General features: G+C 44.6%; 59 protein-coding genes and 1 tRNA gene (1 of these 60 only partly in view). 32 read left to right on the forward strand and 28 right to left on the reverse strand.

Going from position 1 to position 57,327, the window contains the following annotated elements; genetic code table 11:
- Positions 1-457: 457 nt before the first annotated feature.
- The 5 genes from B4F66_RS00570 to rpsU all read right to left on the reverse strand — a co-directional run bounded on the left by B4F66_RS00570 (position 458) and on the right by rpsU (position 4,972).
- Positions 458-534, reverse strand: a tRNA-Ile gene (locus tag B4F66_RS00570).
- A gap of 10 nt (positions 535-544) precedes the next feature.
- A complete protein-coding gene (gene rpoD / locus B4F66_RS00575; protein WP_292358692.1) occupies positions 545-2,383 on the reverse strand; it encodes an RNA polymerase sigma factor RpoD in 1,839 nt (612 codons plus the stop codon).
- A 95-nt stretch (positions 2,384-2,478) separates the two neighbouring features.
- The gene (gene dnaG / locus B4F66_RS00580) at positions 2,479-4,203 is read right to left on the reverse strand and encodes a DNA primase (protein WP_292358691.1); all 1,725 of its coding nucleotides are present in this window, start codon (positions 4,201-4,203) and stop codon (positions 2,479-2,481) included.
- 68 nt (positions 4,204-4,271) lie between these two features.
- The gene (locus B4F66_RS00585; RefSeq protein ID WP_292358689.1) at positions 4,272-4,733 is read right to left on the reverse strand and encodes a GatB/YqeY domain-containing protein; all 462 of its coding nucleotides are present in this window, start codon (positions 4,731-4,733) and stop codon (positions 4,272-4,274) included.
- 23 nt (positions 4,734-4,756) lie between these two features.
- Positions 4,757-4,972, reverse strand: a complete 216-nt coding sequence (rpsU, locus tag B4F66_RS00590) for a 30S ribosomal protein S21 (protein WP_014705573.1) — start codon at positions 4,970-4,972, stop codon at positions 4,757-4,759.
- Positions 4,973-5,123: 151 nt separating this feature from the next.
- Between rpsU and tsaD the strand changes: the two genes are divergently transcribed.
- On the forward strand, positions 5,124-6,140 hold the full coding sequence (gene tsaD, locus B4F66_RS00595; RefSeq protein WP_292358687.1) for a tRNA (adenosine(37)-N6)-threonylcarbamoyltransferase complex transferase subunit TsaD: 1,017 nt from the start codon (positions 5,124-5,126) through the stop codon (positions 6,138-6,140).
- Here the strand turns inward: tsaD and plsY are convergent.
- Entirely contained in the window at positions 6,132-6,728 is a 597-nt protein-coding gene (gene plsY / locus B4F66_RS00600; RefSeq protein WP_292358686.1) for a glycerol-3-phosphate 1-O-acyltransferase PlsY, read from the reverse strand. The two genes, tsaD and plsY, sit on opposite strands and share 9 nt — an antisense overlap.
- A 76-nt stretch (positions 6,729-6,804) precedes the next feature.
- On the opposite strand from plsY, the gene folB reads away from it, so the two are divergent.
- Both folB and folK read left to right on the forward strand, forming a co-directional pair.
- A complete protein-coding gene (folB, locus tag B4F66_RS00605; RefSeq protein ID WP_292358684.1) occupies positions 6,805-7,158 on the forward strand; it encodes a dihydroneopterin aldolase in 354 nt (117 codons plus the stop codon).
- Positions 7,155-7,682 carry a 2-amino-4-hydroxy-6-hydroxymethyldihydropteridine diphosphokinase gene (gene folK, locus B4F66_RS00610; RefSeq protein ID WP_292358683.1) on the forward strand — a complete coding sequence of 176 codons (528 nt, stop codon included), beginning with the start codon at positions 7,155-7,157 and terminating at the stop codon, positions 7,680-7,682. The genes folB and folK overlap by 4 nt, the downstream gene beginning before the upstream one ends.
- Here folK and B4F66_RS00615 read toward each other — a convergent pair.
- Positions 7,614-8,333 carry an SDR family oxidoreductase gene (locus tag B4F66_RS00615; protein WP_292358681.1) on the reverse strand — a complete coding sequence of 240 codons (720 nt, stop codon included), beginning with the start codon at positions 8,331-8,333 and terminating at the stop codon, positions 7,614-7,616. The two genes, folK and B4F66_RS00615, sit on opposite strands and share 69 nt — an antisense overlap.
- Before the next feature lie 16 nt (positions 8,334-8,349).
- Here B4F66_RS00615 and B4F66_RS00620 point away from each other — a divergent pair, with 16 nt between their 5' ends.
- Entirely contained in the window at positions 8,350-9,513 is a 1,164-nt protein-coding gene (locus tag B4F66_RS00620) for a class I SAM-dependent methyltransferase (protein WP_292358679.1), read from the forward strand.
- 53 nt (positions 9,514-9,566) lie between these two features.
- Here B4F66_RS00620 and B4F66_RS00625 read toward each other — a convergent pair whose 3' ends face one another.
- Genes B4F66_RS00625 through B4F66_RS00650 form a run of 6 tightly spaced genes read right to left on the reverse strand, consistent with a single transcriptional unit; the run spans position 9,567 to position 13,035 of the window.
- A complete protein-coding gene (locus B4F66_RS00625; protein WP_292358678.1) occupies positions 9,567-10,442 on the reverse strand; it encodes a hypothetical protein in 876 nt (291 codons plus the stop codon).
- A gap of 24 nt (positions 10,443-10,466) precedes the next feature.
- Complete coding sequence (locus B4F66_RS00630) at positions 10,467-11,501, reverse strand: NAD(P)H-dependent glycerol-3-phosphate dehydrogenase (protein WP_292358676.1); 1,035 nt, start codon at positions 11,499-11,501, stop codon at positions 10,467-10,469.
- 9 nt (positions 11,502-11,510) lie between these two features.
- Complete coding sequence (secB, locus tag B4F66_RS00635; protein WP_292358674.1) at positions 11,511-11,993, reverse strand: protein-export chaperone SecB; 483 nt, start codon at positions 11,991-11,993, stop codon at positions 11,511-11,513.
- 22 nt (positions 11,994-12,015) lie between these two features.
- Positions 12,016-12,273: a glutaredoxin 3 gene (gene grxC / locus B4F66_RS00640; protein WP_292358672.1), complete on the reverse strand. Its 258-nt coding sequence runs from the start codon at positions 12,271-12,273 to the stop codon at positions 12,016-12,018.
- Between the two features lie 16 nt (positions 12,274-12,289).
- Positions 12,290-12,709: a rhodanese-like domain-containing protein gene (locus B4F66_RS00645; RefSeq protein WP_292358670.1), complete on the reverse strand. Its 420-nt coding sequence runs from the start codon at positions 12,707-12,709 to the stop codon at positions 12,290-12,292.
- A 35-nt stretch (positions 12,710-12,744) separates the two neighbouring features.
- Positions 12,745-13,035, reverse strand: a complete 291-nt coding sequence (locus B4F66_RS00650) for an ArsR/SmtB family transcription factor (RefSeq protein WP_292358701.1) — start codon at positions 13,033-13,035, stop codon at positions 12,745-12,747.
- 158 nt (positions 13,036-13,193) lie between these two features.
- Between B4F66_RS00650 and gpmI the strand changes: the two genes are divergently transcribed.
- From gpmI to B4F66_RS00675, 5 genes are read left to right on the forward strand one after another with little or no spacing between them, the layout of a single operon-like run.
- On the forward strand, positions 13,194-14,726 hold the full coding sequence (gpmI, locus tag B4F66_RS00655; protein ID WP_292358669.1) for a 2,3-bisphosphoglycerate-independent phosphoglycerate mutase: 1,533 nt from the start codon (positions 13,194-13,196) through the stop codon (positions 14,724-14,726).
- An 8-nt stretch (positions 14,727-14,734) separates the two neighbouring features.
- A complete protein-coding gene (locus tag B4F66_RS00660; RefSeq protein ID WP_292411175.1) occupies positions 14,735-15,883 on the forward strand; it encodes a murein hydrolase activator EnvC family protein in 1,149 nt (382 codons plus the stop codon).
- Between the two features lie 24 nt (positions 15,884-15,907).
- Positions 15,908-17,239 carry a carboxyl-terminal processing protease CtpA gene (gene ctpA, locus B4F66_RS00665; RefSeq protein WP_292358665.1) on the forward strand — a complete coding sequence of 444 codons (1,332 nt, stop codon included), beginning with the start codon at positions 15,908-15,910 and terminating at the stop codon, positions 17,237-17,239.
- A gap of 11 nt (positions 17,240-17,250) precedes the next feature.
- Positions 17,251-17,805: a DJ-1 family glyoxalase III gene (locus B4F66_RS00670; protein ID WP_292358663.1), complete on the forward strand. Its 555-nt coding sequence runs from the start codon at positions 17,251-17,253 to the stop codon at positions 17,803-17,805.
- A 12-nt stretch (positions 17,806-17,817) separates the two neighbouring features.
- The gene (locus tag B4F66_RS00675; protein ID WP_292358661.1) at positions 17,818-18,621 is read left to right on the forward strand and encodes a response regulator; all 804 of its coding nucleotides are present in this window, start codon (positions 17,818-17,820) and stop codon (positions 18,619-18,621) included.
- Here the strand turns inward: B4F66_RS00675 and B4F66_RS00680 are convergent.
- A complete protein-coding gene (locus B4F66_RS00680) occupies positions 18,618-19,514 on the reverse strand; it encodes a LysR family transcriptional regulator (RefSeq protein WP_292358659.1) in 897 nt (298 codons plus the stop codon). The genes B4F66_RS00675 and B4F66_RS00680 overlap by 4 nt on opposite strands.
- A gap of 100 nt (positions 19,515-19,614) precedes the next feature.
- On the opposite strand from B4F66_RS00680, the gene metE reads away from it, so the two are divergent.
- On the forward strand, positions 19,615-21,894 hold the full coding sequence (metE, locus tag B4F66_RS00685; RefSeq protein WP_292358657.1) for a 5-methyltetrahydropteroyltriglutamate--homocysteine S-methyltransferase: 2,280 nt from the start codon (positions 19,615-19,617) through the stop codon (positions 21,892-21,894).
- Positions 21,895-21,954: 60 nt separating this feature from the next.
- Here the strand turns inward: metE and B4F66_RS00690 are convergent, their stop codons facing one another.
- Genes B4F66_RS00690 through B4F66_RS00705 form a run of 4 tightly spaced genes read right to left on the reverse strand, consistent with a single transcriptional unit; the run spans position 21,955 to position 25,236 of the window.
- Positions 21,955-22,662 carry a (5-formylfuran-3-yl)methyl phosphate synthase gene (locus tag B4F66_RS00690; RefSeq protein WP_292358655.1) on the reverse strand — a complete coding sequence of 236 codons (708 nt, stop codon included), beginning with the start codon at positions 22,660-22,662 and terminating at the stop codon, positions 21,955-21,957.
- The gene (locus B4F66_RS00695) at positions 22,652-23,236 is read right to left on the reverse strand and encodes a DUF447 domain-containing protein (RefSeq protein WP_292358653.1); all 585 of its coding nucleotides are present in this window, start codon (positions 23,234-23,236) and stop codon (positions 22,652-22,654) included. Before B4F66_RS00695 ends, B4F66_RS00690 begins: the two co-directional genes overlap by 11 nt.
- Positions 23,208-24,683, reverse strand: coding sequence for a DUF6513 domain-containing protein (locus B4F66_RS00700; RefSeq protein ID WP_292358651.1), 1,476 nt, complete (start codon positions 24,681-24,683; stop codon positions 23,208-23,210). Before B4F66_RS00700 ends, B4F66_RS00695 begins: the two co-directional genes overlap by 29 nt.
- Positions 24,676-25,236, reverse strand: coding sequence for a flavoprotein (locus tag B4F66_RS00705; RefSeq protein WP_292358649.1), 561 nt, complete (start codon positions 25,234-25,236; stop codon positions 24,676-24,678). The genes B4F66_RS00700 and B4F66_RS00705 overlap by 8 nt, the downstream gene beginning before the upstream one ends.
- Positions 25,237-25,374: 138 nt before the next feature.
- Between B4F66_RS00705 and B4F66_RS00710 the strand changes: the two genes are divergently transcribed.
- Entirely contained in the window at positions 25,375-26,688 is a 1,314-nt protein-coding gene (locus B4F66_RS00710; protein WP_292358647.1) for an NAD(P)/FAD-dependent oxidoreductase, read from the forward strand.
- A gap of 68 nt (positions 26,689-26,756) precedes the next feature.
- On the opposite strand, the gene B4F66_RS00715 is transcribed toward B4F66_RS00710, so the two are convergent.
- The 4 genes from B4F66_RS00715 to B4F66_RS00730 form a co-directional block, all read right to left on the reverse strand.
- A complete protein-coding gene (locus B4F66_RS00715) occupies positions 26,757-27,314 on the reverse strand; it encodes a cytochrome b (RefSeq protein WP_292358646.1) in 558 nt (185 codons plus the stop codon).
- 93 nt (positions 27,315-27,407) lie between these two features.
- Positions 27,408-29,822, reverse strand: coding sequence for a DNA topoisomerase (ATP-hydrolyzing) subunit B (gyrB, locus tag B4F66_RS00720; protein ID WP_292358644.1), 2,415 nt, complete (start codon positions 29,820-29,822; stop codon positions 27,408-27,410).
- 74 nt (positions 29,823-29,896) lie between these two features.
- Positions 29,897-30,973 carry a DNA replication/repair protein RecF gene (recF, locus tag B4F66_RS00725; protein WP_292358642.1) on the reverse strand — a complete coding sequence of 359 codons (1,077 nt, stop codon included), beginning with the start codon at positions 30,971-30,973 and terminating at the stop codon, positions 29,897-29,899.
- Between the two features lie 113 nt (positions 30,974-31,086).
- On the reverse strand, positions 31,087-31,251 hold the full coding sequence (locus B4F66_RS00730) for a rubredoxin (RefSeq protein ID WP_292358641.1): 165 nt from the start codon (positions 31,249-31,251) through the stop codon (positions 31,087-31,089).
- Between the two features lie 140 nt (positions 31,252-31,391).
- Between B4F66_RS00730 and B4F66_RS00735 the strand changes: the two genes are divergently transcribed.
- Complete coding sequence (locus B4F66_RS00735; RefSeq protein ID WP_292358639.1) at positions 31,392-32,303, forward strand: hydrogen peroxide-inducible genes activator; 912 nt, start codon at positions 31,392-31,394, stop codon at positions 32,301-32,303.
- Here the strand turns inward: B4F66_RS00735 and B4F66_RS00740 are convergent.
- Positions 32,300-32,788: a hypothetical protein gene (locus B4F66_RS00740; protein ID WP_292358637.1), complete on the reverse strand. Its 489-nt coding sequence runs from the start codon at positions 32,786-32,788 to the stop codon at positions 32,300-32,302. The genes B4F66_RS00735 and B4F66_RS00740 overlap by 4 nt on opposite strands.
- Before the next feature lie 187 nt (positions 32,789-32,975).
- Between B4F66_RS00740 and murJ the strand changes: the two genes are divergently transcribed.
- Positions 32,976-34,520: a murein biosynthesis integral membrane protein MurJ gene (gene murJ / locus B4F66_RS00745; protein ID WP_292358635.1), complete on the forward strand. Its 1,545-nt coding sequence runs from the start codon at positions 32,976-32,978 to the stop codon at positions 34,518-34,520.
- Between the two features lie 47 nt (positions 34,521-34,567).
- On the opposite strand, the gene B4F66_RS00750 is transcribed toward murJ, so the two are convergent.
- Together B4F66_RS00750 and B4F66_RS00755 are read right to left on the reverse strand one after the other, a co-directional pair.
- Positions 34,568-35,248 (reverse strand): OmpW/AlkL family protein, encoded by a 681-nt coding sequence (locus tag B4F66_RS00750; protein WP_292358633.1) that lies wholly within the window; start codon positions 35,246-35,248, stop codon positions 34,568-34,570.
- Positions 35,249-35,348: 100 nt separating this feature from the next.
- Positions 35,349-36,098: a fumarate/nitrate reduction transcriptional regulator Fnr gene (locus B4F66_RS00755; RefSeq protein ID WP_292358631.1), complete on the reverse strand. Its 750-nt coding sequence runs from the start codon at positions 36,096-36,098 to the stop codon at positions 35,349-35,351.
- A 97-nt stretch (positions 36,099-36,195) separates the two neighbouring features.
- Between B4F66_RS00755 and hisB the strand changes: the two genes are divergently transcribed.
- From hisB to tatC, 10 genes are read left to right on the forward strand one after another with little or no spacing between them, the layout of a single operon-like run.
- Entirely contained in the window at positions 36,196-36,789 is a 594-nt protein-coding gene (gene hisB / locus B4F66_RS00760; protein WP_292358629.1) for an imidazoleglycerol-phosphate dehydratase HisB, read from the forward strand.
- A gap of 49 nt (positions 36,790-36,838) precedes the next feature.
- Positions 36,839-37,474 (forward strand): imidazole glycerol phosphate synthase subunit HisH, encoded by a 636-nt coding sequence (gene hisH / locus B4F66_RS00765; RefSeq protein WP_292358627.1) that lies wholly within the window; start codon positions 36,839-36,841, stop codon positions 37,472-37,474.
- 25 nt (positions 37,475-37,499) lie between these two features.
- Positions 37,500-38,249 carry a 1-(5-phosphoribosyl)-5-[(5-phosphoribosylamino)methylideneamino]imidazole-4-carboxamide isomerase gene (gene hisA, locus B4F66_RS00770; protein WP_292358625.1) on the forward strand — a complete coding sequence of 250 codons (750 nt, stop codon included), beginning with the start codon at positions 37,500-37,502 and terminating at the stop codon, positions 38,247-38,249.
- 1 nt (position 38,250) lies between these two features.
- Positions 38,251-39,024, forward strand: a complete 774-nt coding sequence (hisF, locus tag B4F66_RS00775; protein ID WP_292358623.1) for an imidazole glycerol phosphate synthase subunit HisF — start codon at positions 38,251-38,253, stop codon at positions 39,022-39,024.
- Positions 39,021-39,404 (forward strand): phosphoribosyl-AMP cyclohydrolase, encoded by a 384-nt coding sequence (hisI, locus tag B4F66_RS00780; RefSeq protein WP_292358622.1) that lies wholly within the window; start codon positions 39,021-39,023, stop codon positions 39,402-39,404. The genes hisF and hisI overlap by 4 nt, the downstream gene beginning before the upstream one ends.
- Positions 39,401-39,721, forward strand: coding sequence for a phosphoribosyl-ATP diphosphatase (locus B4F66_RS00785; protein ID WP_292358620.1), 321 nt, complete (start codon positions 39,401-39,403; stop codon positions 39,719-39,721). The genes hisI and B4F66_RS00785 overlap by 4 nt, the downstream gene beginning before the upstream one ends.
- Complete coding sequence (locus tag B4F66_RS00790) at positions 39,718-40,056, forward strand: histidine triad nucleotide-binding protein (RefSeq protein WP_292358618.1); 339 nt, start codon at positions 39,718-39,720, stop codon at positions 40,054-40,056. Before B4F66_RS00785 ends, B4F66_RS00790 begins: the two co-directional genes overlap by 4 nt.
- A gap of 9 nt (positions 40,057-40,065) precedes the next feature.
- Positions 40,066-40,311, forward strand: a complete 246-nt coding sequence (gene tatA, locus B4F66_RS00795; protein ID WP_292358616.1) for a Sec-independent protein translocase subunit TatA — start codon at positions 40,066-40,068, stop codon at positions 40,309-40,311.
- A 5-nt stretch (positions 40,312-40,316) separates the two neighbouring features.
- Positions 40,317-40,640 (forward strand): Sec-independent protein translocase protein TatB, encoded by a 324-nt coding sequence (gene tatB, locus B4F66_RS00800; RefSeq protein WP_292358614.1) that lies wholly within the window; start codon positions 40,317-40,319, stop codon positions 40,638-40,640.
- Positions 40,630-41,373 (forward strand): twin-arginine translocase subunit TatC, encoded by a 744-nt coding sequence (tatC, locus tag B4F66_RS00805; RefSeq protein ID WP_292358612.1) that lies wholly within the window; start codon positions 40,630-40,632, stop codon positions 41,371-41,373. Before tatB ends, tatC begins: the two co-directional genes overlap by 11 nt.
- Before the next feature lie 51 nt (positions 41,374-41,424).
- Here the strand turns inward: tatC and B4F66_RS00810 are convergent, their stop codons facing one another.
- Positions 41,425-41,769 (reverse strand): pentapeptide repeat-containing protein, encoded by a 345-nt coding sequence (locus tag B4F66_RS00810; RefSeq protein ID WP_292358609.1) that lies wholly within the window; start codon positions 41,767-41,769, stop codon positions 41,425-41,427.
- Positions 41,770-41,781: 12 nt separating this feature from the next.
- The gene (locus B4F66_RS00815) at positions 41,782-42,030 is read right to left on the reverse strand and encodes a hypothetical protein (RefSeq protein WP_292358608.1); all 249 of its coding nucleotides are present in this window, start codon (positions 42,028-42,030) and stop codon (positions 41,782-41,784) included.
- Positions 42,031-42,203: 173 nt separating this feature from the next.
- Between B4F66_RS00815 and B4F66_RS00820 the strand changes: the two genes are divergently transcribed.
- Genes B4F66_RS00820 through B4F66_RS00830 form a run of 3 tightly spaced genes read left to right on the forward strand, consistent with a single transcriptional unit; the run spans position 42,204 to position 47,391 of the window.
- Positions 42,204-43,151, forward strand: coding sequence for an ABC transporter substrate-binding protein (locus B4F66_RS00820; protein WP_292411539.1), 948 nt, complete (start codon positions 42,204-42,206; stop codon positions 43,149-43,151).
- Positions 43,152-47,129, forward strand: coding sequence for a sensor domain-containing protein (locus B4F66_RS00825; protein WP_292358605.1), 3,978 nt, complete (start codon positions 43,152-43,154; stop codon positions 47,127-47,129).
- A gap of 25 nt (positions 47,130-47,154) precedes the next feature.
- Positions 47,155-47,391: a TIGR02647 family protein gene (locus B4F66_RS00830; RefSeq protein ID WP_292358603.1), complete on the forward strand. Its 237-nt coding sequence runs from the start codon at positions 47,155-47,157 to the stop codon at positions 47,389-47,391.
- Here B4F66_RS00830 and folA read toward each other — a convergent pair.
- Complete coding sequence (gene folA, locus B4F66_RS00835; RefSeq protein ID WP_292358602.1) at positions 47,388-47,873, reverse strand: type 3 dihydrofolate reductase; 486 nt, start codon at positions 47,871-47,873, stop codon at positions 47,388-47,390. The genes B4F66_RS00830 and folA overlap by 4 nt on opposite strands.
- Positions 47,874-47,971: 98 nt before the next feature.
- Here folA and B4F66_RS00840 point away from each other — a divergent pair, with 98 nt between their 5' ends.
- The 6 genes from B4F66_RS00840 to B4F66_RS00865 all read left to right on the forward strand — a co-directional run.
- Positions 47,972-49,585 (forward strand): Na/Pi cotransporter family protein, encoded by a 1,614-nt coding sequence (locus B4F66_RS00840; RefSeq protein WP_292411538.1) that lies wholly within the window; start codon positions 47,972-47,974, stop codon positions 49,583-49,585.
- Positions 49,586-49,830: 245 nt separating this feature from the next.
- Entirely contained in the window at positions 49,831-52,005 is a 2,175-nt protein-coding gene (locus tag B4F66_RS00845; RefSeq protein ID WP_292358599.1) for a primosomal protein N', read from the forward strand.
- Positions 52,006-52,082: 77 nt separating this feature from the next.
- Positions 52,083-53,846 carry an arginine--tRNA ligase gene (gene argS, locus B4F66_RS00850; RefSeq protein ID WP_292358596.1) on the forward strand — a complete coding sequence of 588 codons (1,764 nt, stop codon included), beginning with the start codon at positions 52,083-52,085 and terminating at the stop codon, positions 53,844-53,846.
- 10 nt (positions 53,847-53,856) lie between these two features.
- Positions 53,857-54,453: an SPOR domain-containing protein gene (locus B4F66_RS00855; protein WP_292358594.1), complete on the forward strand. Its 597-nt coding sequence runs from the start codon at positions 53,857-53,859 to the stop codon at positions 54,451-54,453.
- Positions 54,454-54,547: 94 nt separating this feature from the next.
- Positions 54,548-55,822 carry a formylmethanofuran dehydrogenase subunit B gene (locus tag B4F66_RS00860; protein ID WP_292358592.1) on the forward strand — a complete coding sequence of 425 codons (1,275 nt, stop codon included), beginning with the start codon at positions 54,548-54,550 and terminating at the stop codon, positions 55,820-55,822.
- Between the two features lie 12 nt (positions 55,823-55,834).
- Positions 55,835-57,327: the 5' portion of a formylmethanofuran dehydrogenase subunit A gene (locus tag B4F66_RS00865; RefSeq protein WP_292358590.1), read on the forward strand. The gene runs 175 nt beyond the window's last position; the window shows 1,493 of its 1,668 coding nt (coding positions 1-1,493); it begins with the start codon at positions 55,835-55,837; its stop codon lies beyond the right edge, outside the window.

Raw genomic sequence — 57,327 nt, forward strand, 5'->3', positions numbered from 1 at the left:
CCGTTTTAGTGGGGGCAACTACACATTGGTGGTTATCAACCTGCACAGAAATGGCTCAAAGATAGAGTCGGAAGAGTACTCTCTACTGAAGATATCCGTCATTATTTAAAGATAATTACCGCACTAGTTGAAACAAATGTTGTGATAAATGCAATAAAACAAGTTGAGATATAAGGGGCATGAGGCCTCAGTATTACCAAGCACTGAATCTAAAATCACTATTACTTAGTTTAAAAACGAAACAGTGGCTCTGATTGTTCTGCGGTAACTAATATTCACTTGAAAATTACCCCATTCATAACTACTTTTAGATTGACGCCACAGCAATCCACATCCGCTTTTGTCCTTTGCGCTAATTTAAGCTTTAAAGTCTCTACATAGTGTCTACATAGTGTCTACATGAGATAAAAACAAAAAAGCCTTAACGTTAAAATTAACGCTAAGGCTTTGATTTGATTGGTGGGCCCACCAGGACTCGAACCTGGGACCAAGGGATTATGAGTCCCCTGCTCTAACCAACTGAGCTATAGGCCCGATTTTGAAATCAGCTGTCTGAGTCGAGGAAGCTTCTCAGTTGATCCGAGCGTGATGGGTGGCGCAGTTTACGTAACGCCTTGGCTTCGATCTGACGAATGCGCTCACGGGTAACATCAAATTGTTTACCAACTTCTTCGAGCGTGTGGTCAGTATTCATATCAATACCAAACCGCATACGTAGTACTTTGGCTTCTCGCTCGGTCAGGCCATTCAAAACTCCCTGAGTGGCTTCTCTAAGGCCTTCGATAATAGCAGAGTCTGCTGGTGACATAACGTTGATATCTTCAACGAAATCGCCCAGATGTGAATCTTCATCATCACCGATTGGGGTTTCCATCGAAATCGGCTCTTTGGAAATCTTCAGTACTTTACGTACTTTGTCTTCCGGCATTTCTACACGTTCTGCCAATTCATCCGGAGTAGGTTCACGGCCCATTTCCTGGAGCATTTGACGGGCAACACGATTGAGTTTGTTGATGGTTTCAATCATATGTACCGGAATACGAATGGTACGTGCCTGATCGGCAATCGAACGGGTAATCGCCTGACGAATCCACCAGGTTGCATAGGTAGAGAATTTATAGCCACGTTGATATTCGAATTTATCAACCGCTTTCATCAGACCAATGTTACCTTCCTGAATCAGATCCAGGAATTGCAAACCACGGTTGGTATATTTTTTAGCGATAGAGATAACCAGACGCAAGTTGGCTTCGACCATTTCTTTCTTGGCACGACGCGCTTTGGCTTCAGCAATCGACATCTGACGGCTGATTTCTTTAATCTCGGAAATATCCAGTCCACGATCTTCTGCAATTTCCGCTAATTTGCTTTGTGCAGCCAGAATATCATCAAGATTTTTCTTGATGGTGGATGAATAATGTTTTTTAGCGCGAATGAATTTATCTGACCATTCAAGATTACTTTCATTACCCTGGAATGCATCGATAAAGTCACGGCGATTCATACCCGCCTGCTCTACAACGATGTCCATAATGATTTTTTCTTGTTTACGCACTTCGGCGATGGTTTCTGCCATCAAGCCATTCAAGTAAAGCAGTGTTTTTGGTGTCAATTTGAATTCCATAAACAGGTTACTAGCCTGTTCACGAGATTCGATCATGGCGTCACCTTCGGTGGCCAGAACGTTTTTGTATGCTTCTTTCAACGCGGTAAAGCGAGCCCGGGCTTCTTCTGGATCGATTTCACCAGAATCATCTTCATCATCGCTTACGCCACCAACATCATCGTCATCATCGTCATCGCTGTCAGAATCATCGGAATCTGAGCTGCTGGTAACATCATCATCGTCGTCATCACTTGCGACCAGTTCTTCAGGTGCCACAAAACCACGAATAAGTTCATTCAGGCGCATTTCGCCTGCTTCAACCGCATCGTAGAATTCAAGGAATGACGAAATAACCGGTGGGTAAGTTGACAGCATCAGCAGACTTTCGCGGAGACCTGCTTCGATGCGTTTAGCGATAACGATCTCGCCTTCGCGAGTCAATAATTCAACAGAGCCCATCTCGCGCATGTACATGCGCACAGGATCGGTTGTACGACCAAACTCACCGTCGGAACTTGCCAGGACAGCTGCAGCTTCTTCATCAGAGACTTCGTCATTTGATGAAACAGCTTCGGCGAGACGTTCCATCTCATCGGTATCCATCCCATCTTCATGGACCATGATACCCAGGTCGCTGAACATACTGACGATGTCTTCGACCTGATCCGCATCGACCAAATCTTCTGGAAGGTGGTCATTGATCTCGCCGTAGGTGAGATAACCGCGCTCCTTTCCAAGGGCGATAAGTTCTTTAACGCGTGATTGCTGATCTTTCATTCGGCCTCTTTATGCATGGTGACGCTGTTTTTGGCGGTAACACTATATTATAGTGAAAGCACTTTGTTATTGCATCATTTTTGATTACAAAACACTCACTTATAAGAATTAATTTCAATTCTTTCCGACTCAGTCAACTGGCTGAGTCCTTTATTTATCAAATAAGTATAGCGTTCATCTCGTGCTTGCTTGTTTAGACGACTCACAATTCCAATGAGTTCATGCTCCAGTTGTTCTGGCGACAAATTCAACGGTTGCATTGCGAGCTTTTCCATATAGGGAGCTTGTTGAGTATCTCGCCAACGCTCTAAAAGCTGTGCGGTTTTAAGATGGGGATGCTCACGCATGGTTTCAAGTAGCTGAATTAAAATCGCTAAACCGGGCATATCCAGCCGATGTAAATTATCTGTATCCGGAACAGCCTCATACAATTGTGGATGCTGTAACAGAATCATCACCGCCATGCGCACAGGTGTCATATTGGCCATTGCATTTTGTTTGGCGTTTTTTACTGGAGGTGGTGGCGCAGGCTTTTCCAAGTGTTTGTTTAAGGTAGCAATATTGGTTTTAGCATGGTCTGCCAGCTGCTGCTCCAGCATATCGCGATACAAACCTGCAGGGATATGTCTTAGATAGGGTTTGGCAATTTCAACCAGTCTGGCGCGGCCATCCATTGATTGACTATCTACTCGCGAAAGCAATGTAGCAAAGAAAAATTCGGAATAACTTTGAGCTTGAGTAATTCGTTGCTGAAAGGCATCAGCCCCCTGCTCTCTGACCATGGTGTCAGGATCCTGACCTTCTGGCAGAAACATAAATTTCAATTCAAAGTTGCCACCAAGTATCGGCATCGCATTTTCTGCGGCTCGCCAAGCAGCTTCTTTACCCGCACGATCGCCATCAAAACAAAAAACAATTTCCGGCGCGCTACGTGTTAATAGCCGTAAATGTTCGGATGTTGTCGCTGTGCCTAGTGTGGCCACCGCATTGTTAATGCCAAACTGCGCCAGCGCGATCACATCCATATACCCTTCAACAATCAGGATCTTTTCCAATCGACGATTCGCTTTACGGGCTTGATATAAACCGTAAAGCTCCTGACCTTTGTGAAAAATGGGGGTTTCTGGTGAGTTCAGATATTTTGGTGTGCCATCGGCATCGATAACACGTCCACCAAAGGCGATAACACGGCCCCGACGGTCACGAATAGGAAACATCAAACGATCACGAAAACGATCGTAAGTACGCCCCTTGTCGTTTTTAATCAGCATTCCAGCTTCGAACAGCTGATCCTGGGTTTGCTGATTATTGCCAAAAGTGCGTAATACATTGTCCCAGCCATCCGGAGCCATACCAATATCAAAAGCAGCTACGGTTTCAGGGCTAAGACCACGCTGTTGGATATAATCCTGAAAAGCCTGGCGCTGCGGGTGGTTTTGTAATTGATGTACGTAGTAGCGACTGACTTTATCCATCAAGTCGTAAAGGTTTTGTCTGGCGGGAGTAAGTGCAGCTTGTTGCGTGACTGGAACCTGCATACCGACGGTGTCCGCAAGCTCCTGAATCGATTCAGGAAAGCTGAGCTGGTCGTACTCCATGAGAAAGCCGATCGCAGTGCCGTGCGCACCACAGCCAAAACAGTGATAAAACTGCTTATCAGGGCTGACAGTAAATGACGGGGTTTTCTCGTTGTGGAATGGACAGCAGGCGTGCAGATTTTTACCGGCTTTTTTCAGCGGTACTCGCGCATCGATAATATCAACGATATCGACTCGTGAGAGCAATTCGTCAATAAACTGTGGAGGGATTTGTCCGGCCATAAATCAATTATGGCCGAAGTCTGTCTTGAATGTTAACCACGTCTGAAAAAAGACCTGGCATTGCTGGCTTAAGAACTGAGCGCGGCCTTAACCTGGCTGCTCACTGCGCCCATATCAGCGCGTCCTTGTACTTTCGGACGCAACACATTCATCACCGCACCCATGTCTTTCTGGCTACTAGCGCCTGTCTCTTGAATTGCATCAGCGATAGCTGCCTGCAATTCTGCTTCGCTCAAGGCTGTTGGCAAAAATTCTTCAATTATTGCCAGTTCAGCTTTTTCGATGACCGCTAAGTCATCACGGCCAGCTTGCTCAAACTGCGATAAGGCATCTTTGCGCTGTTTAGTCATTTTGGTCAGCACAACGATAATGTCATCATCTGACATATCCTGGCGATTATCGACTTCAACTTGCTTGATGGCAGCAGTAATTTGGCGCAATGTGCCAAGACGATCTTTGTCTTTGGCGCGCATTGCATCTTTTACGCTATCTTGAATTCGAGCTTTGAGTGGACTGGCTTCTTGAGGCATTAGAATAAGATTCTAATCAGCAATTAGTACATGCGAACGCGGCTAGCGTTTTCACGTGACAGTTTCTTTTGGTGACGCTTAACAGCCGCTGCTGCTGCACGTTTACGAACAGTTGTTGGTTTTTCATAAGCTTCGCGAGCGCGAGCTTCTGCAACCGTACCGGCTTTTTCACAAGCACGTTTGAAACGACGTAAAGCTACGTCAAATGGTTCGTTTTCTTTAACCTTAACAGATGGCATTCAATACATTCCTAAACAGACAATGACGGAAAAGCCCTTAATTGTACGAGATCTATTTAGGAAAGAAAATACTAAATGCTAATTAGTTGGCTGAGACCACCACCATCAAGGCATAATAATCGCCATTAATTAATGCAGTCAGAATAAATTTATGCGTGTTTTAGGAATTGAATCATCTTGCGACGAAACCGGTATTGCACTCTATGATACTGAAAAGGGGCTGTTGGCTCATGCCCTTTTCAGCCAGATAGAAATGCATGCCGAATATGGCGGTGTGGTGCCTGAACTGGCTTCCCGTGATCATATTCAAAAGGCATTGCCCTTGATGCAACAGGTTTTGGACGAAGCGGGTCTGCACCGAAAAGATATTGATGCGGTGGCTTATACGGCGGGGCCGGGCTTGGTCGGTGCTTTACTGGTGGGCGCCGCAATTGGTCGCAGTCTGGCCTGGGCGTTACATATCCCAGCCTTGCCAATTAATCATATGGAAGGACACCTTTTATCGCCGTTACTGGAAGCCAATCCACCGACATTTCCATTTGTATCTTTATTGATTTCCGGCGGCCATACCTTACTGGTTGATGTTAAGGGTGTTGGTGAATATGAATTAATGGGCGAATCAATTGATGATGCGGTCGGTGAAGCATTCGATAAAACGGCCAAAATGTTGGGGCTAGGTTATCCGGGTGGCCCGGCCTTAGCGGCTTTAGCGGAAAAAGGACAGGAGGGCGCCCATATCTTTCCCAGACCGATGACCAATCGTCCTGGTTTGGATTTCAGTTTCAGTGGTTTGAAAACATTTGCTTTAAATACCTGGCATAACAGCGATCAGAGTGAACAAGCCAAAGCCGATATTGCGTTGGCGTTTCAAACAGCGGCGGTGGAAACCTTAGTGATTAAATGTCGCCGGGCATTAAAACAAAGTGGGCATAAACGTTTGGTCGTGGCCGGTGGCGTCAGTGCCAATAAGTCGTTGCGCGCGGCTTTAGATGCATTACCGAAAGTGCAGGTTTATTATCCACAATTACAATTCTGTAGCGATAACGGAGCGATGATCGCGTTTGCCGGAGCGATGCGTCATCAGGCCATGGTTGTTGAAACTGAAGCAACATTTAATGTGCGTTCACGTTGGCCCTTAGATGAGCTAACGCCGCCAGCTTCAGCCTGACTTTTTCTCTTCACCGGCCAGCAAACGCTGGATATTACTGCGGTGCCGCCATAGCAAAAGCAGTGCAATTACCAGAATAACCGCACGTGCAAAAACCGTATCTATAAGCCACAAGCTATAAACCGGTGTCATTGCCGCAGCGGCAATGGCTGATAAAGACGAAATCCGACTAATGGCAAAAACCACAATCCAAGTCAGTAACGCCGCTCCAGCCAAGGCAGGTGACAGCGCCAGAAACGCGCCCAAAGCCGTTGCCACACCTTTGCCACCTTTAAACTGAAAAAATACAGGGTATAAGTGCCCAAGAAATGCAAAAAAAGCAATTAAAGCCAAGATATTAATATCAAAGTCCAACATTCTCCCGATTAATACCGGGACGACGCCCTTTAACACATCGATCAGTAAGACCATTGCCGCGAGCTTTTTGCTACCCATCCGCAACACATTAGTCGCGCCTGGATTGCCAGAGCCTTGAGTCCTTGGATCCGGTAAACCAGAGACCTTACAAAGCATGACAGCGCTCGATAATGAGCCTATGAGGTAGGCGCCGAGCAATGCAAGCAGCGCGATGGCAGTTAATTCAGGCATGTTATGATGTGACCTTTGAAAATGTAGCGGTATTATTCAGTACCATTATCACTTTTGCCAACATTGAAGCGACATCATGGACAAAATTTTTCTAAATGATCTGAAAATTGACACGATTATCGGCATTTATGATTGGGAGCGCGAAACGCTGCAAACGTTACGCTTTGATTTTGAAATAGATTGGGATATCAGTAAAGCCGCGGCATCGGATGATATTACGAACACCTTGGATTATGGTTCGGTGGCCAATGTCGTTGTCGAGTTTGTCAGTAATAGTCGATATCTGTTGATAGAAACCCTGGCTGAAGAGGTAGCGCAACTTTTACTCAAGACATTTGACATTCCTCGGCTCAAGCTTACTTTGACCAAACCCGTCCAATTGCATGGAAAAAATCAGGCACAAATTGTGATTGAGCGCACCAGCGAATGAGACAGCAGAAAGGTTATCTGCTTGGTTTAGGCAGCAACATAAATCCTCAGCAAAATACCGAGAAAATGGTCATTGCGCTGCTACAAGAGTTTAAAGCACTAAAACTAAGCCGAGTATTAAAAATCCCGCCAGTGGGTATGAACAGTCATCGGGATTTCCTCAATACCATCGTCTTCGTTGAAACCGATTTATCACAGAGAGAATTAAAGAGCTTTTGCAATCAGATTGAAATCAATTTAGGTCGGGATCGGGACGATCCGTTAAGCAAAACCAAAGATCGACCAGCCGATATCGATATCCTGAAACAGCTGAGTTTGCCAGAAGAGGCTGATATCGCTGTCAGCAGCATTACTGATGAGTATTTTCTTTACCCCATTATTCGTGAGCTGCTCAGTTATCTTACTGACACTGCAGAAGTCACGCCTCCTGCAGGGGTTTTGATACAAACGTCTGAATTACGCTTTGGAGAGACGGCGACCACCATCTACTGGGATAGTCGCGCCGGTAATAAAGGGGTTCTCTAACAAGCTTTTTATTGCGAGATACACAGGTTCCGCACCACCTTCACGAGCCAGTGGGGTTTCAGACAGCATTTTCTGCCTGGCTTCTTGTGTATGAGACTCAGTAAACAGAACCGGGCCCGGTGCCACTGAATTCACCTTGATCTGCGGAGCAAGTTTTTTGGCCGATACCAGCGTCAAATTATGCAATCCTGCTTTGGTTGTGCCATAAATATCAAAACGTGGGGTAGGATTTTCAACATTGATATCGGTGATATGAATAATGTCGGCCGGATCGTTTCCCGGTCCTATTAACAGCGTTGATAACGCCTGATTGATAAGAAACGGCGCTAACATATGTATGGTGAAAAAATGTTGATATTGCTCAGCAGCCTCAAACAAATCTTCTGCTGTCGGTGTAAATGCTGAGGCATTATGCACAATGCCTCGATAAGCCAGACTGAATTGCTGCAGTTTGTCGATAAACGCCATAATGCTGGCAGTATCCTGCAAATCCGCCTGAATAGTCTGTATGCCTAATTGTTTTAGTTTTTGGACATCATCTGTTTCAGTACGGTAATGTGCCAATACATCATAACCATCCTGCTTTAGCCTGGAAGCAATATGAAATCCGACCCGCTTTCCGGCACCTGTTACTAAAATGGGATTATTCACTGAAATTACCGACTAAATGAAAGATACCGCCAAGTTACCTGCACCTGACCCCATTGCGCAACAGCATAGCGATCAACTGTTGCAACTGATTTTTCAGACCATAGAAGACCGTAATGGTTGGCTGAGCTTTGCAGAATTTATGCAGATGGCTTTATACCAACCTGGACTAGGTTATTACAGTAATGGCTTAAGTAAGATTGGCGAAGCAGGGGATTTTATTACTGCCCCGGAAATAAGCCCGTTATTTTCACAGGCGCTGGGCAATCATATTGCGGATATACTGAGACAACTACCCGCGGCAGATTGCCTGGAATTTGGCGCGGGCAATGGGCAAATGGCGGTCGATATTCTGCAGTATCTGCAGGAAATTGATTGCCTGCCGGCACATTACTACATAATCGAAGCAAGTGCCCACTTACGTCAACAGCAATATGAAATAATACATAAACTTTTTGGAAGTGACCAGAACCGCGTGATCTGGCTGGATCAACTGCCTACTGAATTCACCGGAGTGATCATTGCAAACGAAGTGTGCGATGCCATGCCAGTGCATCGGGTGCAGTTTGAAGAAAACCAGATTCTGGAGGTTGGAGTAGGGCGCGAAGAAGGGCAACTGGCATGGCTTTCACAAACCGTGACTGATCCTTTTTTACAGACACGTTGCGAACAAATTCACCCCTTACTGCCGCAGTTTCCTTATCAGACAGAAGTTGCCATGCAAGCACCTGCCTGGCTTGGCACCATCGCCGAAAAACTGACCCAGGGTGCTATATATTTAATTGATTATGGCTATGAAGCCAGTGACTATTTTCATCCCATGCGGCATCAGGGCATGCTGCGTTGCCACTATCAACATCAGGCACATAATGATCCATTGGTCTTGGTCGGCCTGCAGGATATCACCGCTCATGTGGACTTCACTGCGTTAGCTGAAACAGCCCATGTAATAGGATTGCAAGTTGAGGGTTATCAAAGGCAGAGTGATTTTCTGCTGGCAGGTGACATTCTCAATCTCAGCCAACAAAATGCGCCAGATTCCTTTCAGCAGATGCAACAGGCCGCAGCTTTGAAACGTTTATTATTGCCAGAACAGATGGGAGAACTGTTTAAGGTGCTCAGCCTGTCAAAAAATGTCGAAATGCCTCGCTCGAAATCTGCTGATTTGCGCTATCGTCTTTAAAGATTGCAATAAAAAAGGCGCCGAAGCGCCTTTATTGATGTGTTAAGAAATCATTATTCCTGATTACTTTCTTCTAATTGTTGTTTGAGCTGTTCAAGCTGCTCAGACATTTCAAACAGGACTTCCTTAATATTGGCCACATCATCGGTCAAATTATCTGTTTGACGTTTGGTTCTGGCTATTTCTTCACGCATTTCAGGCGTTAATGCGCCGGTATCCTGTCCTTTACGCTCAGCTGCAGAAGCTAATACGGTTGGGATATCAATCACTACCCAGTCAGACCGTTCAGAGCCATCCTCTTGGTGATATGAAATGCCATTATCTAAAGCAATTTTGGTTGCTGGTTCAGAATCGGATTTACGGGTACCCGGTAATAATGGATTTACCCGACGATCAATCTCTTGACCGGTATATTGCTCTTTATCACGGTATTCCTCATGAACAAGGCCGAAGATAATGTTCAAGCGGCCATTGTTATCAACAAACACGCGACCACTGTTGGTTTTGCGTTCCGCTGCAATCGCTCCGGCATGAACCCCTAGCGTGACAAAGGTAATATCTTCATCGGGTTGAGCACGGTTTAAACCCTGTGCCAACGTTGAACTTAAAATTTGCAGTTCACCCGGTGAAAACAACGGGACTTGCTGAGTTCTCAGTAAGACGCGCTGATTGACGTAAAGTGATGAAAGCACTTCACGCATTTCATCCTGATTGATTGGTAAAGGGTGCTGATTGGTTCCAGGCTGATCCCGCTCTACCATACGAACGTATTGCAGATTTGACTCCCACAGTATCGGACCACTTTGTGACATAACGACTTCATCATCATCTGATGATTTTTTACTGAATGGGTTGCCACAGGCAGACAAGCCGACAGTCATTGCCACACTGAGTGCAATGATGCTGCTGTATTTCACAATGCCTTGCATATAATTTTCCTCAATTAATTCGTATCACGATTTTCCGATTACCGGAGATTCTGCTTTTTGTTCACGACATAATAATGCCTGAACCGATTTGCGCGGATCGTACCCTTCAAACAGGATTTTGCATACCTGCTCAACAATTGGCATCTCAACACCCGCCTGTTGAGCGCGCAATAAAACTTCTCTTGCAGCGTGCATACCTTCTACCGTCTTACCGACTTTTGAAACCGCTTCATCAACTTTAAGACCTGAACCAATCGCTAAGCCCAGCTGGCGATTTCGGCTCTGATTGTCGGTACAGGTGAGAATCAAATCCCCCATACCAGACAGACCAAACATGGTTTCCGGTTCAGCCCCCAATATACTGGCTAAACGCATAATTTCTGCCATACCGCGGGTCAGCAAAGCGGCACGGGCGTTGGCACCATATCCTAATCCGTCACAGATACCTGCGGCAATTGCCAACACGTTTTTCACCGTGCCACCAACTTGCACTCCTAAAACATCCTCCGTGGTGTAAGCCCGCAAAGCTGGTCCATGAAGCGCATTTGCCAAGGCTTTGGCAAACTCTGTATCGCGGGAAGCAACTGTTAAAGCGGTAGGTAACCCGGCCGCAACCTCCGCGGCGAACGATGGACCAGAAACGACAGCTAAAGCATGTTTAGGCCCCAGAATTTCAATAGCCGTATCGTGCAGAAATTGACCATTGTGGGGCGTTAAACCTTTGGTCGCCCAACTGATCGGGATATCTTCAGACAGAAAAGGTTTAATGCAATGCAATATTTCGCTAAACGCCACACTTGGCACTGAAATCATTACATGTCTGCAATTTTTCAGAGATTTTTCCAAATCCATTTCAATTTTCAATGTATCCGGAAAAATAATTTCCGGTAAATAGCGGCTGTTCATCCGTTCAGCCGCTATCCGGGAAAGCTGTTCTTTGTCACGACCCCACAGCCAGACTTCATGCCCATTGCGAGCCATGGCAATCGCCAGCGCCGTACCCCAGGCTCCGGCACCAATGACAACTGTTGGCATTAAAGAAGAAGCGGTCATGGCCATCTAGACAAGCTAGTGAGTAGCCTGTGCTGCTTCCATCTGCTGACGCGCCTGATCAATTTGATGTTTGTATACTGCATCAAAGTTCACGGGTGCCAGCACGAGTTGTGGGAAACCACCTTTAATAACCACATCAGAAATCACTTCACGTGCAAATGGGAAAACAGTATTCGGGCAGTAACTGCCAATCAGGGGACCCATTTCTTCCTTGCTATACCCGGTCAAAGTGAAAATTCCAGCCTGTTTGACTTCCGCCAGAAATGCGACTTGATCATTAACTTTCGCGGTGACTGTGACGACCAGAACAATTTCATGGGTATCTTCATCAATACGGTTATATTCATTACCCAATTGCAGATCCAGTTTGGGTTTCCATTCTTCACGGAAAATGGCTGGAGAATTAGGTGTTTCAAATGAAATATCTTTGGTGTAGATCTTCTGAATGATGAACTTTGGTTGTTGTTCTTCTGTTGCTGCTGTGTTTTCTTCAGCCATGATTTTCCCTCTCTAATAGAATTTAATTATTTGTCAGTAAAACATCGAGCTGACCCGAACGATCGATATCAACCAAATCGGTATATCCACCCAGTGATTTACCATTAATGAATATTTGCGGCACGGTACGTTGCTGACTTTTTTGCATCATTTCCTGGCGTTTTTCAGGATGCTGATCCACACGGATTTCGTCATAACTGACACCTTTTTGATCCAGTAACTGCTTTGCCATGGTGCAATACGGGCAATGCGCAGATGAATAAATGATGACTTTGCTCATAACAACGCTCCAAGTCTTAAGTGAATAATGGCAGTTTGGCATCTCGCCATGCGTGCAGACCACCTGACATTACATAAATATTGGTATAGCCATGTTTTTTGAACTGTTTGGCAGCAGCTTTTGAACGCTGACCACTGTCACACACCAGAACCAGAGGCTGATCCTTATTTTTTAGCGACTTGAGATTCGCCTCGATATCAGCCACCGGTACATTAACGGAATCGACTATATGTGAAGTTTCAAATGCAGCTTTATCGCGAATATCAACAAAACAGCCTTTTTGCTGATTCACCAGATTAACAGCTGTTGGCACATCAACGGCATTAAACCCACCCAGTTTGCGAGTGAGTGAGTCAGAAAAAACCAAAAACAACAACACCACAAACAAACTGGACAGTATCCAATGATTAACAATAAATTCGCCCAGATTTTCCATTAAACAACCCTAAATTTATGAATAAATAATGATTTCTATTTTACGCAAAACAATTCGCACATCATGCTGATTAGCCGTAAAAGGCGCTCATCGTTGACCCGGTAAAATATACGGTTTGCATCTCGTCTTGCCGCCAGAATGTTTTTATCTTTGAGTTTGGCAAGATGCTGCGACACATTGCTTTGTGTTGTGCCAACCTGATCAACAATATCCTGTACTGATAATTCCTGATCGCCCAACGTACAAAGAATTTTCAAACGCAATGGATTCGACATTGCTTTCAGCGCAAATGCAGCGCGTTCAATATCGTCATTAATGGCATGCATTTGCGGGTTTCCGGATTGTGAAATGATGTTAGTCAACGAGATTGCAACTGTAATTGATTACAAAAGCCCATATAATACACAGCATTGTTGTTGATTTGCAGTGTTCACTGTTTTTCACAACCCCAGGTCGTCGTAACCCGTGATTAAAGGATAGTTTCATGAGCCACATGCACCGCCCACTTGCGCTAATCATTATGGATGGTTGGGGTTATAGTGAAGAGGTCCAGCATAATGCCATTTTGGCTGCCAATACCCCCGTTTGGGATCACCTCTGGAATGATTACGCACATACATTGATTAACGCCTCCGGCGCTGGTGTTGGCTTGCCGGGCGATCAGATGGGAAATTCTGAAGTTGGTCATCTCAACATTGGTGCTGGCCGGGTGGTTTATCAGGAATTCACCCGGATTAGTGTCGCCATTCGAAACGGATCTTTTTTTACCAATCAAACACTGACTGATGCGGTGGATGACGTGGTGAAAAATGATAAAGCCCTGCACATTCTGGGCTTGCTATCCGATGGCGGCGTGCACAGTCATGACAGTCATATTCAGGCCATGGTAAAACTTGCTGCAGACCGCGGGGCGACTAAAATTTATTTGCACGCTTTTCTGGATGGTCGCGATACGTCACCCAAATCTGCTCAAAAGTTCATTGCGGACATGCAAGCCTGTTTTAACGAAACCGGTAAGGGCCGTTTCGCCAGTATTATCGGGCGCTTTTATGCGATGGATCGTGACCAGCGCTGGGATAGAGTTCAACAGGCTTATGAACTGATTGCTAATGGTAAAGCCGTTTATCAGGCAGATAATGCACTTGAAGCTCTTCAGGACGCCTATGCCCGAGAAGAAACGGACGAGTTTGTTAAAGCCACCAGAATTGGTGATGCCGTGCCGATTGAGGATGGTGACAGTATCGTATTCATGAATTTCCGTGCTGATCGCGCTCGTGAATTAACCCAGTGTTTCATTGATACTGAATTTACTGGATTTCCCATATTGGCAGCACCAAAACTGTCAAAATTTGTCACGCTGACGGAATATAAGAAGGATTTTGATGTACCGGTGGCTTTTCCGGCTGAAAAGCTCAAAAACCTGCTGGGCGAATGTATTTCTGCTGTTGGTTTACGCCAGTTGCGTATTGCTGAAACCGAAAAATATGCGCATGTGACGTTCTTTTTTAATGGCGGAAGCGATGTTCCTTACGAAGGTGAAGATCGGATTCTGGTGCCCTCGCCAAAAGTCGAAACCTACGATTTACAACCGGAGATGAATGCTCCGGAAGTGGCCGAAAAACTGGTCAAAGCCATTCACAGCAATCAATATGATGTCATCATCTGTAACTTCGCCAATGCAGATATGGTAGGCCATACCGGTAATTTTGATGCGACAGTTAAAGCCATTGAAACACTGGATAACTGTCTCGGTAAAATCTGGTCCGCATTAAAAGAAAGCGGTGGCGAAATGCTGGTAACAGCAGATCATGGCAATGCTGAAAAGATGGTGGACAATGAGAAAGGCCAGGCGCATACAGCCCACACCAGCAACCTCGTGCCGTTAATCTATGCGGGACGTTCGGCAGTCTGTGCCGAACAGGGTGGTTTATCTGATATCGCACCGACCATGCTGAGCCTGCTTGATCTCCCGATTCCAGCGGAAATGAATAATCACCTTCTGGTGAAACTCACCTGAACGTGCAGATGATGATTCGTGGTTTAATCTTGTTTTTCTGGCTTTTTGTGCCATTAAATCTTGCTGCTGAACCTTCGTCAGCAAAAAAGCTCGAAGCGGTACGGAGTGAAATATCTGAGCTTGATAAAACGATTAACCTTAACAAGAAAACCAAAGCGGAATTACAACAGCAATTAAAACAGCAGAGTCTCAAGGTTTCCGAAATAAGTCGCGAGTTAAATCAGATTAAACAATCTATTGCGGTTAAAGATGATGAATTACTTAATCTTCAACAGCAGTTGGGACTGACGCAAAAGCAGCAGGCAAAGCAACTGGAGGCATTAAATCAACAAATTCGCTCTGCATTTATGAATGCTCAACCCAGTTATCTAAAAATATTATTGTCTGAACAGTCTCCTGAGCGTGTCAGTCGAAGCAACACGTATTACCGTTATTTTCACTCGGCCCGCCAGCAGCAGCTCGAAACCTTGCACACGACTTTGCAAAACTTAACGGAGCAGGAAAAAGCTGTTTATGCTGTTAAAAGAAATCTGGATGAACTGGAACAACAACAGCTCTCGCAGCAAGAAGTTTTTAAACAGCAAACGGTTGAACGTGAGAGAACACTTGCCGCGCTGAATAAAAAAATCTCAGGGCAGGATGCACAACTGGCTGCATTAAAAGAAGAAGAGAAAAACCTGCAGTCATTATTAGACTCACTCGCCAAAAAAGCAGCAAAAAGACCTCCGCCATCAAAAACGGTGAAACCAAGTGAACGATTTTCGAGTCTGAGTGGGAAGTTACAATGGCCGTTGTCTGGAAAAATACTGGCAAGCTATGGTAGCCAGCGTAATCTTGATAAACTCAGCTGGAAGGGCATACTGATAGCCTCTGAAAAAGGCACGTCTGTTAAAGCCAGCGCAGAGGGCAGGGTGGTTTTTGCCGATTGGATGAAAGGCTTTGGCTTGTTAATCATCATTGATCATGGCGAACAGTTCATGACGCTGTATGGCAATAATGACAGTCTGCTGAAAAGCACGGGGGATACCGTGAATGCTGGTGAGGTTATCGCTCAAAGTGGTGATCAGGGTGTCAGACAAACCGCTGGATTATATTTTGAAGTACGTCATAAAGGCAGTCCGACCAATCCTATGCAATGGCTGCGCAAGCAAGGTTAATTTGAAATAAGGAATAAAGTTCATATGCGCTTTTTGAAACGTGATTTTGCGCTGGTAACAGCGGGTGTCATTATCGGCATCACATTGATTTTTGGTCAAATGGTATCAGCCGAGAAAGACACTGTCGCAAAGCCTGACTTGCCAATAGACGATCTAAGAGCTTTCTCTGAAATTTTCGGCCGCATCAAAAGCAGTTATGTAGAGCCGGTGGAAGACAAAGCTCTGCTGGAAAACGCCATTCGCGGCATGCTTTCTGGACTGGATCCCCATTCATCCTACCTTGATCTCAGCGAATTCAAGGATCTCCGTGAAGGCACATCTGGAGAGTTTGGTGGCTTGGGTATAGAAGTATCAATGGAAGATGGCTTCGTCAAAGTGGTTGCACCAATTGACGAAACACCCGCTGCTGAAGCAGGTGTAAAAGCCGGTGACCTGATTATCCGTCTCGATGACACCCCTGTTAAAGGTCTGACGCTGACTGAAGCCGTAGACATCATGCGTGGTGAACCGGGCAGCAAAATTGTTCTGACGATTATTCGTGAAGGCGCTGATAAACCGCTGAAACTGGAACTGACTCGCGCCATTATCAAAGTGAAAAGTGTACGCACCGAAGTTCTGGAGCCAGGTTATGGTTATGTACGAATCACTACTTTCCAATCACCAACCGGTGAGAATCTTCGTGACGCCGTAAATCAACTCAAGACTGATAATGGTGGCAAATTAAAAGGTCTGGTGCTTGATTTACGCAATAATCCAGGCGGCGTTTTAGATGCAGCGGTTGAAGTTTCTGATGCTTTCCTCAACAAAGGCATGATTGTCTACACTGAAGGACGTATTGAGGATGCCGATCAAAAATTCCACGCCAAACCTGGTGATATGCTGAATGGCGCGCCTATTATTGTGCTGGTAAATGGTGGCTCAGCTTCTGCTTCTGAAATTGTTGCCGGGGCTTTGCAGGACCATCAACGGGCCGTGATACTGGGTACTAAAACCTTTGGTAAAGGGTCAGTACAAACGGTTATGCCTTTAACCAATGATACCGCGGTCAAGATGACAACCGCGCGGTATTACACCCCTTCTGGACGCTCTATTCAGGCAGATGGTATACACCCTGATATCGTGATTGATGCCTTACAAATCAGTGCAGCTGAAGATAATGGCTTCCAGCCGCTGCGAGAAGTTGATCTCAGTCGTCATCTGGAAAATGGTTTACTGGAAGAATCAGACGAAACTCCGGCCGACGCGGAAGCGGGTCTCGATGAAGAAGAGGAAAAACAGCCTTTAGCACTGCGTGATTACCCGCTTTCTCAGGCATTGAACCTGCTGAAAGGCATGAACATTATGAGCAAACGTTAAACGCTATTTTCATGGCAACGGTATTAATCCCACTCGCTGAGGGCTTTGAGGAAATTGAGGCGGTCACGCTGATAGATGTTCTCAGACGGGCTGAGATAGATGTTGTTACTGCCAGTTTGACGGAGGATCTAAACATTACTGCCAGCCGTGGTGTCCGCTTGGTGGCGGATGCCACACTGGATGCAGTGATTGATGATGAATTCGACATGATGGTTCTGCCGGGCGGACAACCCGGCACCAACAATCTGAATGCCGATCAACGGATTCATGCGTTGCTCAAACGGTTTAACCAGGCTGATAAATGGCTTGGAGCAATATGTGCAGCACCCATGGTTCTGGCACATGTTGGCCTGCTAGAGGGGGTGAGCGTCAGCTGTTATCCAGGTGCACTGAAGCCCAGCGAATGGCCAGAAATTCAATTCAGTAATGATGCTGTCGTCTGTGATAATAAAATCATTACCTCCCGCGGACCGGGAACGGCAATGGCTTTTGCGTTAACAATTATCGAAAAACTTATGGATGAAGAGACTCGCGAACAAGTGGAAACCAGTCTCGTTATTCGCTAAAACGGAACCAGCATGTACTCACTTAATGAATCAGAACTCTCGATATTACTGGTTGAGCCATCTTCCGTTCAGCTGAAAATCATCATGCGTGAATTACGCCAGGCGGGAGTGAATAAAATTGATGGTGTTCACGATGGCGCGCAGGCTATCGTGGCTATGCAAAAGTATCCCCCGGATCTGGTGATCAGCGCCATGTATTTGCCTGACATGACCGCGACTGAACTACTCTCATCAATTCGTCGACTGGATAATCTGGAAAACACCCATTTTATGCTGATCTCCAGCGAATCAAATATTGAAGCACTTGAGCCTCTTCGCCAATCCGGTGTCGTGGCCATTCTGCCCAAACCCTTTGATCACGCTAATCTGCAGCGTGCCATCCGTACCACCCTGCAGCATATTGATCCAACTGAAATTGAATTACAGAATTACGAAGTAGAACAGCTGGAAGTTTTACTGGTCGATGACAGTCTGGTATCACGTAACCATCTAATGCGCGTGTTTCAGAACATGGGCATAAACCAGATTCATCAGGCTGAAAATGGTATTGAAGCGATTGAAATGCTCAAACAACAGAGTTTTGATTTGGTGGTGACCGATCTGAATATGCCAAAAATGGATGGTCAGGCGCTGGTTGAACATATCCGCAGCGAGATGGGCAATACTTTTGTGCCCATTTTGGTTGTGACCAGTGAGCAGAACCAGACCCGATTGGGTCAGGTTGAGCAGGCGGGCGTATCGGCTATTCTGGATAAACCTTTTGAACCTGAGTCTATCCGTGAAATCCTTTATCGAGTGCTTGACGAACAAACTTAATCGGTCACAGCATTGCTGGATTTCACGCCAAGGGAAATAAATTTTTGCAGGTAGCTGACGTCCTGGTCTAACTCTCTTATAGCAGCATAAAGCGTTTTCGCCAAACCGCCTCTTCCAAGCCGTATCGCTTTAACCGGAAGCGTTTGACAAAACTCATTGGCCAGCCAGTTAGGCAACACTGTCACCGCTCTTTGTAACGCCACCATCTGCACCATAATATCCATTGATTGCATGGCTTTGGTTCGAGGGTTAATACCTGCGGGCATCAAAAACTGGGTAAACACATCAAGTCGTTCATGGGCGACGGGAAACGTCAGCAATAATTCCTTGTGCAGTGCTTCAGGCTGAATAAATTTCTGCTTACTTAATGGATGACTTTCAGCCACCAGCAAAACCAACTCATAATCAAACATCGGCTGATAAATTACGCCGACCTGTTTAACGGCATCCGGCGTCACCAGCAAATCAATATGATGATTCAATAACCCTTCCATACCTGAAAACTGAAATTGATGCACAATATCCACATCCATTTGCGGCATTTCGCGTAGATAGTCTGCCAGAATTTTTTTCAGCCATTCATAACAGGGGTGGCACTCAACTCCCAGACGCAAAATACCTGCGCGTCCCTCCGAATAGGCCTGTAAGGTCTGCTCAGTTTGCTCCAAAACCGGTAAAACCTGCTGAGCAACCTGCAACATCAGTTCACCTGCCTGTGTCAGTCTTAACTTACGACCATCCCGCTGCCATAAGCTTATTTCCAACTTTTGTTCCAGATAACGGATCTGATGCGATAAGGCGGATTGTGTGAGAAATAAGGCATTGGCTGCTGCCGTTAAACTGCCATTTTCTGCCAAGGCTCGAATAATTCGTAAATGCGCGCGCTCAATCATATATGAACATCTCTCATGAATAAGTAAATAATCATCATTATTGCTCATCAATAAGACTGATTACAATGAAGCTTTTTGAAACCGACTGAGAGGATATCGAATGGTCACCACACATAATCTTGGCTTTCCCCGTATAGGCGGCCAACGAGAATTAAAATTTGCTCTGGAGCGCTTCTGGCGTGGTGAAACGTCTGTTGAGGATTTAGAACAAACTGGTAAAACATTACGTTTACGTCATTGGACATTGCAAGCTGATCTGGACCTGGTGCCTGTTGGAGACTTTTCCTTTTATGATCACGTTCTGGACACCAGTCAGCTGCTGGATAACCTGCCATCACGGGTTGATAAAAATGCTGATGCCATGACACAGTATTTTCAGGCATCGCGTGGACAAGCAGGTTCATCCTGTTGCAATCACCAGGTCGCCGCTGCAGAAATGACAAAATGGTTTGATACCAATTACCATTATCTGGTGCCGGAATTTAACGCGGAAACTGCCTTTAAGGCATGTCCGGAACGATTGCTGGCGCAAATCAAAGAAGCAAAAGCTGCAGGTTTTAAGATAAAACCCGTTCTGGTTGGTCCGGTAAGCTATCTCTGGCTGGGGAAAACCAAGGACGAAACTGACAAACTCGCTTTGCTGAATAAATTATTACCGGTTTATGCAGAAATTCTCGATCAATTGGCAGATAACGGTGTCGAGTGGGTACAAATCGATGAACCTGTTCTGGTCACTGAGCTGTCAACGGAATGGCAACAGGCTTTGCAGAAAGCCTACTTCAGTTTAGCGAAATGTCGTGTCAAATTGTTGCTGACGACCTATTTCGGCCAACTTCAGCAAAATCTGCAGCTAGCTTGTGAATTACCCACAGCAGGACTGCATATTGATGCGATCAGTGCTGCAGATGAACTTGTCAGAGTGGTGGACTGGCTGCCTTCACACAAAGTTTTATCAGTGGGCATTATTAATGGCCGTAATATCTGGAAAACCGATCTGAATAGGGCGCTTGAGCTGCTGGAGCCGATTCATACGCGACTTGCTGAACGCTTATGGCTGGCTCCAAGCTGTTCGTTGCTGCATGTGCCTATTGATTTAAACTCTGAGCATAATCTTGCTGAAGAAACACTTGACTGGCTGGCCTTTGCGGTACAAAAGCTGGAAGAGTTATCGATATTAGCTCAGGCGCTCAATCTGGGGCGTGAAGGTGTTGCCGCACAGCTAGCAGAAAACAAACAATCCATTCAACGTCGCCAGCAGTCCACTCGCGTTCATAACCCGGCCGTTAAACAGCGCTGTGAAGCAACTCATTCCGCATCAGGCCAGCGGCAGAGTACTTATTCACAACGAGCAGCCCTTCAACAGCAAGCGCTACAGTTGCCGGCATTCCCAACGACTACCATTGGCTCTTTTCCACAGACCAATGTTATTCGACAGACACGTAAACAGTTTCGCCTGGGTCAACTGGCTGATGCTGAATATCGCCAGCAAATGCAGGCGGAAATTCGCCATGCCATCGATAAACAACTCGAGTTGGGCCTTGATGTACTGGTACATGGTGAAGCTGAACGCAATGATATGGTCGAGTATTTCGGTCAACAACTACAGGGTTTTGCATTCACCGACTATGGCTGGGTTCAGTCCTATGGTTCCCGTTGTGTGAAACCACCGATCATCTATGGTGATGTCTCACGTCCTGATCCGATGACCGTTGAGTGGATTCAATATGCCCAATCATTAACCGACAAACCAGTAAAAGGGATGTTGACCGGGCCAGTCACCATTCTTAACTGGTCTTTTGTCAGAGATGACCAGCCACGTAGCGAAACCTGTAAACAGATTTCACTGGCGATTCGGGATGAAGTGATCGATCTGGAAAGTGCCGGGGTCAACATCATTCAGATTGATGAAGCCGCCTTGCGGGAAGGTTTGCCACTTCGTCAATCTCAATGGCAGACATATCTGGAGTGGGCTGTGGAATGCTTCCGAATCACCGCTAATGGCGTGTCAGATGAGACACAGATCCATACCCATATGTGTTATTCCGAATTCAACGATATTATCGAAGCTATTGCCGCCATGGACGCCGATGTCATCACCATTGAAACCTCACGTTCGCAAATGGAATTACTGGATGTTTTTCAGGAGTTTGACTATCCCAATGCGATAGGTCCGGGTGTCTATGATATTCACAGTCCGAATATTCCATCAGAGCAGGAGATGGTGGAATTGCTCAAACTGGCCGCACAGCGAATTGATAAAACGCTGTTATGGGTGAATCCTGACTGCGGTTTAAAAACCCGTCGCTGGGAAGAAGTGGAGCCTGCATTAAAAGCCATGGTTTCAGCAGCAAAATCACTAAGAGTAAAACTGGCTGCTTGATAAAGATATGAACCGGGTAGGGGAGGTAACTTTCTCTATCCGGTTTTTTTGCGTCTGCGTCTAACAGGCCAAAACTTCAGGTAAAGCCACGTTCAATTTATTTTGAATTTGTTTGGCCAACTCCGGATCCAGACGATTAGTGCGACGATGCTGCTGACATAACGCACTGCGAAACCCAAGGTAATCCGGCTGCAATGGACTGAGTGTTTCAATATCTTCAATCCTCAGTGCGCCGGCCAAACCGCACAACATTCCAGCGGATTTTGCCTCCACAACAAACTGTTGCAGAACTTCTACCGATAAATGATTCAACAATCCCTGACCATCTTTGCGGGCAGTATCCAGCATCACGCCAGCGAATCCAGATTTTGCCAGTAATGGAATTAACTTCTGCTGTGGTAACTGATCAGCAAAGATAACGGCAATCACCGGTGTGCTAAGACTTTTGATAGTAGGCTCAAGTTGTTGAATGCATTGGATAAGGCCTGGTTCATCAAATAGCCCGATTTTGACATAATCCACACCTGTTTCAGCCATGTTGCGAATGGCTGCTGAAGTTATCTCAGCTTGCATGGGTAAATCACCCACCGTTGCACTGCAAAGACAACCTTTGTTGATCCAATTAACGATCTCAGTGACAGTTTGATGGTTTAAAGCTCCCAGAGCACCTTCTGACGGGTTTTTCATATCAAGGATATGTGGCAACTGCTCCACTAGAGATTTTGCTTCATCAAGCGATTCTACGCTGGCTAACCACTTAGTTATCATTTAGCTTTATTCCGGATTGTTCAACTTTTTCCATTAACCAGCTCCAGGCCTGGAGCTCACGTTCACCGGCCGTTTTCTCAATAGCGATAGTCAGGTAGTCAATTTCGTCGCGAACTTTATGCTCTGGCAACATGCCCAGCCGACTCACCAGAATGGCAGCCTCAATCACTGCATTCTGGGCACGATTAAAACCTCTGAAGGGCTTATGGTTTACATCGCAAATTACAGCGCCGTAAAAACAGGCTCGTGGGTCATCATCTTCCAGACGAACAATTTCCAACTCAATATGTGATAGCGCATCTGCAATATATTCACCTTCAATCTGCTGACAGGGGGAGGTGGGCCAATCACGATGCCCGGTTAACGCACCAGCAAAAATCCGTACATCATCGACAAAATTTATTGAACACTGACCATGCCGAAGCAGGTTATCGTAAGTACTGGATGGTTTGAAAGGCTTTATATGAAAGTGACCGTTTACTTCGCTTATCCCCATTGGTGCAGAATGCACCTTTCCATTTTCTGATATCGTGGTGACGATAACTTCATGTATCCGGCTTGTCAGCAGTGCCACAGGCGCGCTCCTGTTTTTTGGTTTTTTTAATATCGGCCGTGCCACAGGTCCGTTGCTGATCTTTTTGCATCGTAGTGCCTTCAGCCTTCTGCCGGGTCAGATCTTCCTGTTCGGTTTCAACAGCACAACCCCATTGCAGATCTTCATCCTGAGTATAACGTTTCCCTAATTGCCAGGCGATCTCGGCACGTGCTAATTCCACCCCCAGGTAGAAGGCATGGCCCGGATCATCTTTCACTTGCAGCTGAGGGTAAAAAGCAAACGGATCGGTATCCTGCAACAAACCATCCCGATTAAAAACAAATATCCCTTTAGGGGCAATTTTTATTCGATAGTTTGGATCTTTTATATTCTCAGATAATTGAATAATTTCCTGTTCAGTATCGGTAAAAGGTCTGCGTTCATGGCTAACCAATAAATCTGCAGTGAAATCCCGTGGCAGGCTATTGTCATCGCGAGCGGCAAACATCATGCGTCGTGCCACATCAGCTTCTTTGATGGCCCGCCTTGCATGAGGACTGACTTCCGTCGCCAGCACATTGGTAATGTTTAACTCAGAAATAATGCCAAACAGCAGTGCATTAATTCCGCTGGTATCAGCATCCGTTAACTCGGTCAGATTACCTATTCCCATCATCATGGGTGCTTCTGGGTATTTTTGACGTAAGGTGTGATAACGAACTATCGACTCTGTAAGGCCAAAATGGATTGGATCCAGAATAGGATCGGCTATCCAGGGTTTTCCCAGCTTGTCCATTGCCTCCATAGCCCGTTCGAGCGAAGCCAGTGAACCCGGCTGCGCTGGAACCAGTATCGGGATGGCATCGGTTTCTTTCGCAAGGTCGATGGTTTTTTCTGTCAGACTCAGCAGGTAATCTGCACCCGCATTGCTAGCACGCCTTAAGTCATCTATTGAAAGTGAGTCCACACTAACTTTAAAACCATTTTCATGTAGGGCTGCGATAGCTTCTTCCATCAGCGGAAATTTTTCTTCCGGAAGACAACCAATATCAATGACGTTGGCCCCTGAATCACGGTAATAATTTGCCCGCTCCAAAATACCTGCAATATCCCTTTGGGGCGCATCAACAATCTCGGCGAAGATATTGACATCATAACGACTTAAATCAGGGATTTTCCGCTCCTTACCAAAGAATATCGGTAAATCTTTAATTTCATCCGGCCCCCGCACTACCTCAATCCCCAGCGTTTTACTCAATTCAGCCAAATCTCCACGGCAGCGACCGGGAACAATGATCTGTTTACAGTCCGCATAATCATCCGGCTTGAGCCGCCGGGCGATCATCTTATCGGTCATTAATGCGGCAACTGATAGACCCAATTGATGCACTCTATACTCGAATGGCAATGGCGCCATTTCCTGCAAAACCTTTTCAACACTGGGTTGAGCAAGTTTTCCGGTGAGAAAGAGAATGGTCTCAGCCATGATCGGCGTTAACGTGTTCCAGACGCTTTTTCAAAGTTTCGTATAAAGCCTCAGCTGATTCCACGACGGTGGTTGCTTCAAAACTACGCAGAGTTTCTGTATGCGCCAGATCAATGGCTCTTGGCCATAATCTCACCATACGGTCAGGGGCAGGTGTATCGACTTCGGATATGGCATCACAGGCAAGCACAATACTCGGAACACGGCACTTGCCTGCCTGAGCATACACGTTGGTAACCAGTGTGTCAGACAAGCCCATAACCATTTTCGCCACGGTGTTTGAGGTGGCTGGTGCTACCACCAGAGTATGATAATCCCCCCGATAGAATAATCCGACCGGAGGTGAGCTTGCGGCTCTATCACGATAAATATGACCTTCGTTGTTCAAGGTTTTTGGATCGTGACCATACATACGGATAACTTCTTCTCCAGCACGACTGTAAAACAGGTCTACATCCGGTAATTCACGGATAATTTCCAAACATTCATCCAGATAATGTCCTGAACCCGTGATTGCCCAGGCCAATTTTGGCTTTTCCGGCCTTGATTGCATGCTGTTATCTCAATTGATATTAAGCTGTGAATTTTGCCAGAGTCTGACCTACTAGTAAAAATTAGATAGGTCGATCGATTATATATAAGTTAAAATTAACCACATAATTTGCAACGGATTGATGGGAGTCGCATATCTATGTCAGAAGCAGTGCCAAAAATAGTTGTTGTTGGTGGTGGAGCAGGTGGCCTGGAACTGGTTACCAAACTCGGAAAAAAACTTGGTAAGAAAAAGAAAGCGGAAGTTACTCTGGTTAGCAGTACTCATACGCATATCTGGAAACCACTTTTACATGAAGTTGCAGCTGGAACCCTCGATTCTCATGAAGATGAAATTGAATACTTGAGCCAAGCCATGTGCAGTGGGTTTCGGTTTCGTCTTGGCCGAATGGAAGGTCTGGATCGCCAAAATAAACAGATAACGGTTGCGCCAACCTTCAATGAAGACGGTGTGGAAATCATTCCCCGTCGTAGTTTTGATTATGACTATCTCATTATTTCTGTTGGCAGTGTCAGTCATGACTTTGGTATCAAGGGTGTAAGCGATCATTGTCTGTTCCTGGATACCACTAAACAAGCCGAATATTTCCAGAATCAGTTATTGGAATCTTATCTGCGTGCGCATACCCAAGGACGTCCTCTCGATGAGGGTCAGTTAAATATTGCCATTGTCGGCGCTGGTGCTACAGGTGTCGAATTGTGCGCACAACTTTACGAAGTATCACATCTGTTAAATGCTTATGGTCTTGATGAAGTTAAACCACAGGATGTAAAACTTACTTTAATTGAAGCTGCTGATCGTATTTTGCCTGGGTTACCTGAAAATATTTCAGCTGCTGCTCAGGAGGAGTTAAATGATCTCGGCGTAGAAATTCTTGCTGGTGAGCGTGTTATTGAAGTTACCGAGACAGAGATCAAAACTCAAAGTGGTCGTAATATTCCTGCAGCAATCAAAGTCTGGGCAGCCGGCATTAAGGCTCCTGAGTTTTTGAAAGATATTGATGGTCTGGAAACCAACTGGATGAATCAATTGGTGGTAAAACAGACCCTGCAAACCACCTTTGATGATGATATTTATGCCATTGGTGACTGCTGTGCATGTAAATGGATTGGTCAGGATCAGAATGTACCGCCACGCGCCCAGGCAGCCCATCAAATGGCGTCTCTGGTTTATAAATCAATCGTTAATCGAATGAAGGACAAGGAGCTTCCTGAATATCATTACCATGATTATGGCTCTTTGGTTTCTTTAGGTCGCTACGGTACAGTTGGCAACCTGATGGGAAATTTAAGTAAAGGTAGTATGAAAGTAGAAGGTTTAATGGCCCGACTGATGTACCTTTCACTGTATAAGATGCACCAAGTTGCCTTATTTGGACCGTTTCGAGTGTTGATGTTATCGCTATCTCATCTTTTTCGTCGAAGCGTACATCCAAAAATTAAGCTACATTAATAATCATTGTCATTCATACAAAAAAGGCCCTTTTAAGGGCCTTTTTTAATTTCATTGCAACTACATCGTTATTTCCACAATGACATCCTACGGGTCACTTCTGTGCCATTTAATCGATGTTTTATGGCTGCCCCGATATGTATAACCAACAGTGTAATAAAAATATACGCTAACACCTGATGAATATCGGTAAACGTTTCTCTTGCAGAAGCATTTGCTTCAGCAAGGCGTGGTAACTTCATTCCCCATAGTTTGGTGTCATATTTACTGTACATGGATTGTAGATAACCGGTTATCGGCATCGCCACCATTACTCCATAAAGTAAATAATGTATTCCGCTGGACAGCTTCTGTTGCCAGTTTGCAATACTTGTCGGCAGTGGGGGAGTCTTATGTGTTAACCGCCAGACTACCCGTAACAAAATGAAGACTGCGACGGTGATACCCATTGATTTATGCAATAAAAACCAAAATGCTCGTACGCTTTCCTGGCCCGGCGCTAATTCTGACTCTTTTGGCAGACCAACCATCCATAGACCTAAGCCGATCATAAAGAAAATCATCGCCGCGATTAACCAATGCAAAATTATCTGCCCTTGATTGTAGCGTACGTCACTCGTCGTCATTATTTGCTCCTGAATACATGAAAAAAGGCCATCCAGCATCACTGAATGGCCTTCATAACCGACCGTTGGGTTGGGGAACAATTCCCGAATGGTTTAAATATCTAGATTAGATGCCTGTAAAGCATGCGTTTCAATAAACTCTCTACGAGGTTCAACATTGTCGCCCATTAGAGTATTGAAGGTTTCATCTGCTGTTATCGCATCTGAGATCCTGACCTGTAACAACCGACGCTTGGATTTATCCATTGTCGTTTCCCACAATTGTTCAGGGTTCATTTCACCCAAGCCTTTATAACGTTGTACATGCTGACCACGTCGGGCTTCAGCCATCAACCATTTAACTGCCTGTGAAAAATGCTGAACATTTTCATTTCTTTCACCACGTTCGATCTTCGCACCTTCACCAAACAAGCCATTGATTTTGTTAGAAAAAGACATGATCTTCTGATACTCGGTACTGGCAAAAAACTCTCCCGGAACATGAAAATCGTTACTAATCCCATGTCGGGTGAAACTGATATTCACATGAGGCATTGGTTCATTTTCATTTTTTTGTAGATCAAGAACGTAATATGTTCCTGTGGGCATGATGTCATTCATGCGTTGTTCTATCGCTTTCAGCCACTCTTTCATAGCGCCAGTTTCGCTGAAATCAGGTATTGCTGTTTGATAAATCAATTCGTCCAGGAAAGCAGGGTAATAATGATTTGCCAGCCGGGTAATAATGGCTCTGATGGTTTGATATTCATTGACCAGCTGCGCTAGAGCATTACCTTCAATAGGTGCTGCATCCGTTGTTGGATAGAGCACGGCATTTGTTAAAGCAACTTCTGTAAGGTAACGCTCCATTTCTGCGTCATCTTTTACGTAACGCTCCTGTTTACCTTTTTTGATTTTATATAACGGTGGCTGGGCGATGTAAACATGGCCTCGTTCGATTAGTTCCGGCATCTGTCTGTAGAAAAATGTCAGTAGTAACGTTCGGATGTGAGAGCCATCGACGTCCGCATCGGTCATAATAATAATATGGTGGTAGCGGAGTTTTTCCGGATCATATTCGTCACGACCAATACCGCAACCTAAAGCAGTAATCAACGTGCCCACTTCGGCCGATCCGATCATCTTATCGAAACGGGCGCGCTCAACATTTAAGATTTTTCCTTTCAGCGGAAGAATTGCTTGTGTTCTTCTATCACGGCCTTGTTTGGCACTGCCACCGGCCGAGTCCCCTTCCACCAGGAACAGTTCTGACTGGGCCGGATCTCTTTCCTGACAATCCGCCAGCTTGCCTGGTAAACCTGCAATATCAAGAACTCCTTTACGGCGAGTTAATTCTCTTGCTTTTCTGGCAGCATCACGTGCACGTGCTGCATCAATCATTTTGTTGGCAATCAGTTTGGCTTCACTTGGGTTTTCAATCAGAAAATCCTGGAAATGCTCATTAACTAAAGATTCTACAATGGTGCGAACTTCTGATGACACCAATTTATCTTTGGTCTGAGATGAAAATTTCGGGTCGGGCACTTTTACTGACAGTACCGCTGTGAGTCCTTCACGCGCATCATCGCCGCTGGTAACGACTTTAGATTTTTTTGCCAGACCTTCGCTTTCAATGTATTGGTTGAGGCTTCGGGTTAACGCCGCTCTAAATCCGGCTAAATGTGTACCACCGTCACGCTGGGGAATATTGTTTGTAAAACAGTAAATATTTTCTTGATAAGAGTCATTCCACTGCATTGCTAATTCGACCACGACATCATCGCGTAATCCGGAAATGCCAATGACATGCTCGTGAACAAATGTTTTATTTTTATTCAGATGGGTAACAAACGCTTTTATCCCACCCTCATAATGAAATACTTCAGTTTTCTCATCTCTTTCATCTGTCAGGACAATTCTGACACCAGAATTCAAGAAGGCTAGCTCACGAATGCGCTTGGCCAATATTTTGTAATCGTATGTGATGTGGGTAAAGGTTTCTTCGCTTGGCCAGAATTGAATTTTGGTACCTGTATCCTGCGTTTCTTCAAAAGCTTTTAACGGTGCATCCGGCACACCATGTGTATAATTTTGTTTGTGCAAAAAACCATTACGTTTGATTTCCAGTGTTAGTTTTTTGGATAACGCATTTACGACTGATATACCAACACCGTGCAATCCGCCTGAAACTTTATAGGAATTATCATCAAATTTACCACCGGCATGTAAAACAGTCATGATAACTTCAGCTGCAGATACTCCTTCACCTTCATGCATATCGACCGGAATACCACGACCATTATCCTCAACAGAAACGGAATCATCCGGATGAATTCGAACGTTTATTTCCGTGCAATGGCCAGCCAGAGATTCATCGATTGAGTTATCCAGCACCTCAAAAACCATGTGGTGCAAACCGGTTCCGTCGTCCGTGTCGCCGATGTACATGCCCGGCCGTTTTCTGACAGCGTCCAACCCCTTCAGTACTTTAATATTGGAAGAATCGTAACTATTATTTTCAGTGGTCATAAATTAGTCCATTTACAGCAAGGTGAAGCCTAATCGTTCATTCTACTATGTATCGTCTCCGGTTGACAGCTTGACTATACTTGCTCAATCACACCTCGTTCCACGTGGAACATAATGTCATTTTCTTCTTTTACCAACCTTGCTGATAACTCTGTATTTGTCGTCGTGATAAAGGTTTGCACCTTCAATTTTTTGATCGCTTGTAACACAGAAACCTGGTGCTCACGATCAAGTTCTGAGCTTAAATCATCAATCAACAATACGCTTTGTTGTTTATTTATCTGTTGCATTAAAGTTATTTGTGCCAGGCTGATAGCAAGAAAAAAAAGTTTCTGCTGTCCTCTTGAAAACAATTCTGCAGGATCTTGCCCATCTACTCTTAATGACCAATCTGCTGCATGTGGACCTGATCGGGTATAACCAAGCGCACGATCTCTATCAATTGTTTTATTCAAAATATCAGCAAAATCTTCCCCTTTAGGCCAGCCTGATAAATATCGTAATTCAAATTTTGAAGTTTTATAATCATTGCAAAGCAACATGAACCATTCTTTAAAACTAATCACTAATTGGTCCAGGTATTCATTCCGATAGGTTGCCAGTTTCAAACCATGCGCATTTAGCGATGCGTCCCAAACTTTTATTTCACTGTTCGGTTTTGCATTGCGCAATGCTGCATTACGTTGGGAGAGAATTTTTTTGTATGCTTGCCAATGATAAAAAAAATCTTGTTCCACGTGAAACAATCCCCAATCCACAACTTTTCGCCTAAACCGCGGACCCAGTTCAAAAAATTGGTGACAATTAGCCGGAATAAATTGAAGGGGAAGATGCGTAGCTAATTCAGATAGCTTTTTTAATGGAGCATTGTTAAGACGAATCTGTAAACCACTCGCATTCCCAAATTGTAATCCAACAGGAATACCCTGAATAATTCTGGCAAATAATTGAAAATATTGTTCTTCGTTTTGAATTACATTTTTCAAATTACGCGAACGAAAAGAACGCCCCATTGCCAGCAGATAGATAGCTTCCAACACACTGGTTTTTCCAGAACCATTTTCTCCAACCAGTAAATTCACACCAGAACTGGGGTAGAGTATTGATTTATGGATATTACGAAAATGCGTAAGGGAAAGTTCTGTCAGCACGTTGCGTTGCCAGATAATAATACGATTAGTTCGTTTTAAGTTTAAGAATTGAAAACAATAAGCTATATCGAAAAACGCTTAAAAATAAAGAAGCTGGATTTACGCGTCGCTGATCAAATTTCCAACATTTCAAAATCTTCTTTGCCCACACCACATTCCGGACATTCCCAGTCATCTGGAATATCGTCCCATGAGGTGCCCGGTGGAATGCCTTCTTCAGGTAATCCTCTGGCTTCATCATAGATGAACCCACACACTAAACACTGCCACTTACGCATGAAACCTCCTGACAAAAAAGTAATAATATGAATACATCTTACAACAAACGAATTTTGTATTGGCTGACGATTTGTCATTATATTTATGCTAACTTATATAAAACAAATCATTTTCAACTTAATAAGTGGATAGACCGATTATGAGACTTCCCACCTTACGGCAATTACAGTATTTGACAGCAGTCATTGATGAAAAACACTTTGGTCGTGCCGCAGAGAAGTGCCATGTGACACAATCCACTCTAAGTGCAGGCATTCAGGACTTAGAAGACTTACTGGAAGTTGGTTTACTAGAGCGTACCAATCGAAAAGTACTCACAACACCCATTGGCGAAGAAGTGGCTGACCGCGCCCGACAAATTCTCTCTTTAAGTGATGATTTGGTGGATTTGGCGCAAGCTGAGAAAAATCCTTTAGCCGGCAGAATCAGAATTGGCGTTATCCCCACTATTAGTCCGTTTCTACTGCCCCGTGTATTGCCCAAAATTCGTAAACAATTACCAGAGTTAGAGGTTTTACTGATTGAAGATCAGTCGGAAAGATTATTAGTACAAGTAGAAAATGGCACCATTGATGTAGCAATACTAGCCTTTCCGTTCAATACGCGAAATTTGAATTACCGGGTAATCTCACAAGAAGCCTTTTGGGTAGCCTTACCCCGACAACATAGTTTAAGCAAATATGAGTCACTGCAACCACATCAACTGCCAATAAACGAGTTATTACTATTAGCCGAAGGGCATTGTATGCGTGAGCATGCTATCAGTGCCTGTCAATTACCCGCTTCAGCACAACGGCGCAGTGTACAGGCGACCAGCTTGTACACGCTGATAGAAATGGTGGCAAGCGGTTTAGGGATTACCTTGATTCCACAAATGGCTATTAATTCCGATATGGTGCGTCATGCCGATATCTGTTTGCGACCGTTAAAACAGGATAGTCTGGCAAAACGTGAAATTGGCCTGGTGTGGCGTCCTAGCTTTCGCCGAACCAGTACACTTGAACAGCTTGCCTTGAGTTTTGCTGAAGCAATGGACGAAACATCTGATTAATGGTTAACCGCATAATCTGAACGCAGTTGTATAAAGCTTTGACGGATTAACACCGAGGTAAAAGGTGCTTGAAACCTTGCGGCAAGCAAAGCTCTTGGATTGATTAAAAAAACGGCATTTTCCAGGTCCTGTTCGGGGTAGGCTCTGCTTCTGGTAAAAAAATTCTTTAACGATTTATTTTCCGATGGTGTGCCATTAACAGTGATAATTCGAGCATCAACATCATGGGAATGGACAAGTGCAGTCAGTTCATCTATTTGCTGGCCACCAATATCTATAAGCACCAGTTGAACTGATCGATTTGCTAGCCCATCTTTAAGGTTTTTTAATACACGGAAAATAGCCTCACAATCATGGCAGCCAACAGACGGAATAAAGACAAAGCTCCACTTGCCAGAAAAAGCATCATTGGTAAATACGGAATGATCACTGGTATAAGCAAGAAACTGGGGTATTTCCAAGGTTGGCTCAAAGACTGTCAACATAGAACTGCTGCTATTTGATGATTCTGCTGGCGGCGGCTGTTGACTCAGTGTTAAAAAAAGCAATAGCAATAAAACAACCAAGCTAAGATATGTCAGTAAAAAACGCTTAGAATGAACATTTTTAAACATATTTTGCATTTTTAGCGCCTCACACGCTGAAAGCGTTTATCCAATAAAATAAGCGACTATGAAAGAAAAACTGCTTAAGTCTACCTTGGTTGTCAGTTTAATGACCTTTTTATCCCGAATTTTGGGATTTGTTCGAGATATTGTCATTGCCAGACTTCTTGGGGCAGGGATGGGCGCTGACGTATTTTTTGTTGCCTTTAAGATTCCAAATTTTCTCCGTCGCCTGTTTGCAGAAGGGGCTTTTTCACAAGCGTTTATCCCTGTTCTTGCTGAATATCGCGAACGCGGTGATCAGGATCTGAAACAGCTTATTGCCGCAACCAGCGGGACTCTTGCAGGCGTATTATTTTTTATTACGCTGATAGGAGTAATCGCCGCCCCCATAATTATTCTGATTTTTGCTCCAGGATTTATTGATCAGCCTGAAAAATTACAACTGGCCAGAGAACTGTTAAGGATTACTTTTCCATACATACTGTTCGTTTCACTTACCGCATTGGCCAGCTCCATTTTAAACAGCTTTGGTAAGTTTGCCGTGCCGGCATTTACACCCGTTTTTCTCAACATTTCAATGATTGGCTGTGCGTTATGGCTGGCACCACATCTGGATGAACCGGTAAAAGCGCTTGCCTGGGGGGTGTTTATCGGCGGGGTAGTGCAGCTACTGTTTCAAATGCCATTTTTAATGAAAATTGGCAGTTTGCCAAAACCACATTGGGGCTGGAAAGATGAAGGTGTGCAAAAAATTCTGCGATTGATGATACCAGCCATGTTTGGTGTATCGGTTTCACAAATCAACTTATTGCTGGATACGTTACTGGCTTCTTTTCTCATCACCGGCAGCATTTCATGGCTGTATTATTCTGATCGACTGGTCGAATTTCCATTAGGCATCCTGGGGATTGCACTGGCCACTGTAATATTACCCAATCTCTCGAAGAAACACGCCACAGCCTCCATGCAGGAGTTTTCACACACCATTGACTGGGCGTTACGCTGGGTATTTTTAATCGGTACTCCTGCTGCTATCGGCCTGATTATTCTTGCTGAACCGTTGTTGCTTACCTTGTTTCAATATGGCGAATTCACGCCAAATGATGCCCATCAGGCATCATTAAGCTTGATGGCATATGGTTTGGGCTTATTGCCGTTTATTTTTATCAAGGTACTTGCACCGGGCTTTTATGCCCGTCAGGACACCAAAACCCCTGTCAAAATCGGCATTATTGCGATGATAAGCAATATGGGACTGAACATTGTGTTGATGATTTATCTGGCCCATGTGGGGCTGGCTTTAGCCACGGCTTTATCAGCGATGCTCAATGCTGGCTTACTGTATTACACACTTCGAAAAAAAGCAGTCTATCAACCCATTGCTGGCTGGGGCTTATTTTTTGTCCGTATGCTGCTCGCCAATATCGTATTAGTAGCGTTCTTGTTATGGGTAACGCCGATTAATGGCGATTGGATAAGCTGGAGTGGCTGGCATCGGTTTGGCATATTGATGGGGCTGATAACGACTTCTGCAATTGTTTATTTTGCTGTATTAACGCTATGTGGCGTCAGGCTGAAAACATTAGTCACACCACAAAGCCAGGAATAAAAAAAGCCCTCCATCAGGAGGGCTTTTTTAGGGCCTTAGAGAGGAATTTAGAAACGGCGGCCTATACCGATACCATAAACAAAGGGATCAATATCAGCATCAATTTTTGCGCTATTGGTGCCAAGTACATTTTTGAAACTGGCTGTCGTATCAATGTCCAGATATTTGACATCCATATTGATAAACCAATCCTGATTGATGGCAATATCCACCCCGGCTTGTGCAGCCCAACCCCAGGAGCTGTCCAGTTTGACCTTATCGCCTGGACTGCTAAGTAAAGAACTGCTCGGAACTTCTTCATCAAAGAAGTAGGTGTAGTTCACCCCGGCCCCGATATAAGGACGAATATTTGAGCCTGGCAAAAAGTGATATTGCAGCGTCAATGTGGGTGGCAGTACTTTAGTATCAATGACGTCACCCAGAGCAGCCCAGCTTTTCTCACCGGTAACCGTGTGTTCTGAATAACCTAAAATCAACTCTACTCCCCAGTTGCGGTTGATCATATAGGTAATATCCAGTTCTGGAACCGTATCGCTATCGACTTTTACCCCTTTAAATCCAGTATCTGCACCATTGAGGCTGAGAGTGCCGCTGCTATCATTTGGATTCACATTGATAACACGTCCCCGTATTAACCAGTCACCGGCCTCATAAGCCATCACGGTTGAAACAGGGCTGGCAAGACCAGCAGCAAGCAGGATTGAGGAAATCAGGGGAATTTTTTTCATGGCACGACTCCGAATAATGATCTGTTGTGGAACACAATTTCAGATCATACGGAGTATCTGGAGATCAACATTGATCCAGGTCAATAAAGTGCGGTTCAGGCTATCCGCAGCGTTGTTTTAATGCTGGCAGGTCTAAAATCGTTACTTCTTTGCCCTGAATCGACAATAGCTGCTGATCCTGTAACTGGGTAAATAAACGACTGACCGTTTCAATCGCCAATCCCAGATGGTTGGCAATATCCCCACGGGACATGGTCAATTGAAATGACATCGACGAGTAACCACGTTCACTGAAACGTTGTGATAGAGACAGTAAAAAACTAATCAGCTTTTCCTGGGCGGTTTTTTTGCCGAGAGACAACAATAAATTTTTATCCGATGACAATTCTTTGCTCAAACGGGTCATCAATTGATTTTGCAACTCCGGGATAGTCGCACTGAATTCCTGCAGGCGCTCATAAGGCAATTCGCAAACACTGCTGGCTTCAAGTGCCCGGGCTGTGGATAAATAACGTTGCTGGTAAATTGCATCCATACCAATAAATTCACCGGGGAAATAAAAGCTGGTGACCTGTTCGCGCCCATCCGTCGCAGAGATCGTGGTTTTGAACGAACCAGAACGAACAACAAAGATTGTTTTAAAAGTAGAGGAGGGTTCAAACAGAATCTGGTGGCGTTTATATCCAGCACTGCGTTTAATGATTTGATCGAGCTTGGTCAGGTCATCCCGATGCAGCCCCAAGGGCAGGCATAACCGATACAAAGCACATGATTGACAGGCGAGCTGATGATGATGTTCAACCTTAGCCAAGTCCTCAAATAATGGCGTAATCACCCGAGCTTGTGTCATTTTATTATCCGTAAAAAAGTCACAGGACATGATAACGCTTCAAACCCGCCACTGAAACAGTTATTATTTGTTTTTATTTCAGTTTTCAGGAAAGCAAATGACCGTTCGTAGCGCCACTGTTGCGCGTAACACGCTCGAAACTCAAATTGAAGTCTCCATCAATCTGGATGGAAGCGGAAAATTTCAATCCGAAACCGGCGTGCCATTCCTTGATCACATGATGGAACAGATTGCCCGTCACGGTTTATTCGACCTGCAAATCAACGCCAAAGGCGATCTGCACATTGATGCTCATCATACCGTTGAGGATGTTGGTATCACAATTGGTCAGGCATTAAAAAAAGCGCTGGGGGATAAAAAAGGTGTGGTCCGTTATGGTCATTCCTATGTCCCACTGGATGAAGCTTTGTCTCGTGTAGTATTGGATTTATCTGGCCGACCCGGCTTTGAATTCGATGTGACATTTACTCGAGACAAAATCGGTGAATTTGATGTTGATTTGTTTTATGAATTCTTTCAGGGTTTAGTCAATCATGCCGGTATTACATTGCATATTGATAATCTTAAAGGCCGAAATGCGCATCATATTGCTGAAACCATTTTTAAAGCGTTCGGTCGGGCCCTGCGAATGGCTGTCACATTAGATGAACGAGCCTTACAGCAATTGCCATCCACCAAGGGCGCATTATAATCGGTTAACGATTTTATAACTCTCACATTCTAGAGCAGGTCTTTGTTTTATGCGTTGCGTTGCAGTTATTGATTACGGCATGGGTAATTTACGCTCAGTCTCCAAAGCATTGGAAGCCGTAGCTGATAACCACACTAAAATTCTCGTTACCGCTGATCCGTCAGAGATTCGGGCAGCAGATCACATCGTATTCCCGGGTGTCGGCGCGATTCGTGACTGTATGGCGGAACTCAAAAAACTTGAACTCGACAGGCTCATCTGTGAAATGGCCAGCAAAAAACCTTTTCTGGGAATTTGTCTGGGTATGCAGGCTTTATTAACGCATAGTCAGGAAAACCAAGGCTCGGCTGGATTGGACATCATTGAAGGTGACGTTCTGTATTTTAAAGAAGCGGTTGAGCAGGGCCTGAAAGTACCACACATGGGCTGGAATGAAGTCGAACAAACCTGCGTCCACCCCTTATGGCAAGATATACCACAGAATAGTCGCTTTTATTTTGTTCATAGTTTTTATGTACAGCCTGCCGATGAAACCAAAATCTCTGGTCGTAGTCATTACGCTTTACCTTTTGCAGCAGCGTTGGCGCATGAAAACCTTTTTGCAGTACAGTTTCACCCCGAAAAAAGCCAGCATGCCGGCTTACAGTTATTGAAAAATTTTATTAATTGGGACGGTCAGTCCTGACATTTTGTTTGATGGAGAAAGCGTTATGTTATTAATCCCTGCCATTGATCTTAAAGAGGGTCACTGCGTTCGATTGCGTCAGGGACGCATGGAAGATAACACCGTATTTTCAGAAGATCCGCTGGCGGTTGCAACCAGATGGGTTGAAGCCGGTGCCAAACGTTTGCACATGGTGGATCTGGACGGTGCTTTTGCGGGTAATCCGGTTAACGCTGATGTTATTCATCGAATTTGCGCTGCATTTCCTGATCTTGATGTACAGGTTGGTGGTGGCATTCGTGATGAAGACACCATCCAAACCTACCTGGATGCTGGTGTTCGCTATGTCATTATTGGCACAAAAGCCATCAATGCTCCGCATTTCGTTGGCGATGTTTGTGCCGAGTTTCCGGGTCATATTATTGTTGGTCTCGACGCCAAAGACGGCAAGGTTGCAATCGATGGCTGGTCCAAGTTGTCCAATCACGATGTCATCGATATTGCCCAACAGTTTGAACAGGATGGTGTTGAGGCTATTATTTACACCGATATCAGCCGAGACGGCATGATGCAGGGTGTTAATCTTGAGTCCACTCGTGACCTTGCTCGCGCCATTAATATCCCGGTAATTGCTTCCGGCGGTGTCAGCAACTATGACGATATCAAGGCCCTTTGCCATTACGAATCAGAAGGTGTTATGGGGGCCATTATCGGCCGTGCAATCTATGAAGGCACCATCGATCTGGCGGAAGGTCAATCGCTGGCTGATCGTTTGAATCCACCGTTACAGTTCTGATATGGCACTGGCAAAACGCATAATTCCCTGTCTTGATGTTGATGCCGGTCGTGTCGTAAAAGGTGTGCAGTTTGTCGATATACGTGATGCCGGCGATCCAGTTGAAATTGCCAAACGTTATGATGAACAGGGCGCAGATGAACTGACTTTTCTGGATATCACTGCCACACATCACAACCGTGACACCATGGAAGATGTTGTCAAAGCTGTTGCCAGTCAGGTATTTATTCCACTGACGGTTGGTGGTGGCATTCGAACTGTAGCGGATATTCGTCGCATGCTGAATGCTGGCGCAGATAAAGTTGGTATTAACTCTGCAGCGGTTAAAAACCCGGATTTTGTTCGTGAAGCTGCCGAAAAATTTGGTTCGCAATGCATCGTGGTCGCTATTGATGCCAAACGTGTTTCTGCAGAGGGTCAGACACCAAGATGGGAAATTTTTACCCATGGTGGTCGCCAACCAACCGGCATTGATGCCGTAGAGTGGGCCAAAAAAATGGTTGAGCTTGGCGCTGGCGAAATTTTACTGACCAGTATGGATCGTGATGGCACCAAATCCGGTTTTGATTTAGAGCTAACCCGAGCTGTCAGTGATGCGGTTGTGGTACCGGTGATAGCCTCTGGTGGTGTGGGTAAATTGCAGGATCTGACTGATGGTATCAAATTAGGTCATGCCGATGCGGTACTGGCCGCCAGCATCTTTCATTTCGGTGAACATACTGTCGGCGAAGCCAAGCAGCAAATGGCAGAACAAGGCATTGAGGTACGTTTATGACGGCATGGCTGGAACAGGTCAATTGGGGAAACGATGGCTTGCTTCCCGTTATCACACAAGAGTTTTCAACTAAGCAAGTACTTACTTTAGCCTGGATGAACCGTGAGTCATTACAGCTAACGGCTGAAACTGGCCACGCTGTTTATTGGTCAAGATCCCGGCAAAAACTGTGGCATAAAGGTGAACAATCCGGCCATCAGCAAATCATCAAATCTATACGTATTGACTGTGATCAGGATGCCATTTTGCTTGAAGTTGAACAGATAGGTGGCATCGCCTGTCATACTGGTCGGCATCATTGTTTTTTCACGGAACTGCAAAATGGTGAGTGGCAAACCACGGAGCCAGTGCTAAAAAACCCCGATGAGATATATAAATGAGTGATACCTTGCAAAAACTGATGTCGGTACTCAATGATCGTAAAAAAGCAGATGCCGATAGCTCATATGTTGCCAGCCTCTATGCCGCAGGCACGGATAAAATTCTGAAAAAACTGGGCGAAGAAGCCACCGAAACGGTTATCGCCGGAAAAGCTGGCGATAAAGATCAAATTATCTATGAAACAGCCGATCTTTGGTTTCATTCAATGGTATTACTGGCGCATAATAATATTGATGTTGATGACGTTCTACATGAGCTGGATCGTCGGTTTGGCTTATCAGGCCTCGAAGAAAAAGCCAGCAGGAGCAAAAAATGACTGATTGTATTTTCTGCAAAATTATTGCCGGTGAGATTCCATCCGCGAAAGTTTATGAAGATGAACTGATCTATGTGTTCAACGATATTAACCCCAAAGCTGCCGTGCACCTGTTAGTGATTCCAAAACAACATATTGCCAGGCTGGATCAGCTTGATGAGAGTCATCAGGAATTAATTGCACATATGTTTCTTAAACTTCCTGAACTAGCTCAGTCTCAAGGCCTAACGACGGGTTTTCGTACTATTATAAATACCGGACCCGGTGGTGGTCAGGAAGTCGATCATTTACATATTCATTTGTTAGGCGGCAAAAACCTGCCTGGCTTTCATTAGGAGTGCACCATGGGATTTGGCGGAATCAGTGTATGGCAATTATTGATCGTCTTGGTCATCGTCATTTTGCTTTTCGGCACTAAAAAACTGCGTTCTCTAGGCGGTGATCTGGGCAGTGCCATTCGCAGCTTTAAATCCTCAGTCCGTGATGGCGAAGAGGAACAAAAAAACGATTCCAGCAATCTTAAACATGACGATGACAGTGAAATCCAACAAAAACAGCAGCACGAAGAACACGACTCAACTAAACGTTAATCGCCGTGTTTGACGTAGGTTTTTGGGAGTTACTGTTAATTGCCGTAGTGGCTTTAATTGTTGTCGGGCCGGAAAAGCTCCCTAAAGTTGTTCGCGTCTGCGGTTTATGGATTGGCCGTGCCAATGCCTCACTTCAGGCGGTCAAAAACGACATTGCAAAAGAATTACGGGCCGAGGAAATCAAACAAGCGTTCAAAAAACCGGATGATTTACCCGATCTGAATGAAGTTATTGATATCGATGAACCGGTAAAACCCAAACAGAATCCTTCAGCTAAAACTGATAATGATTCTGATGAAGATAAAAAGCAGGCTGAAGATGGAAAATAGTGAACAACAACCACTGATTTCCCATCTGGTTGAACTTCGGGATAGATTATTGAGAGGCATTCTGGCGGTGTTAATCATTGCCGTGTGTTTGTTACCGTTCGCCAATGAGCTTTATCTGATTTTATCAGCCCCATTGCTGGAGCATTTACCCGAGACCAGCTCGATGATTGCCACCGAAGTGGCTTCACCATTCCTGACACCTTTCAAACTGACCCTGACGGCCGCCATTATGCTGGCGATGCCCGTCTTGTTATATCAACTGTGGGCGTTTATTGCTCCCGGCCTCTATAAACATGAAAGACGTATTGTCTTTCCTTTGATGTTCGCCAGTACAGTGTTGTTTGTTCTCGGCATACTATTCGCCTATTACGTTGTTTTCCCACTGGTGTTTGGTTTTTTGACGCAAGCGGCACCGGAGGGCGTGGCTGTAATGACCGACATCAGCAGCTATCTGGATTTTGTACTGAAACTGTTTTTTGCCTTCGGATTGGCGTTCGAAGTGCCCATCGCGACGTTACTATTGATTTGGAGCGGTGTTTCCACACGACAAAGTCTTATTGAAAAAAGACCTTATGTGATCGTTGGAGCATTTGTGATTGGTATGTTACTGACACCACCCGATGTGATTTCTCAGACGCTTCTGGCCGTGCCTGTCTGGTTATTATTTGAACTGGGCCTGCAGGTATCAAGATTACTTCCCAAGGCAAAAGATTCTACCGAAGAGCTATCCTAAGGCTTGCTGATCTTTTATTGCAGTCTCTGTACTTACTGATAGATGAAAAACCTAGTCTCTATAACGCATTCGGGTGCCATGTTGCAGTGAAAGGTTAATTTCATCAGCTGTTAGCGATGCTGGAAAGTAAACGCCGGAAATTTTCGCCCCATGAATACTGGCACCGCGCAGACTGATGCTTTGACTGAAATCAATCCCGCGTAAATCTGCCTGACGAAAATAACTGTTACTGAAATCCAGACCGCTGGCAATTAGTCCCTGAAGATTGAGATGACGAAAATCACAACTGGTTAAATCAACAGTTTCACCCTTGGCGATGCGATGATTAAATTCTTCAACTTTTCCATCACGTAACAGTTGGTAAAGCGGATCTTGTGTGATTTTTGGTTCAGCCATCGTTGTAGCGCCTTAAACAGTAATATCTATCGTTCCGCCTGGATTTTCCGGATCAAAGCCAACGGATTCATTTTGGGTCGCTTCATTTACCACCGCCGTTGTCTGTAAACTGGTTGGCGCCTGCTCCTGAGCAACCGTTGTCGATGCCGTTTCGCTATTCTGCTGAACAGGTGTCTGACGGCCTACCAGCTGATTTTCAGAGGATAGGGGATTGGTCAATGTGGGCTGACCACTAAAAGGGGCAATGCCTGGAATTTCCATTTTTCTGCTCCTGATTAAAACAACAATTACAGCTTACTCTTATAATTGCGATATTGTAAACGCATGTATCTGAAAAACCATGGGTTTTCTCTCAATTTTAAGCAATATTAGCAAATACTATTTTAGTGTGGTTTTTATGCTATCGTTGGGTTTACTCAACTAAGAGGGAGTGGATGATGCCCCCGGGTAAACGGATTTTGTATTTTCTGTTCATTTTATCCAGCCTGATTGCCTGTAATCCGCAGACAGAAAAACCGTTGCGAGTAGGGACTGTTCCGTGGGCAGGGTACGAATTACTCTATTTAGCGCGTGATCTGCACTATTACAATAACGCACAGATCCAACTAAAAGAGTTGGCTTCCAGCACAGAAGTTATGCATGCCTTCCGCCAGGGCCAGCTGGACATGGTAGCGACTACCCTTGATGGTGCACTTAGGATGGCTGAAACCCAATCCGATATCAAAATAATCCTGATCTTCAATATTTCCAACGGAGCCGACAAACTGATGGTTGAGCCCACCATCACTTCACTCAAAGCGCTAAAGGGTAAACGTGTTGGCGTTGAACAAAGTGGCGTCGGCGCGTATATGATGTCGCAGGTTCTACAGCTGGCAGGGCTAGATAGAAAGGACATTACCATCATTCCTACCACGGTGAATCAGCATTCTTCTTTGCTAACAAATCAACTCGTTGATGCGGTTATAAGCTTTGATCCTGTTGCGTATAAACTTCAGCAACAAGGTTATATTAATCTGTTTGATAGTCGACAACTGCCCGCGCCAATCGTTGATGTGCTGGTGACACGTGATAGCGCTTTAACATTACAGAAAAAAAGCATTCAACAACTACTGGAAGGCTATTGGCAAGCTCGGGACTACATGGCGAAAAATCCACAGGACGCTTTCATCAGAATTGCCCCACGTCTGGATATTTCAACTGAAGAACTTGAGCTTCTTTATCAGCAGCTGATTTTGCCGGAAAGAGAACATCAGCAAAATATTTTTAATCAACAGCTGAAAACCATTATTGAGTCTGTTGCAAAGATGATGATAGAAGTTGGATTGTTAGAGAAAAAACTTGATAGTCGGCAGCTTCTAATTGATGAAACAATGGATTTATAGATGAATCCAATTCAAACCTATCGACTGACATTATGGCTACCACTGGCCATCACCCTGTTGTTTGTTTTTATTTTGTTGTTTTATTCAGTCAATGAATACCGGCATCGGCTGTTAGATATAAAAGAAGTCTCCAAGATTCAACTCCAGGAAACAGCATTACAACTGGGGCATAGTCTTGAATATGCCCTTGCCAATAATGATTCACAGCATGCACGAAGTAGTGTTGCCAGATTTTCATTACGGACTGATGCACAACTGGCAGTATTGATTGATGCTAATAATGTCATTGAATCATCTTCGTATTTTATCTGGCAAGACCAACCGGCCGAGAAGGTTCTCGATGATGAAATGTTGCAGTATGTAAAACTGGCCCGCTCACAAAAGAGATACTTTGAAACAAGTAATGAAAAAGGGGATTCGCTAACCTTTTTTTTACCTTTGCTTGAAGCGGATCAACAAAAGGTTTTAGTACTGCAGAATTCCATTAAGAACAAACTCGAAACAGCCAAAACAGAGATCCTCAATGCCATTGCTCCTTTGCTTTTGCTGATAACGATAGCCAATATCCTGATGATTTTTCTGATTCGTAAATTGGTTATAAGGCCATTAAACGCGCTGCAATACCTGACTGAACAGATCCAGAATCAACAATTTGAGTTAATCAATCCACTTAAAGGTGACACTAAGCAAGCACAAGTGGGCCAGACATTAGTCGATGCTGCCAGACAACTGCAATCTCATATCAGCATTCTGACTGAAAATGAGCAGCGTTTACGCATCACACTGGAATCTATCGGTGATGCCGTTATCGTTACCGATGCCTCAGGCAATATCACCCGTATGAATCGCGTTGCCAGCGAATTAACTGCCTGGCCGGAAGAGGATGCCATTGGACTTCCGTTACTCAATGTTTTTGACATATATCAAGCCGAGACTGGAGAGAAGCTAACCAATCCGGTAGATCTGGTCATACAAAATGGTGAAGTGGTTGAATTATCCAATCACACTGTACTGAAGGCCAGAAATGGCGTGAGCTATCACATATCTGATAGTGCAGCACCAATTCGGCTGGATCATAATCGCGGAACCGAAATTCTTGGCGTGATTCTGGTCTTTACCAATGTGACTAACCAATATCGCTTACGTCAAGAGTTACGCCAGTCAGTCGATTTTCTGAAAAACCTGCTCACCATTAGCCCTTGTGTCACTTATATTCTGGACGTAAAGCAAGATACCACGACTGAATTTCGTCTGAGCTATGTGAGAGAATCCGTTATTCATTACTCTGGGCATCCTGCCGAATACTGGTTAAGCCAGCCAGAAGTCTGGCAACAATCTGTTCATCCCGCTGATATTAATAAGGTTAAACAGACGTTGTTGACTGTATTGCAGTCAGATAAACCGGTGAGCAATCAATTTCGTTTTCGTCACCGTGATGGTCATTACATTACCGTTGAAGATCACCTGTCAGTAGTAAAAGACCAACACACAGAAAAACTGCAAATTGTCGGCGTTGTACTGGATATTAGTGAACAAAAGCATACTGCCGAGCAGAATGCATTGTTTGGCGAAATCCTCGAAAAATCACTTAATGAAATATATGTGTTTGATGCCGAAAGCTTCCAGTTTATTCATGTAAATCATGGTGCTCTCATCAATCTGGGCTATAGCCTTGAAGAGATACATAAGCTGACTCCCCTGGATATCAAAACAGACTATAACCTCACAACGTTAAAAGCATTAATTTCACCATTACGCAGTGGTGAAACGCCAAGGTTAATTTTTGAAACCAATCACCGGCGTAAGGATGGCAGTCAGTATGCCGTTCATGTTGATTTGCAAACAGCGTTCTATGGCGAGAGAGAGGTATTTATCGCCATTATTGAGGATATATCTGAACAAAAACAGGTGGAAAAGATCCTTTCTCAGGAACGTTCCTTGTTGCGAAGTATTATCGACTCATCACCCGATTTGATTTTCTGTAAGGATGATCAAGGCAGATATATCCGCTGTAATAAGGCCGTAATGGAGTTTTTGGCTACCACAGAATCAGACATTATTGGAAAAACCGACTTTGAGTTTTATCCGGAAAGAGAAGCACGCAATTATCGGCACAGCGATCAACTGACGCTGCAACATAACACCAGCCAGTTTTATGAAGAAACCGTATATGGAGCAAAGGGACAAAAAGGATTATTTGAAACCCTGAAAACCCCTCTCAAAAATGAAGCTGGCAAAACTATAGGGGTTCTGGGCATCAGTCGCGACATCAGTCGGCAATATGAAGCGGATAAGGAGTTACGCCTGGCCAGTCTGGTATTCGAGAATAGTAATGAAGGCATTATTATCACCAATGAAAACAACCTGATTATTACCGTTAATCCTGCCTTCACAACCATGACCGGCTATTCTCTCGATGATGTGGCCGGGAAAAACCCTTCGATTCTTAGTTCTGGGGAGCATGATCAGTATTTTTATGAACAAATGTGGACGCAACTTGAGCAGCAGGGATTTTGGTCGGGTGAGGTACAAAATCGCCGGAAAAATGGTAAAACCTATCCACAATGGTTATCGATCAGCCGTGTTGAAAACGCCCAGCAGCAACTGCAAAACTATGTCGCCATCATGTCTGATATCAGTAAATATCGTGAAGCCGAACAAAAAATTAACTTTCTGGCACATCACGATGTTCTGACCAGTCTGCCGAACCGGGCATTACTTAAGGATCGTGTGGGGCAAGCACTGATTTCTGCTGAACGGCATCGGCAAAAACTGGCTTTACTCTATCTGGACCTGGATCGCTTTAAATTTATCAATGACAGTCTTGGGCACGCCATAGGGGATCAATTACTGATTAAGGTCGCGGAAAGGTTGAACCGGCAAATGCGTGAGGAAGACACGGTATGTCGCACCGGTGGTGACGAGTTTATAATTTTATTACCGGATACCGACGCTGATGGAGCTGGCCATGTGGCTCAGAAACTGGTTGAAAATATCACCACACCTTTTGAAATTGATGGGAATCAGTTATTTGTCACCGTTTCAATCGGTATCAGTATTTACCCTGATAACGGTAGGGATGCGGAGAGTCTAAATAAACATGCTGATACGGCAATGTATCGTGCAAAACAGGCCGGTCGAAATCAATATCAGTTTTTTACTGCAGAAATGCACTCACAAATTGTTTATAAACTGGAACTTGAACATGCCTTGCGTTTTGCTCTGGCTCGCAATGAGCTTTCTCTGGTCTATCAACCACTGGTTGATATCAAACTGAATAAAATCACCGGTGCCGAGGCATTGATACGCTGGAACCACCCGGAACTCGGGATAATCTCTCCACTGGAATTCATACCCATTGCAGAAGAAACCGGGATGATTAATCCGATAGGTCAGTGGATATTGCACACCGCAATAGGTCAATGTAAACAATGGGTAGATGCCGGACATACAGATTTATTAATTGCTATCAATCTCTCTGCGGTGCAATTCAATAATCCCTTGCTGGTCACTATGATTAACACCATTCTCCACGAACATCAGTTACCAGCAGATAATCTGGAGCTGGAAATCACAGAATCGGTCGCCATGATCAATATAGATCTGACAATAAAGCAATTAAAATCATTGGCAGATGCAGGTATCAGGTTATCTCTGGATGATTTTGGTACTGGCTATTCGTCGTTAAATTATCTGAAAAAATTCCCCATCAATAAACTAAAGATTGATCAAAGCTTTGTGTTTGACATGCTCACCGATGAAGATGATGAAGCCATCGTCGATGCTGTTATTACGCTGGCACGCTCACTCGGTTTGAAAACTCTGGCAGAAGGGGTGGAAACACCTGAACATCTTCGGGCATTGAATAATAAAGGCTGTGATTTTATGCAGGGTTATTTGTTTAGCAAACCTGTTCCAGCAGAACCATTTTTAAATTTATTAAATCATCCACCCTTCGGTAATTTAGGCGTAGACTGAATACAAACAGGTAATGGAGCCGGATATGCAACAGCAAAAAATTGATCAGATCGAAGTGTTATTACAATTTGATCCCAGTAATAATTTGCAAGGAATCAAAATTCACCATTCAACCGCTCGTGATGGTCTGGTGGAAGCAGCACAGAAATTATTTGATAACGGACTGATCAGCCAACCTGATGGCGGTTATCTGACCGATCTCGGCCATGAAGCATCTGAACATTTACATACCGCTTTACAGCTAATGTCACCACCGAATTAAACTCGCTGATAAACCTCGAAGCTATAGGCATAGTCATTTTTCTCATCAGCCGGGTGGGATTCCTGGCTGAGTAATTGCCATTGACTTTCATCCCATGCGGGAAACCAGGTATCCCCTTCAAGCTCTGCATGCACCCGAGTCAGGTAGAGTATATCGGCGTCATCAAACATTTGCTTAAACAGCGATGAACCGCCAATGACCATCAACTCTTCAGCATCCGCTGCGGCATTTAAACCATCCTCGATGGAGTGAACAACATCACAGCCCGGCGCCTGATATTCCGGCAGAGAACTCACCACAATGTTTTGCCGTCCAGGAAGAGGCCGGCCAATAGATTCATGAGTATGACGCCCCATTAAAATGGGTTTACCCATGGTGATACGGCGAAAGTATTGCAAATCAGCAGAGAGTCGCCAGGGGAGATCATTATCCTTCCCAATTAATCCATTTTCATCCATTGCTACTACAAACGCCGTTTTCATCGGTCACCTCATTCAATAACTTTGGCATAGCATAGCATCGCTGTTTTTTTATCCGGTATTATCAATTCAATTAATAAAATCAATAAGTCGGGTAATAGATGATGAATATGCTGGGATCGCTGATAGGTGGCTTGGGTTTATTTATGCTGGGGATGTGGTTGATGTCTGACGGCCTTAAACAAATTGCCGGGGACAGACTCAACCAAATCCTTAAAAACTGGACCAACAGCCGTCTGCGCGGCTTAAGTGCGGGTTTTCTGCTGACCGCGTTCATTCAACATTCCGGTGCCGTTACTCTGGCCACTATTGGGTTTGCCAATGCCGGTATTCTCAGCCTCCGAAGAGCGATGTGGATTGTTTTTGGCAGCAATGTCGGTACGACGGTCACAGGATGGTTGGTTGTGCTGATAGGTTTCAACCTGAATATTGAACATTTTGCCTTACCGCTGATTGGAATCGGCATGGCGATGCGCTTATTAAACAGTAATCGAGCCTATGCGAATATTGGATTGGCACTTACCGGTTTTGGCCTGTTGTTTCTGGGAATTGCGGCTTTAAAAACGACCTTCTCAGGCGCGGATAGTTTATTTGATTTGCACTTCTCCAGTGGATTGCTAGCGGTTGATATTTTGTTGTTTGCATTGGCTGGTTTGATTCTGACCACTTTACTGCAATCTTCCAGCCTTACTTTAACTCTTGCATTGACTTCGCTCGCTGGGGGAATTATCGACTTATTACCTGCCGCTGCAATTGTGATTGGCAGTAATCTAGGGTCAACTACGACAGCTATATTCGCCGTTATCGGCAGTCAGCCGGTCGCTAAACGTATTGTCGCCAGTCATGTTCTTTTTAATCTGCTAACAGCAATCGTCAGTCTTTTTTTGCTGGTGCCGTTAATCTGGATTATCCATTGGTTTCAGCAATTAGTGGTTGATGATGTGCAATTTACTACCACATTAGTTTTATTCCACACAGTATTTAATTTATTAGGTGTAGCACTTATCTGGAAGCTGGCCGATCCCCTAGAAAACTGGTTAAAAACAAAATTTTTAGCAACAGATGAAAATATTGCAGAAACAAAATATCTTGATAACACCACATTAAAGATTCCCAATCTGGCAATCACCTCTATTCGACTTGAATTAATCCGATTGAATAAACATGTTTTAAAGATGGTGACTCACTGTATCCATAAAAACCGTTCAATCAGCTGGTTAAAACAGCAACATGCCTTCACCGAGCAAAATATTTTAAAAATTGGCAAATTCATTCACAAACTCTATCAACAACACATTAATGAACAGATTACTGAAAAAACGGCTGATTTATTACGCGTTTCGCAGTACTGTGATGCAATTTCTGCCTTAACCGTTGCTATCGCTGAAAATCGTGCTTTATCAAGTCATCCGATTGAGGCCCAACTGCAGCAACAGCTCACCAATTTTAATGTGGATTGTTTACTGCTAATTGATGTTTCTGCATTAGATAAGCCCAATCCATCCTTAACAAACCAGCTCGACAGCTTGGAAAAAACCTATCTTTCCTTAAAGTCATTGTTATTGCGTCGAGGTGCAGAGGGAAGACTTTCAATCGCGCGCATGGAAAAAGAATTACAAGCCATATCTCAACTGCGAAGAATTTGTCAGCAGGCTGTAAAAGCCAGCCTTTTTTTTAATAACAGTCAACTCGATCATGTTATTGATAAACAGTAAAAACAGGCTTAACAACTACGGTATGCTTTGCTTATAAAACAAGGCATAAGCTGTGGATAAAATCACCTGTGGATAAGTCGTTAAGTTATCCACAAGAGATCGATCCCGCAACGATAAACTTATACACAGTTGGTTTATTATTTAACGTAATGAATAAAAAGGCTTTTCAGGATTAATACAGCTATCCACAGGACTAAAGCATTAACATCATTAAAAGATCTCTTTTATTTAATTAGTATTGTTTAATGAGTTGCATTGTCGAAATTGCCTTAGCTTGTCCCTTACGTCAGACGTTTGATTATCTGAGCGATGAACCGGTTGAACACTGGCAACCTGGTATGCGTGCTGTAATTCCATTTGGCAGCAGACAGTTGATAGGAATCGTGATTGCCATCAAACCTATCAGCGAGATTTCTACCGGTAAACTCAAAAAAATCGAACAGCAAATTGATAAACAAAGTTTCTTACCAGCAGAAATCATGCAGCTGGTACAGTGGGTAAGTCGTTATTATCATCATCCTATTGGCGAATGCTTTCAGGCAGCATTACCCAAGAAACTCCGTCTGGGTGATAGCGATGAAATGCAAACCGAAACCTATTGGGCCTTGCAACAGATACCGGCTAATAAACCGGGTAAAAAACAGCAGCAGATCCTGGATTTACTGGAGGACTATCCGGAAGGACTCAGTGAAAAAGCATTACGGGTTCAATTAGGCAATGTAAAAAGCAGTTTGTCTGCTTTGGCACAACAAAACGTAATTACTGCCAGACAACACGTTGCATTACCGGTCCCCTGTCTTGAGTTACAACAAACTGTTTCATTAAATAACGAGCAAAAACAATCTGTTGAAAAGGTTATTGCAGAAAAAGAGCAATTTTCATCTTTTTTATTGCAAGGTATCACCGGGAGTGGCAAAACAGAGGTTTATATTGAAATATGTCGTGAATTTGTCGAAAAACAGCAACAGGTTTTAGTGTTAATTCCAGAGATTGGATTAACCACACAGTTTGTTGAACGTTTCCGTCATTCCCTTGCAGCCAATATCGTTGTTATAAACTCATCGGTCTCAGATGCTGATCGTAAACAGGCTTGGTTATTGGCCAGATCGGGTAAGGCCGACATTATTATTGGTACCCGCTCTGCAGTTTTTACTCCCATGCTCAATCCGGGACTGATAATCATCGATGAAGAACATGACAGTTCCTATAAACAACAGGATGGACTGCGTTATCACGCCAGAAATGTGGCATTGATGCGAGCTAAGTCACTGAATATTCCCATTGTTCTGGGCAGTGCAACGCCTTCTCTGGAAACCCTTTACCAAGTAAAATTAAAACGTTATCAGTTACTTAAGTTAACAAAACGTGCGGGTGGAGCGACACTACCCAACATTAAACTTATTGCTGCCAATAAAACAGCAGATAACAATGGTTTAAGTTCAGTGTTAATTAATTCTATTGAAAAACATCTGCAGCAAAATCATCAGGTTTTATTATTTATAAATCGTCGTGGATTCGCACCAGTTTTGATGTGTCATGAATGTAATTGGCAGGCGAATTGCCGAAGTTGTGATGCCAAAATGGTGGTTCATCAACATCAAAACCGTTTGTTTTGTCATCATTGTGGTTTGATCCAGACACTACCGAAAAAATGTCCTGAATGTGGTAATTCCGAACTTAAAAGTTATGGCGTCGGAACAGAGAAAATTGAGCAGGCTCTGACAGCAATTTTTAACGATGTACCCGTTTTACGGATTGATCGGGATAGTACCCAACGGGTCAATGCCTTTGCCAATATGGTCAAACAGATTAATCAGGGTCAGGCGGCTATTCTGGTGGGTACGCAGATGCTGGCTAAAGGGCATGATTTTCATGATGTGACGTTGGTCGGTGTTGTGGATGCGGATCAGGCCTTATTCAGTGCTGATTTTCGAGCAACGGAAGGGCTGGCACAGTTAATTACTCAGGTAACTGGTCGGGCTGGGCGTGGCAAAAAGTCGGGGGAAGTCTTGATACAAAGCGAACAACCGGAGCACCCTTTCTGGAAAAAATTACTGCAGGATGGTTATGAAGCTATCGCTGAAAATTTATTAGCAGAGCGAATTCAAATGGAGCTGCCCCCTCATGGTTTCTGGGCAGTCTGGCGCGCCGAGGCAAAAGAAGCCGATTTAGCTATGCAATTATTACAACAGGTTGCCGAATTATTGCAGCAAACCGCATCAGCGGTCATGATTTTAGGACCGGTTCCAGCTTTAATGGAAAAACGTGCCGGTCGATATCGGGCACAATTGCTGATGCGATCCGCAGATCGTGCATCGTTACACCAATTAATCGACCAACATATCAGAGCTGTCAGCAAGCTTAAACTGGCGCGAAAAGGTCGTTGGTCGATTGACATCGATCCTACTGAATTAATCTAATCGGCTGGATGATGTCATCCGCTAGTCTGATCGGTTAAAATGCGCCATCACAATTCTGTTATCCGGACTTCATTACCTTGAAAGACCAATTAAAAGAACTTATTGAAAGTGCTTTAGCTTCGTTGATTGCCCAACAAAGCCTTCCTGCAGATGTTTCATCGGCTGATGTTCAGCTGGAGCGAACCAAAGATCGCAGTCATGGTGATTTCGCCAGTAACATTGCGATGGTATTAGCCAAACCCGCCAAAATGAATCCTCGGCAGATAGCGACATTGATTGTTGATGCGCTTCCACAGCATGAAATGATCGAGAAAGTAGAAATTGCCGGTCCAGGGTTTATTAATTTCAGCTTATCCGCTAGCTCAAGGCAACAGGTAGTGGCAGATGTCTTGAAAAAAGCCGGCCAATTTGGTCTGAGCAATTACGGCAATGGTCAGAAAGTTCAGGTGGAGTTTGTTTCGGCCAATCCAACCGGACCACTGCATGTAGGCCATGGCCGTGGCGCGGCATATGGTTCAGTAGTCAGCAGCTTGTTAAAAGCAGTAGGGTTTGATGTCCACCGTGAATATTACGTAAATGATGCTGGCCGTCAGATGGATATTCTAGCCACCAGTGTCTGGCTGAGATACCTGGAAAAATGTGGCGAACAGTTTACTTTTCCAAGTAACGGTTATCGTGGGGAATACGTCTTAGACATTGCTGAAACCTTAAAACAACAGCATGGAAATGCATTGTTGCATTCAGCATCTCAGGCTTTTAATGGTGTTCCAGCGGATGAACCCCAAGGTGGTGATAAAGAACTTCATATTGACGGGCTGACACAACAGGCCAAAAATCTTCTCGGTGCAGATGTGTATCGTCAGCTTTTTGATTTGGGCCTCAATGCCATTCTGGATGATATTCGTAATGATTTGGCTGGGTTTGGTGCCGAATACGATGAATGGTTTTCTGAGCGTTCATTGGTGGAATCCGGTGTGGTTGATGAAGCTGTGGAACAATTGAAAGCCGCGAATATGCTGTATCAGCAGGATGGTGCTTGGTGGTTTAAATCCACTGATTTTGGCGATAAAAAAGACCGGGTGGTGGTTCGTGACAATGGTCAGGCAACCTATTTTGCTTCTGATGTCGCTTATCACCTCAATAAATTTAATCGTGGCTTTGATCAGATTATTGATATCTGGGGAGCCGATCATCACGGTTACATTACGCGGGTTAAAGCCTCTATGGAGGCGCTGAATCAGGATGTCAGCAAGCTGAAAGTTTTACTGGTGCAGTTTGCTGTGTTGTACCGTGGTAAAGAAAAAGTCGGTATGTCGACTCGTAGCGGAGAGTTTGTCACATTACGCGAACTACGGGATGAGGTTGGTAAAGATGCTGCCCGTTTCTTTTATGTGATGCGCGGTGCTGACCAGCATATGGATTTTGATCTTGAACTGGCAAAATCACAAAGTAATGATAATCCGGTATATTACGTTCAATATGCACACGCACGTGTCTGCAGTGTTTTCCGCCAACTGGCAGAAAGACAGCTGAACTGGGATGAGCAGACAGGAATAGACAACCTGTCTTTATTGACCGAAGATCATGAACAGGCTTTGTTTACCATGTTGTCACGTTATCCGGAAGTGGTGGAACTGGCAGCCATAACACATACTCCCCATTTATTGGCGCATTTCCTAATGGATTTGGCACGTGATTTTCACACCTACTACAACGCTCACCAGTTTATGACAGATGATATTGATTTAAGTCAGGCACGGCTGACGCTGATCACCGCTGTCAGACAGGTTATTGCCAATGGTCTTGGGTTAATGGGCGTTTCAGCGCCACAATCAATGTAAGAGGTTTTTTGTGGCAACCAGAAGAAATACGCGTAAACAGTCTTCAAAACAAGGTGGAAGCATGCCTTGGGGACCAATGTTAATCAGTTTTGCCGTGGGTGCTTTTGTGATGTTTTTATTGCACCTGAAAGAAAATGTTCCAGCGGATAAACAACAGGCAAAAACCACTCAGCAACAGCAAAAAAAATCGAGTGTGGAACCCACTTTTGATTTTTATACGTTACTACCCGAAACCGAGGTGGTGGTAGAAAAGCCCAAAACTATTGCTAATCAACCCCAGAAACCAATCGTTTCCTCGCCACCCGAAGAAATTTCGGCACCGCCAGAGCAAACACAGCAGGCCGCAACTGAAGCACCGGCAGATGACGTTAGCTTCATGATTCAGGTGGGGTCGTTCAAAAAACTTGAAGATGCTGATGGTTTCCGCGCCAGATTAGCCTTTTTAGGTATTGAATCAAAAGTACAAACCGTCACAATTGATAATACCGATACATGGCATCGGGTGCAGGTTGGGCCGGTGGTAGGGCGAAGTAAGGCTGATGCATTACAGAAACAGCTACGTGATAATGATATTGATTCACTCCTGCTAAGGGCAAAGCATGGATAACGCAATGCACATTTTCTGCTGAGTGTCCGGCTGGACTTGAAGCAGGTCATAATGGCCCCAGTGTATTTAATTGAAAACTATCGAGGACAGCGATATGACAGAAAACAGTACGGCCACCGTTTGGCATGAAGTTGCCAGTCCATTTTGTGGAATAGCGTCCGATGATCTGACGATAGAGGTCAACGGCAATACTGTTAAAGTGCTGGAAAATGGCGATGCTGTCACCCGGCCAGGTTTTGAAACACCTATCACCGATACTCAGCCCCGAATTAACGGCAAAGAGGTCACACTGGATCAAGCTGTTTCGCATATTGCTGATTTACTGATTAACAGCAAACAACCATTAATTGCCGGTCTGGGAACAGACTTGAATGGTGCGCGTGCAGCAATGGCGCTTGCCGATAAAAGTGGCGCTACCATCGACAGTTATTATTCTCCAGCCGCATTTCGCAATATTTTGGTATTACAGGACACGGGCTATATGACCACCACACTGACAGAAGTCAGAAACCGGGTGGATTTACTAGTGCTTATTGGTACCGATATTGAATCTACTTTTCCACGTTTTTATGAACGTATGGTGTGGAACAAGGAAAGTATGTTTGGTCAGGATATTGAGTCTCGTGAAGTTATTTATTTAGGCAAACCCCCAAGTGGTGATGCATCCACTTCACCAAATGGTAAAAAGGCTCAGGTTATTGCCTGTGATAATGCAGATTTACCGGAAGTCGTATCTGTTTTACGTGCTTTAGTGAAGGGTAAACAGATTCAAACTGAAACCGTCGCGGGTATTGCAGTGAGCGATTTATTAGCGCTGGCAGACAAGTTAAACGCCGCTAAATATTCTGTAGTGACCTGGTCAGCCGGGCAGTTAGACATTGATCACGCAGAAGCGACCATTCAAAACGTATGTGAAATGATCAAAGAGATCAACGCGACAACCCGCAGTAACGGTCTGCCGATAGGTGGAAAAGAAGGTGATACGACGGTAAACGCGGTGGCTTCCTGGCAAAGTGGATATCCAATGCGTACAACGTTTAATCGTCGTTTCCCGGATTATGATCCGTTTTTGAATGACAGTAAACGTATTCTGGCGAATGATGAAAGTGATCTTTTAATCTGGGTATCCAGTTTCAATACAGCGGTGACACCACCTCAATCATCAGCAAATACCATTGTGCTTGGACGCAGTGGTATGCAGTTTGAAACAGAACCGGAAGTTTATATTCCGGTGGGTGTTCCGGGTATTGATCATGAAGGGCGAACCTTCCGCAGTGACAGTGTGGTTTCAGTGCCGCTCAGAAAATTACGCGACAGCGGCTTACCCAGCGTGTTTGAAGTTCTCAGTGCGGTCGAAAAGGCCCTGTAAACGGAGAGAAAGATGCTTTTAAAATTAACCGGCGGACGTATTATTGACCCGGCACACGATGTAAATGACGTAGTGCGGGATATTTATATCCGAGATGGACGTATTGTCGAAAAGCCGACCGATGGTCGGGTCGATGAAGAAATAGATGTAAGTGGCAAAGTCATTATGGCCGGCGCTATTGATATGCACACCCATATCGGCGGTGGTAAGGTCAATATTGCCCGTACCATGTTACCCGAAGACCATGCTGAAGCCGTTTATGAACGCACCGAACTATTACGTTCCGGCACAGGCCATGCGGCTCCAAGCACTTTGACGACAGGTTATCGTTACGCAGAGATGGGGTATACCGCAGGCTTTGAACCGGCCGTTTTACCGATTAATGCCCGTCAGGCTCATATGGAAATGCATGACACACCAATTATCGATAAAGGTGGTTATGTGATGCTTGGCAGTGATGATTTTCTGTTGCGTATGATGGCGGCCAATTCCGATCAAGAAGCGATTAATAACTATGTCGCCTGGACCATTAATCATGCTCAGGCCGTAGGCCTTAAAGTAGTTAATCCTGGCGGTATCAGTGCCTTTAAATTTAATCAGCGTAAGCTGGATTTAGACGAAAAAAATGATTTTTATGGCGTCACGCCACGCGATATTCTGCATAGATTGTCACGTGCGGTGCAGGAAATCGGTGTGCCACATCCTTTGCATGTACACGGTTGTAATTTAGGTGTACCAGGTAATATGCAAACCACACTGGATACCATTCAGGGTGCTGAAGGCGTGCCGATGCATCTGACGCATATTCAATTTCACAGTTACGGTACTGAAGGCGATTTCAAATTCTCCTCCGGTGCGGCTGAAATTGCTGAGGCGATTAATAAACACAAAAACATTACCGTCGATGTCGGGCAGATCCTGTTCGGTCAGACAGTAACCGCTTCTGGCGATAATATGCGTCAGTTCGCCGGTGCTCCACATGCGCATCCTAACAAATGGGTGTGTATGGATATCGAATGTGAGGCCGGTTGCGGTGTAGTGCCGTTCAAATACAAAGACCAAAGTTATGTGAATGCATTGCAATGGATGATAGGTCTGGAAACCTTCCTGATGGTTGATGATCCATGGCGTATATTCCTGACCACTGATCATCCAAACGGTGCGCCATTTACCAGTTATCCACATCTGATTAAGTTATTAATGGATAAGTCTTTCCGTAACGATATGCTGTCTACCTTGCATCCGGAAGCACAGAAAGCCACCCATCTGGCTTCATTGGATCGCGAATATTCATTGTATGAAATTGCTATTATGACAAGGGCCGGTGCAGCAAAACTGGTTGGTCTGGCGGATCGTGGACATCTGGGAATTGGTGCGGCAGCAGATATTACCGTTTACACAGACAACAGCGATCGCGAAAAGATGTTTGAAAAACCGGATTATGTATTTAAAGATGGTGAAATGGTGGTGCGTCAGGGTCAGGTCATCAAAATTACCTGGGGTAC

It is taken from the genome of Methylophaga sp. UBA3603, from assembly GCF_002375335.1.
Classification (GTDB): Bacteria; Pseudomonadota; Gammaproteobacteria; order Nitrosococcales; family Methylophagaceae; genus Methylophaga.

Bases quoted from the DNA above. Each gene is read 5' to 3' on its own strand.
- hisB (WP_292358629.1), top strand. From the start codon at position 36,196: ATGACCGTTCGTAGCGCCACTGTTGCGCGTAACACGCTCGAAACTCAA.
- B4F66_RS00660 (WP_292411175.1), top strand. From the start codon at position 14,735: ATGATGATTCGTGGTTTAATCTTGTTTTTCTGGCTTTTTGTGCCATTA.
- tatA (WP_292358616.1), top strand. From the start codon at position 40,066: ATGGGATTTGGCGGAATCAGTGTATGGCAATTATTGATCGTCTTGGTC.
- B4F66_RS00625 (WP_292358678.1), bottom strand. From the start codon at position 10,442: ATGCAAGGCATTGTGAAATACAGCAGCATCATTGCACTCAGTGTGGCA.
- B4F66_RS00585 (WP_292358689.1), bottom strand. From the start codon at position 4,733: ATGCCTCAAGAAGCCAGTCCACTCAAAGCTCGAATTCAAGATAGCGTA.
- tsaD (WP_292358687.1), top strand. From the start codon at position 5,124: ATGCGTGTTTTAGGAATTGAATCATCTTGCGACGAAACCGGTATTGCA.
- B4F66_RS00830 (WP_292358603.1), top strand. From the start codon at position 47,155: ATGCAACAGCAAAAAATTGATCAGATCGAAGTGTTATTACAATTTGAT.
- gpmI (WP_292358669.1), top strand. From the start codon at position 13,194: ATGAGCCACATGCACCGCCCACTTGCGCTAATCATTATGGATGGTTGG.
- B4F66_RS00680 (WP_292358659.1), bottom strand. From the start codon at position 19,514: ATGATTGAGCGCGCGCATTTACGAATTATTCGAGCCTTGGCAGAAAAT.
- hisA (WP_292358625.1), top strand. From the start codon at position 37,500: ATGTTATTAATCCCTGCCATTGATCTTAAAGAGGGTCACTGCGTTCGA.
- gyrB (WP_292358644.1), bottom strand. From the start codon at position 29,822: ATGACCACTGAAAATAATAGTTACGATTCTTCCAATATTAAAGTACTG.
- rpsU (WP_014705573.1), bottom strand. From the start codon at position 4,972: ATGCCATCTGTTAAGGTTAAAGAAAACGAACCATTTGACGTAGCTTTA.
- B4F66_RS00755 (WP_292358631.1), bottom strand. From the start codon at position 36,098: ATGACACAAGCTCGGGTGATTACGCCATTATTTGAGGACTTGGCTAAG.
- folK (WP_292358683.1), top strand. From the start codon at position 7,155: ATGAGACAGCAGAAAGGTTATCTGCTTGGTTTAGGCAGCAACATAAAT.
- B4F66_RS00670 (WP_292358663.1), top strand. From the start codon at position 17,251: ATGGCAACGGTATTAATCCCACTCGCTGAGGGCTTTGAGGAAATTGAG.
- B4F66_RS00730 (WP_292358641.1), bottom strand. From the start codon at position 31,251: ATGCGTAAGTGGCAGTGTTTAGTGTGTGGGTTCATCTATGATGAAGCC.
- B4F66_RS00815 (WP_292358608.1), bottom strand. From the start codon at position 42,030: ATGGAAATTCCAGGCATTGCCCCTTTTAGTGGTCAGCCCACATTGACC.
- folA (WP_292358602.1), bottom strand. From the start codon at position 47,873: ATGAAAACGGCGTTTGTAGTAGCAATGGATGAAAATGGATTAATTGGG.
- hisF (WP_292358623.1), top strand. From the start codon at position 38,251: ATGGCACTGGCAAAACGCATAATTCCCTGTCTTGATGTTGATGCCGGT.
- B4F66_RS00860 (WP_292358592.1), top strand. From the start codon at position 54,548: ATGACAGAAAACAGTACGGCCACCGTTTGGCATGAAGTTGCCAGTCCA.
- B4F66_RS00650 (WP_292358701.1), bottom strand. From the start codon at position 13,035: ATGCATGCCATTAATGACGATATTGAACGCGCTGCATTTGCGCTGAAA.
- grxC (WP_292358672.1), bottom strand. From the start codon at position 12,273: ATGAGCAAAGTCATCATTTATTCATCTGCGCATTGCCCGTATTGCACC.
- B4F66_RS00810 (WP_292358609.1), bottom strand. From the start codon at position 41,769: ATGGCTGAACCAAAAATCACACAAGATCCGCTTTACCAACTGTTACGT.
- B4F66_RS00710 (WP_292358647.1), top strand. From the start codon at position 25,375: ATGTCAGAAGCAGTGCCAAAAATAGTTGTTGTTGGTGGTGGAGCAGGT.
- B4F66_RS00845 (WP_292358599.1), top strand. From the start codon at position 49,831: ATGAGTTGCATTGTCGAAATTGCCTTAGCTTGTCCCTTACGTCAGACG.
- B4F66_RS00735 (WP_292358639.1), top strand. From the start codon at position 31,392: ATGAGACTTCCCACCTTACGGCAATTACAGTATTTGACAGCAGTCATT.
- tatC (WP_292358612.1), top strand. From the start codon at position 40,630: ATGGAAAATAGTGAACAACAACCACTGATTTCCCATCTGGTTGAACTT.
- B4F66_RS00675 (WP_292358661.1), top strand. From the start codon at position 17,818: ATGTACTCACTTAATGAATCAGAACTCTCGATATTACTGGTTGAGCCA.
- B4F66_RS00820 (WP_292411539.1), top strand. From the start codon at position 42,204: ATGATGCCCCCGGGTAAACGGATTTTGTATTTTCTGTTCATTTTATCC.
- B4F66_RS00785 (WP_292358620.1), top strand. From the start codon at position 39,401: ATGAGTGATACCTTGCAAAAACTGATGTCGGTACTCAATGATCGTAAA.
- folB (WP_292358684.1), top strand. From the start codon at position 6,805: ATGGACAAAATTTTTCTAAATGATCTGAAAATTGACACGATTATCGGC.
- B4F66_RS00840 (WP_292411538.1), top strand. From the start codon at position 47,972: ATGATGAATATGCTGGGATCGCTGATAGGTGGCTTGGGTTTATTTATG.
- secB (WP_292358674.1), bottom strand. From the start codon at position 11,993: ATGGCTGAAGAAAACACAGCAGCAACAGAAGAACAACAACCAAAGTTC.
- B4F66_RS00715 (WP_292358646.1), bottom strand. From the start codon at position 27,314: ATGACGACGAGTGACGTACGCTACAATCAAGGGCAGATAATTTTGCAT.
- hisH (WP_292358627.1), top strand. From the start codon at position 36,839: ATGCGTTGCGTTGCAGTTATTGATTACGGCATGGGTAATTTACGCTCA.
- B4F66_RS00690 (WP_292358655.1), bottom strand. From the start codon at position 22,662: ATGATAACTAAGTGGTTAGCCAGCGTAGAATCGCTTGATGAAGCAAAA.
- B4F66_RS00630 (WP_292358676.1), bottom strand. From the start codon at position 11,501: ATGGCCATGACCGCTTCTTCTTTAATGCCAACAGTTGTCATTGGTGCC.
- B4F66_RS00790 (WP_292358618.1), top strand. From the start codon at position 39,718: ATGACTGATTGTATTTTCTGCAAAATTATTGCCGGTGAGATTCCATCC.
- ctpA (WP_292358665.1), top strand. From the start codon at position 15,908: ATGCGCTTTTTGAAACGTGATTTTGCGCTGGTAACAGCGGGTGTCATT.
- B4F66_RS00620 (WP_292358679.1), top strand. From the start codon at position 8,350: ATGAAAGATACCGCCAAGTTACCTGCACCTGACCCCATTGCGCAACAG.
- B4F66_RS00700 (WP_292358651.1), bottom strand. From the start codon at position 24,683: ATGGCTGAGACCATTCTCTTTCTCACCGGAAAACTTGCTCAACCCAGT.
- B4F66_RS00740 (WP_292358637.1), bottom strand. From the start codon at position 32,788: ATGTTGACAGTCTTTGAGCCAACCTTGGAAATACCCCAGTTTCTTGCT.
- B4F66_RS00825 (WP_292358605.1), top strand. From the start codon at position 43,152: ATGAATCCAATTCAAACCTATCGACTGACATTATGGCTACCACTGGCC.
- plsY (WP_292358686.1), bottom strand. From the start codon at position 6,728: ATGCCTGAATTAACTGCCATCGCGCTGCTTGCATTGCTCGGCGCCTAC.
- dnaG (WP_292358691.1), bottom strand. From the start codon at position 4,203: ATGGCCGGACAAATCCCTCCACAGTTTATTGACGAATTGCTCTCACGA.
- murJ (WP_292358635.1), top strand. From the start codon at position 32,976: ATGAAAGAAAAACTGCTTAAGTCTACCTTGGTTGTCAGTTTAATGACC.
- metE (WP_292358657.1), top strand. From the start codon at position 19,615: ATGGTCACCACACATAATCTTGGCTTTCCCCGTATAGGCGGCCAACGA.
- B4F66_RS00750 (WP_292358633.1), bottom strand. From the start codon at position 35,248: ATGAAAAAAATTCCCCTGATTTCCTCAATCCTGCTTGCTGCTGGTCTT.
- B4F66_RS00705 (WP_292358649.1), bottom strand. From the start codon at position 25,236: ATGCAATCAAGGCCGGAAAAGCCAAAATTGGCCTGGGCAATCACGGGT.
- rpoD (WP_292358692.1), bottom strand. From the start codon at position 2,383: ATGAAAGATCAGCAATCACGCGTTAAAGAACTTATCGCCCTTGGAAAG.
- hisI (WP_292358622.1), top strand. From the start codon at position 39,021: ATGACGGCATGGCTGGAACAGGTCAATTGGGGAAACGATGGCTTGCTT.
- B4F66_RS00645 (WP_292358670.1), bottom strand. From the start codon at position 12,709: ATGGAAAATCTGGGCGAATTTATTGTTAATCATTGGATACTGTCCAGT.